Raw genomic sequence first — 56,003 nt, 5'->3', positions numbered from 1 at the left:
GGCGGCGACAACTTCGTCTTCGGCCGTGGAGGTGAGGAGGCGCAGGCCTGCCGGACGGCCGGCATCCCCGTCACGGTCGTGCCCGGCATCACGTCGAGCGTCGCCGCGCCGGCCCTCGCCGGCATCCCCGTGACGCACCGCGACCTCGTCCAGGGCTTCAGCGTCGTCAGCGGGCACGTCCCGCCCGGCGACCCGCGCAGCACCCTCGACTGGGGCGCCCTCGCTCGGAGCGGCACGACCCTCGTCATCCTCATGGGCGTCGCGACGCTGCCGGCGGTCGCGACCGAGCTGATCGCCCAGGGGCTCGCCGCCGACACCCCCGCCGCCGTCGTGGCGGACGCCGGCATGGCGAGCATGCGCACGGTGCGCGCACCCCTCGACGCCATCGCCGAGACGGCCGCGCGGGAGGGCATCGGCGCCCCGGCCGTCGTGGTGATCGGAGCCGTCGCCGCCCTCGACGTCCTCGCGTGACGGCGCAGCCGAGGCGCTCAGCCGAGCGAGCGCACCCACTCGAGCGCTGCGTCGGGCTCCCCCACGACGGGCACCCCCACCGGCAGTGCCGGCCGGCGCACCACGACGACCGGAACGCCGAGCTCGGCGGCAGCGTCGAGCTTGGCCTCCGTGAGCGCGCCGCCGGAGTCCTTCGTCAGCAGCACGTCGATCCGGCGGTCGGTCAGCAGAGCCAGCTCAGCGGCATACGTGTAGGGGCCCCGCGCCCGGAGGACCTCCCACGACGGCGGAACGGGCCACTCGGGAGGGTCGACGACCCGGGCGAGGACGTAGCGGTCGCTCCACCCCGCGAAGGCCTCGAGCTGCTGGCGCCCCGTCGTGAGGAAGGGCCGCTGCCCCAGCTGCTCCGCGACCGGACGCGCCGACTCGACGTCGTCGACCCAGTGGAACCGCCCAGCGAGCCAGTGCCGCTCCCAGCCGGGGCGTTGCAGACGCAGCAGCGGCAGCCCGACCGACGCGCAGGCGGCGGCCGCGTTGGCCGAGATCCGGGCAGCGAACGGGTGGGTCGCGTCCACGACGGCGGCCACGCCCTCGTCCTGCAGGTGCGCCACGAGCCCGTCCACCCCACCGAAGCCGCCGGTGCGCACCCTGCCCACGGGCAGCGCCGGGCGGCTCACCCGACCGGCAAGGCTCGACACGACGTCGTGGTCCTCGCTGACGAGCAGCGCCGCGAGTGCGCGGGCCTCGCCCGTGCCGCCGAGAAGGAGGATCCGCATGGCGGGCAGTCAATCAGGTAGGCGGCCATGACCGCGTCCATGACCACATCCATGACCACATCGGGGGTCCTCGTCGCGGGCACGTCCTCCGACGCAGGCAAGTCCGTCGTCGTCGCGGGCCTGTGCCGAGCGCTGGTCCGCCGCGGGATCCGGGTGGCGCCGTTCAAGGCCCAGAACATGTCGAACAACTCGATGGTCTGCGCGGACGGCGGGGAGATCGGCCGGGCGCAGTACCTCCAGGCCCAGGCCGCGCGGGTCGAGCCGACGACCGCGATGAACCCCGTGCTGCTCAAGCCCGGCACGGATCGCCGCTCCTTCATCGTCGTCCGTGGGCAGCCGGCGGGGACCCTCGAAGCCGGCCAGTATGCCGCTGGGCGGGCTCACCTGCGTGACGCTGCCTTCGCCGCCTACCGGGAGCTCGCAGGCGACTACGAGCTCGTCGTGTGCGAGGGGGCCGGCTCGCCGGCCGAGATCAACCTGCGCACCGGCGACTACGTCAACCTCGGGCTGGCCCGAGAGTTCGGCCTGCCCGTCGTCGTCGTCGGCGACATCGACCGCGGTGGCATCCTCGCGTCGCTCTACGGGACGTGGGCGCTGCTCGACGACGAGGATCGCGCGCTGCTCAAGTCCTTCGTCATCAACAAGTTCCGTGGCGACGTGTCCGTCCTCGAACCGGGACTGGAGGAGATCACCCGCCGCACGGGAGTCCCCTTCCACGGTGTCATCCCATGGCTGCTCGACGTGTGGCTCGACAGCGAGGACACGCTTCAAGTCGGCCACTGGCGGGCGTCGACGGCGCTCTCGGCCACGGCCCGCGACCGGCTGCGGGTCGCTGTCGTGCGCCTGCCGCGGATCTCCAACGCGACCGACGTCGACGCGCTCGCCGCCGAGCCCGGGGTGGACGTCCTGGTGACCGTCGACCCGGCCGTCTGCGATGCCGCTGACGTGCTCGTCCTGCCCGGGTCCCGTTCCACGGCGGACGACCTCGCGTGGCTGCGCGAGGTGGGGCTGGCCGACGTCGTCACGCGCCGGGCTGCTGCCGGGCGCCCCGTCCTCGGCATCTGCGGCGGCTACCAGATGCTCGCCGAGGAGATCGAGGACGACGTCGAGGGGCAGGTCGGGGTCGTGCCCGGACTGGGGCTGCTCCCGACGCGGGTCGAGTTCGGTGCCGCGAAGGTCCTGGCCCGGCCGTGCGGCACGTGGCGGGGTCACGCAGTTGAAGGCGCCTACGAGATCCACCACGGCATCGCCCACCCCAGCGCTGGCCCGGCCGCACCTGCGGCGGAGCGCTTCCTCGACGGCTGGAGGGCAGGCCAGGTGTGGGGGACGATGTGGCACGGCGCCTTCGAGAGCGACGACTTCCGCCGCGCCTGGCTCGGTGAGGTGGCCCGTGCTGCCGGGTCGCTCTGGCAGCCGGAGCCCGGGGCACCGAGCTTCATCGACCGGCGCGAACGCATGCTCGAGACGCTGGCCGACGCCCTCGAGGAGCACGTCGACATCGACGCGATCCTCGCCCTGACCCGGGTCGGAGGCCCTTCGTGATCAAGCAGATCCGCATCATCGGCATCGGGATGGGCGATCCCCGACACCTCACCGGCGAGGCCGTCGAGGCGCTGCGCACCGTCGACGTCTTCCTCGTCGCCGACAAGGGCAAGCGGTCCGCCGACCTCGTCGCCGCCCGGCAGGCGATCTGTGCGGCCGCCATTCCCACCGAACGGTCCTACCGGTTCGTCGAGGTCACCGACCCGCAACGGGGGCCGGACGCGGAACGGAGCCCAGCGGCATACGGCCAAGGCGTGCGCGACTGGCACGCAGCGCGCGTGGACGCCTACGCCGACGTCATCGCCGGCCTCGCGCCGCACGAGGAGACCGTCGGCTTCCTCGTGTGGGGCGACCCGGCGTTCTACGACTCGACGATCCGCATCGTCGACGCCCTGCGTGACCGGATCGACGTCGATCACGACGTCGTCCCCGGGATCAGCGCGCCGCAGCTGCTCGCGGCCCGCCATCGCGTGCCGCTCAACCGGATCGGCGCCTCCATCCATGTGACCACCGGCCGGCGGCTCGTCGAGGAGTACGACCCGTCACTCGGCGACGTCGTCGTCATGCTCGACGGCCACCTCGCCTGCCGCGGGCTCGCCGATCGGTATCCAGAGGTGGAGCTGCTCTGGGGCGCCTACCTGGGGTCACCGGACGAGCTGCTCGTGCGGGGGCCGCTCGCGACGGTCATCGACGAGGTTGCTCGCGTGCGTGCGGCAGCGCGCGAGCAACACGGGTGGGTGATGGACACCTACCTGCTGCGCCAGCCCGGCTGAGCGCGCCTCAGCCCTCGAGGTCGCCCTCGACGTCGAGGTAGACCTGCTGCAGCTCGGCGAGCAGCTCCGGGTCCGGCTCCTCCCACAGGCCGCGGTCGACGGCCTCGTGGAGGCGCTCGACCATGCCGTGCAGCGCCCACGGGTTCGCGTGCCGGAGGAAGTCCTGGTTCTCCTTGTCAGTGACGTAGGTGCGGGCGAGCTGGTCGTACATCCCGTCGTGCACGACACCGGCAGTCGCGTCGAACCCGAAGAGGTAGTCGACCGTCGCGGCGAGCTCGAAGGCGCCCTTGTAGCCGTGCCGGCGCATCGCCGCGATCCAGCGCGGGTTGACGACGCGGGCCCGGAAGACGCGGGCCGTCTCCTCGGCGAGGGTGCGGGTGCGGACGGCGTCGGGCTTCGTCGAGTCGCCGACGTAGGCCCGCGGCGCCGTCCCGGTCAGGGCGCGGACCGTCGCCACCATGCCGCCGTGGTACTGGAAGTAGTCGTCGCTGTCGGCGATGTCGTGCTCGCTCGCGTCGACGTTCTTGGCGGCCACGTCGATGCGCCGGTAGGTGCGCTCCATGTCGCCACGAGCCGGTATGCCGTCCAGCTCCCTCCCGTAGGCAAAGCCGCCCCACGTCGCGTAGACCTCCGCGAGGTCCTGGTCGTCGCGCCAGTTGCCCGACTCGATGAGGGGCAGGATGCCCGCGCCGTAGGAGCCGGGCTTGGAGCCGAAGATCCGTGTGGTGGCGCGGCGCTCGTCGCCGTGCTCGGCCAGGTCGGCCTGCGCGTGGGCGCGGACGAAGTTGTCGTCGTCGCTCTCCTCGAGGGCGGCGACGAGGCGGAAGGCGTCGTCGAGCAGGTCGATGACGTGGGGGAAGGCGTCGCGGAAGAACCCGGAGATCCGGACCGCGACGTCGATCCGGGGGTGGCCGAGCTCGTCCAGCGGGATCGGGTCGAGGCCGACGACGCGGCGAGACATCTCGTCCCACCGCGGCCGGACGCCGATCAGGGCGAGGACCTCGGCGATGTCGTCGCCGGAGGTGCGCATCGCCGATGTCCCCCAGACCGACAGGCCCACGGTGCGCGGCCACTCCCCCGTGTCGGCACGGTGCCGCTCGAGGAGGGAGTCCGCCATGGACTGTCCGGTCTCCCAGGCGAGGCGGGAGGGGATCGCCTTCGGGTCGACGGAGTAGAAGTTGCGGCCCGTCGGCAGGACGTTGACCAGGCCCCGCAACGGGCTGCCGGACGGGCCGGCCGGCACGTAGCCGCCGTCGAGGGCGTGCAGGACCGCGTCGACCTCGCTCGACGTGCCGAGCAGCCGCGGGACGACCTCGTCGCACGCGAAGGCCAGTGAACGGCATACGGCCTCGTGGACCGGCTGCGCCACGTCGGGACCGAGCACGGTGCGCACGACCTCGGGAACGGCGTCGGCCTGCCAGTCCGCGGCCTGGAGGGCCGTGACGAGCGCCGTCGCCTGCGCCTCGAAGCGGTCCGCGGAGTCCCGGTCGGCCGAGGCCTCGTCGTGGCCCAGGGCAGTGCGCAGCCCTGGCACCACGCCGACGGACCCGGCGAAGACCTGGTTGGCGCGCAGGATGGCGAGGACGAGGTTGGCCAGGCCCTCCCCCGCCGGAGCCTGTCCGAGGATGTGGAGGCCGTCCCGGATCTGGACGTCCTTGATCTCGCAGAGCCAGCCGTCGACGTGCATGACGAGCTCGTCGAAGGTGTCGTCGTCGGGCGCGTCGGCGTCGTCGGCGAGACCGAGGTCGCGGTGCATCTCCGCGGCGCGGAGCAGGGCCCAGATCTCGGCGCGCAGGGCCGGCGCCTTGGCCGGGTCCATGACCGAGACGTTGCCGTACTCGTCGAGGAGCTGCTCCAGGCGGGCGATGTCGCCGTAGGACTCGGCGCGCGCCATGGGCGGCACGAGGTGGTCGACGATCGTCGCGTGCGCGCGGCGCTTGGCCTGGCTGCCCTCGCCCGGGTCGTTGACGAGGAACGGGTAGACGAGCGGGAGCGAGCCGATCGTCGCGTCCGGGCCGCAGGCCGCGGAGAGGGCGAGGTTCTTGCCCGGCAGCCACTCGAGGTTGCCGTGCTTGCCGAGGTGGACGACGGCGTGGGCGCCGAAGTCCTGTGCGAGCCAGTCGTAGACGGCGAGGTAGTGGTGCGTCGGCGGCAGGTCCGGGTCGTGGTAGATCGCGATCGGGTTGGCCCCGAAACCCCGCGGGGGCTGGACGATGATGACGACGTTGCCGGCCCGCAGAGAGGCCGCGACGATCTCGCCGTCGGCGTCGAGGTGCCGGTCGACGAAGAGCTCCCCAGGGGCCTGCCCCCAGTGCTCGGTCACTGCGTCGCGCAGCTCGGCGGGGAGGGTCTCGAAGAACTCGCGGTAGCGCGCCGCGGGGATCCGCACCGGCTGGCCGGAGAGCTGCTCCTGCGTGAGCCAGTCCTCGTCCTGCCCGCCCGCCTCGATCAGGGCGTGAATGAGAGCGTTGCCGGCCGTCGTGTCGAGGGACTCCCCCTCGACGGGCTCGAGCGGCCCGGTGCCCGGGATCTCGCCGGGGGCACCGAGTTCGTAGCCCTGCTCGCGCATCGCCCGGAGCAGCCGGATGAGGGAGACGGGGGTGTCGAGGCCGACGGCGTTGCCGATTCGCGAGTGTTTGGTCGGGTAGGCCGAAAGGACGATCGCGATGCGGCGGTCCCGTGCCGGGATGTGGCGCAGGCGCCCGTGGTTGACCGCGAGCGTCGCGAGGCGGCGGCATCGCTCAAGGTCGGGCACGTAGTGCGGCAGGCCGTCCGCGTCGACCTCCTTGTGCGAGAAGGCTGTCGTGATGATCCGGCCGTCGAACTCCGGCACGGCGACCTGCGTCGCCACGTCGAGCGGGCTCATCCCGTCGTCGCTCGCCGCCCACTGCTCCCGGCTCCACGTCAGGGTCAGGCCCTGGAGGATCGGGACATCGAGCTCGGCGAGCGCCGCGACGTCCCAGGACTCGTCGTCGCCTCCTGCGGTGGCGGTCGCGGGGCGGGTGCCCCCTGCCGCGAGGACCGTCGTGACGAGCACGTCGTAGCCGCGGAGGTGCTCCAGGAGGTCGGCCGGGGCGTCCCGCAGCGATGTGACGAAGATCGGGGTGCCGACCCCGCCCGCCTCCGCGACCGCGCCGGCGAGCGCCTCGACATGGGCGACGTTGCCGGCGGCGTGGTGCGCCCGGTAGTAGAGGATCCCCACGCGGGGGGCCGGCTGGGACGGGAGCGAGCCCAGCGGCATACGGGCATCTCCGACGCCCCACAGCGGCTGCTCGGCCGGCGGCTCGAAGACGTCTCCGCTGAGCAGGATCGTGTCGGCGAGGAAGGCGTGGAGGTGGCGCAGGTTGTCCGGGCCGCCCTGCGCGAGGTAGCGGTGCGCCTCGGCCACGATGCCCGGCGCGACGGTGGACAGCTCCATCAACGCGGCGTTCGGCGCCTGCTCGCCACCGAGGACGACGAGCGGTGCCCCGGTGTCACGCACCTGGCGGAACCCGTCGCACAGGTCCTGCGGCCCGCCGAGGATGCGTGCGACGACGATGTCAGCGGCCCGGATCGCGTCGGCGAGCTCCGTGTGCCCGGGCCGGGTCGGGTTGGCCACCACGTAGTCGGCGCCGCTCGCGCGCGCGCTGAGCAGGTCGGTGTCGGAGGTGCTGAGCAGCACGATGCGCGTCATGTGGGCTCCTTCGCCGGGTGTCCACGCCCTGCGGTCGGTCGGATGTGAGGCGTCGCCGGCAGTTCCTGGCTCACGGCCTCCCTCGGAAGGCGCGCTCACAGTGGCGGGACCGTCCCGGACTTGCACCGGGTTCCTGGTCGACGACGCAGGCGCCACCCTAGCGGCGCATTCACCGGACGAGCGCACTGGTCTAGAGATGGGCGACCCGCGCAGCGGGTCCGGCCGTTCGTGGACGGCTACGTCGCACGGGGCAGACCCTTCCTCTGGAGGGCTCGACGGCGAGCCGGTCGGCGCCCGGCAGCGGCTTCGTCGACGTGTGCCAGACGCCGCAGTACGTCTGGGCCCCGTCGGCCGGGGCCTGAGGCGGCCGCGCCGGCCCGTACGATCGGCGCATGCCGCGCCAGGTCCCGTCCCGAGAGCGGCCCGACGCCTGCCCCGGCGTGGCAAGGCCGTTCACCGCTGCCGACGGCACCATCGTCCGGGTCCGGACGGGCGGGCGGCCCGTCCCCGTGACCGCGCTGGCCGGCCTGCTCGACGTGGTGGCACGGCAGCCGGACCCGCACATCCAGCTGACGTCGCGCGGTGCCCTCCAGCTGCGGGGCCTGCCCGACCCCCTGCCCGACGACGTGCGATCGGCGATCGTCGCGACCGGCCTCGTGCCGTCGGCGTCGCACGAGCTGGCCCGCAACATCGTCGCGTCACCCCTGTCCGGGCTCGACGCTGAGGGCTCGTGTGACGTCCGCCCGCTGGTGGCCGACCTGGATGACCGACTGTGCGCGGATCCCCGGCTGGCCGCCCTCCCCGGCCGGTTCCTCTTCGCCGTGGACGACGGGCGGGGGGACGTCGCCGGGCTGGGCTTCGACGTGGCCATCGTGGCCACGAGCGCAGGCTCGGCGCTGGTGCTGGCCGGAGGACCGGACCGAGCGTGGCAGATCCCCCTCGGCCGCGCCATCGAGCTGGCCCTGGACCTCGCCCGCGACTTCCTCGACACCCGCGAGCGGCTCGGGTCGAGCGCCTGGCACGTCCGCGAGCTCGGGGCCGCGATCGGACCGCCGGGGCCCGTGCCGACCACGCTCCCGACAGGCTCAGCGCCGCTGGTCGGCGCGCACGGCGAGCACGCAGTCGTCGGCGTGCCGCTCGGCCTGGTCACCGCTGCCCACCTCGTGACGCTCGCCGAGTTCACCGCGGAGGTGCTCGTCACACCCTGGCGCAGCCTCGTCGTGCCGGGCGGAGCCCGGCGCCTCGGGCGACTCGAGGCGGCGGGTCTCGTCATCGACGAGTCAGACCCCTGGCTCCGCCTCCACGCCTGCACCGGTCTGCCCGGGTGCGCGAAGTCGGCCGTCGACACCCGAGCAGTGGCTCGCGGGTTGGCCGGCCGTATGCCGCTGGGCTCGCTCCCGGTGCACGTGTCCGGCTGCGAGCGCCGCTGTGGCGCGCCCTCAGGTCCCTACGTGGACCTGCTCGCGCCCAGATCGGTCGAACGGGCCATCGACCTTCTCAACCAGGTTTGAATGGGCCCCTCCCACCGTCGCCCGCTGAGCGCCCCACTTCGCCCAGATTGACGCACGCTCCACCGTCCTAAGTCGGGGATGACGACGAAGTGTGGACGCCTTCCCCCGCCTGCCATGACATTGGGGGGTTCGTCCCACAGCGTCACGTCGATGGCACCCTCTACGTTGGTCCCGTCGCCCGGGTGATCCCGTCACCCTCCGCGGTTACGTGCGGTGACAAAGCCCTCTGACGCCCCCGGGAAGAAATGCGGTGAATCCCGACGGCCGGGATGCTCACTGACACGATGAGCTATCCGCGGTCGTCACCGTCCGTGGCCATGGCGTTCAATTTCGCCATCGCAGTGCTGATCTCAGGCGAGACCACCATCCGGTGCGGGCTGGGACGGCGTGAACTGACGCCGCAACGTCGTGATCACGAGCGATGGCCGCCCGCGTCTCGGCGGCCTCGATCGGTGGCAGCCAGCGAATCTTGTCGTCGTTGACCAGGTAGTGCGACCGGCACGGAGCCTGACCATTGCCGACGGAGGGTCGCAGAGTGACAGCGCCGTTGAAGGTGAGCGTCCACCCGCCGCGAGAAAGCGGGGTGACGGTCTTCGCGCCGCAGCCGCACGCACAGAGATGGACTGCGGTCGCGTACTCCATCGAGATGTAGAGACGGCCGTCCTCGAGGTCGCGAGGCACGTACGTCACGAATGTCGGCTCTAGCTTGGGCAACCTCATGCGGCACCGTCGCTGGCCTCGTCCGACGCCCCGGCGGCACGCTCGTACTTGTTGAGGATCTCGTTGGTGTCGATCCGATACGAGCTGTGCAGCTCGCCCTCGCTGTCGGCGTAGAAGCCCAGCCACTTCTTGAAACGGATCACGGCCATAAACGCCGCGGCCATGTTGAGCTCGGCGACTTGGAGGTTCGTGTCGTACTCGGCAGCATCGCCGGCAACGATGGAGATGAGACCACCGCGGACGACGTGCTCATTGGCGTCCGGAAGGGCGGTGGTGACACGGACCTGGCCGGCGATGCCGTCGGCATCCTCGCTGACACCGACGCCGCTGTCAACGAACGCGACACCGGCGGCGACGAGCGCGCTGATGATGACCTGTTTGTCCGGTCCGGAGTCCATGGCCAGAAAGACGAAGTCCGCATCAAGCAGCTCGGCGACGTTCGCGTCAGTCGCGTTGACCGGGTGCGGGTGAATCTGGCGCCGCAATGCTGAGTACGTCGTCGCGTAGTAGTCGACCTTCTTCATCCGCGCGTCCAGCGCACTCAACGCGGCGGCACCCGGTGCACGGAACGCGTTGTGCGTGCTGAAGACATCTCCGTCGTAGAGGTGGATGTTGCAGATCGGGGTCTTGGCGAGGAGGTCGAGGATGTAGGCGCCGGTGCCGCCGAGCCCGACGATCACGACCTTCGCAAGCTCGAGCCGCTTGCTTCGCGCCGTGATACCGGCTCGGCTGGAGAAGGTGTCGAGGTAGACGAACACGCCGTCGCCCTCCTCCGTCGTGAACGGCTTGCCCTGCAACGGCGTCACTGCGGGGTCGATTGCCTGTGCCGGCCCAATCAGGATCGCCGCGTACGTGGTGACCTTCTCGTAGAAGTCGACGTATCCCTCAGGGCGAGGCTTCTGGGAGAACCCGATCGACGGGGTCAGCTCAGGACCGGCCGACCACTTGTAGGTGAGTCCGGGGTTGGCGAACCCGGGCGAGATCTCGCCGCCCTCCTTGCTGCATGGGGCCGCGCCGACGAACGCCATGACGTGGTTGCTCGGCTTGGCGGTCTGCTCCCCAGCGAGATCCAGTGGGCAGAGGAAGGAACCCCACTGGACCGTCTGATTCGCGTCGACGTAGGGGATGTCGTCGATGACGAGATACCCGTTGACGATGCGCACCGTGTAGCCGTCGTTGACGAGGCGCTGGAGGTCGGCGCTGTTACGAACGAGTCGTGAGCCGGACATCGAAGCTCGTCCCCTTCTTCTTGACCTTGACGGACTCGCCGGCCACGAGGGTGCCACTGCCGCCGTGTGGGGCGATCGCGTTCTTGTAGGCGACGGTGAAGATCGCCGCCGGGTCGTGGCCGGGGAACGCGAGAGCGCCCAGGGCCTCGTAGGTGGCGACCTCGTCGTCGAGGTCGTACGGGGTTCCGTTGACGACGACCTCGTAGGTCTTGTCGTGCTTGTCGTTGCCGTAGCTGTCAGGCATATCTACTCCTGGCCTCTCGAGTGGTGACCGCCTGCCGATCATGCAGGTTTGATGGTAGCATAATCAGCATCACCCTATGGATGAAGACCTGAGGACGAGTCGGCGTGTCGACTGGCAGTCTGACCCAAGTGGCACCATGAACCGCCTAGGATCCGACGCATGCGGATCTTCATCTCATGGGTGATGGAATGAGGTCACGTTGCGCGTCGAGTACCACGACGAAGTGCTGCGCCGGCTCGCCGAGGAGCAGGGGTACGCACCCAAGGGGTGGGACCCGGACGTCATCAAGTCGTATCGGAAGAAAGTCCAACTCATCTCAGCCGCTCTCGACGAGCGCGACCTGTACGCCATGCGGGGTCTCCGGATGGAGAAGCTCAAGGGCAACCGACAGGACCAGACGTCGATGCGTCTCAACGATCAGTTCCGTCTGATCCTGACCTTCAAGACCGAGGGCGACCGAGTGGCGGTCCTCCTCGAAGTGGTCGACTACCACAGATAGCAAGAGAGATCGAGATGAACGCTGTACTAGCAGAGGCCTTCCCTGCGGGGGAGTTCCTCGCCGAAGAGCTTGAGGCTCGCGGCTGGACTCAGGCTGAGTTCGCCGCCATCCTCGACCGCCCTGCGCAGTTCGTTTCCGAGATCATCTCCGGCAAGAAGGAGATCACTCGCGAGTCCGCTGCGCAGATCGGCGCCGCGCTTGGGACAAGCGCCGAGATGTGGCTCAGCCTCCAGGACAAGTACTTCCTCTGGAAGCAGAACCAGGACGTCAGGGCCCAGAGCGACCTCGACGACGTACGACGCCGAGCGCGCCTCAACGAGAAGGGCCCCATCGCTGTTCTCAAGAAGGCCGGCGTCCTCGCCGGCAAGTCGCTCGACGACTTAGAAGGCGAGGTGCTTCGGTTCTTCGAACTGAAGTCCCTCGACGAGGAACCCACACTCGCGGCCGCAGCCAAGCGGTCAAACCACGGTGAAGCCCTGTCTTCACTCCAGACATCCTGGCTCTACATGGTTCGCCATGCAGCGCGAGAGAAGGTGCCGACAGGGACGTACTCGCGCAAGGCGCTCGAGGCGATCGGGGCCGCGCTGCCCCGCGTCGCGAGAACCCCCGAGGACTTCGTCGCCCTTCCGGGAACGCTCGGCAAGGTCGGCGTGCGGCTTGTATACGTGCCGGGTCTCCCCGGGGCGAAGATCGACGGCTGCGCCATGCTCGTCGACAAGACGCGCGTTATCGGCCTGTCTGGCCGCGGAAAGCGCCTCGACAAGGTGCTGTTCGCGCTCATTCACGAGATCGCACACCACACCCACGGCCACGTGAAGGAAGACGCGCCCATCGTCGAGACGATCGAGGTCGACGACGACCCTTACGACCACTCCGAAGAGGCAAACCAGGAGCGAGAAGCTAACGACACAGCGGCGCGATGGGTTCTACCGAGAGGTCTGCCGCCGCTTCCAGAACGTCTCAGCGGACCATGGGTTCTCGAAACCGCCGCCGAGGCGGGTGTAGCGCCGATCATGCTTATAGGCCACCTGCAGCATCTCAAGAAGCTTGACTGGCGCACGACCCTCGCAAAGGGCGCCCCGAACGTAGACGACGTCCTGTCCCGCTGGGACTAGTAGTTCAACCTCCTCCGGCGGTTCGGAAATCCCTGCCTTTCGACGCCCGTTTGCACGTAGCTCTCGGCAGGTGCGCCAGTCCCGCCGCTCTGGCCGCCTGCCGCTACCCTCGCTCGACTCTTCGCGTTGCAGATCGGGCGCAGCTTCCCCCAGTACATCCACGCCGATACCCACGACGTGGGCCGCAGTCTGGCACGCCTCCGAGCTGATCGACCAAGCGGTCCGCGGGCCTTGATGGCCTTCTCGCACATCAGCCGATATTGAGGTGCGTCACACGCCGCATGTTGACCGGTACTTGTTTCACCCACACGCCGATGACCGCTCGTCGGCGTCAGCTGCCGCCGTTTGCCCCACGACGGGGTGGAGGGATCTCACGCTAGCGCCCCCTCACGCCGACGCTAGGGGTGTTGCAGTAGATCAGGGTCGGCCTACTTGCCGTTGGCCCAATTTTCGACGGCCTCGATGTTGATGAGCGCCTGCTCGAAGGCCTTGCCGTTGATCGGGATGCGCACGTCGGGCTCGTGCACGTCGACACCGTCCAGGCTGAGCATGAAGTCGCGCTGCGACTTCTTGGCGTTGTTCAGGTCGAGCGAGCTGAGGTAGAGCGACACCGCGTGCTGGCTGCCGGCATAGGTGAACAGAATGTAGCCGCCCTTCAGATTGACCGAGTAGACGCCCCACTTGCGGTCAAGCAGCACCTTGGCGATCTCGCGCGAGCGGGTAGTCGGGTCGTAGCTCTTTTGGCGCTTGAGCATCTCCTCCATCTTCTCGGCCATGTCGGGGTCGAGGGTGGACCAGATCGCGGCGGCGGCGCTGGCAGTGGGGGAGGACGACGCGGAGGCTGAAGCGGTGGTGATGGTCACCTGGCCATCGCTGCCGACGGTCATGGTCCCGCTGAAGCCCTGCGGGATGTGGATGTGCAGGTCGTTGCTCGTCATTGCGTCTCCTAGAAGGTCGTGATGGCGCACTCTCACATTGACGCTAATTGTGCCCCATTGGGGCAGTTGGCGTCAATAACAAGCAATATTGGAGCAACGCCGCTACGGTCCACCCGTCCGCGCCGGACGGTCTCGCTGCACGCGGGGCGCTTCCTCGAGGCAGCGGTCGTGGACGGCCTCACCGTCCTCCCGAGGCGCTGCACGGCATCTGACGGCCGTGGTTCACCGTCCTCACAGGCCGCGGCGTCGCGCTGCTCGGCCCCCGCGTCACACCGCCGCGAATCGGGTGCCCGGCCGCTCGGCCGCTGGGTTGCTCGCCTACTGCGGGGGGACTCCGTACATCGATGCGCTGATTGAGGACCGAAGCCGTAGGGCCGACGAGACGAACCAGTCGACTAACTCCTCGCGCGTCCCGACGTCGGTGACTTGCCCGCCAGAGGGACGGTAGTACCGGATGCGGCTTGCCTTCTTGTTCTCCATGCGCTCCCAGGTCAGCGGGTCGCCGAAAGCGTCCTCCAACTCGTCTCGGCGGGACATGAACTTGTCGAATTCCAGTAGGTTGGCCTGCTTATCGGGGGACCCGAACTCGAGGTCAACGATGGGCCCGTTGAGGGTGAAGGCGAGCGTGTAGCGCGCGACCGATGAGCCGTAAGGCAGCGTGATCCATGAACTGCCACCGGGGGATGACGCCTGGGTCCAGTCGGGAGCGGCCTGCTTGATCCGCTTGAGCACGTCTCGCCAAAAGGACTCGTACAGACCCTTGCGGTCAACGTAGGTGCCGAGGTACTTCTGCCGGACGTCCATCAGCTTTCCCCCGCCGGGCAAGCGCCAGAATGTCCAGCCATTGACGGCTCTGCCGAGGACTTCCTTGCCTGCGCCGGACGGCGTGTCGTAGGTTTTGCCGTCCATCTCGAGCAGCCCGTCGGCCGTCACAGTGGCCGAGCGGCCTTCGTAGTTGCCCTCTCTCGCGATGAGGACGGTGCCGGCCGGAAGATGGCCGCTGGCAACGAGATCTCGGAGCATAACCCAACCGGCAGATTCTTGTTCGCTCCGTTTGACCGGGTCAGGGTTGTGCCCCTCCGGCGCGGGCCACGTCTCAAGCAACGCCGTGGTCATCGAATGGGTTCGCTCGTTGATCCGCTCCTCGTTCCAGTCCTCGCTCTTGCGGGGCGCTCGGGTCATGAGCAGGGTGTCGCTGGCATCGAGCGCTTGCTGCTTGCCCTTGGGGCCGTTCCAAGGGCCGTTGGAAACGGTGGAGTTCAGGGATTGCGTCAGCAGCGTGAGGTTACCGAGTCGGTGCACGTGCGCGTCCCGGTCGATCTGTTCCTGCAGCGTGTCGACGGGCCAGTAATCCTTCCATTTCTGCGGCAGGAGGTGCTCGATCGTCATGGCGCCGCGCTTGACGCGTGACCCGCTTGCCGAGGTTGTCTTGGTGTAACCGCGATGCCAGTCCTCGATCGCCTCGAGGTACGCCCGCAGTCGACCCTTTGGCTGGGTGTAGATCGGCGCTGAGGCCAGTTCGCGCTCCAGCTCTTCATCGCCGGGCCAGTATGTGCCGGGCCGATTGAGACGGACGAGGCTGCCGCGAAGTGCGTTGGCCACCTCATGCGGCTCGACACCCTGCAGGTCAGCAATGAGGCTGGCCACGACACGGCTGTACTCCGACGCAGGCCGACGGAGCACCGAACGGCGCATTAGCCAGCTCTCCACATCACGGAGTGAGGCAGCGGCCACTTCAGCCGGCACGGGATGCTCTACGTCGAACAGGCGCAGCAGCAAGGGCTTGACGGCCTCAAGCTCGGCCGCCTCCGTGCGGTACAAGAAGAGCGCCACGGGACTCAGGTCGCCTTCGGTCTTGCCCGATTCGTGTACCCAGTCCTCGAACAGCTTTGCCTGTCGATGGATGGCGTTCAGCACCTGGGTCATGGGGCGTCCCGACTGCTCGTGCCAAGACTTGAAGCGTGTGAACGTCGAGCGGGTGCTTACCTCTTCACCGGTTTGTGCGACGAGCCAGTGATTCAAAAAGAGGGAGAGGCGTTCGAGCGAGTACCGCCCGATCCGGACCTCTTTCGTCCAGAACGACTTCTCCAGTTCCTGCCAATGCTCGTGGAAAGCGGCTTTGGCGCTCCCGCCCTCACGGACGATCTGCTGAAACACATAGTTCTTCACGAGATCTGCAGCGGTGAGCGGCGTGCCCCGTGCGTTGAGTGTCTCGAAGATCTCCTGCGACGGCTCGTGCTCAGCGAGTGCGATGACGACAATCTGTAGCCCTTGGCTGAGCGTCGAGACAAGCGCCCCGGCCCGCGCGGGATCGACGGGGTCGCCGAGCCACTCGCGGACCTGCTCGGAGAAGTACTGATGCGCCTGCACGATCTTCGACTGAGGGAGTCCGGAGTAGTCGAGAGGCGGCTCTGCGGTCATGACGGCAACGAAGCCGGCCCGGTCCTCGTTCTGGTGCTGGAGCTTCAAGACCGCGGGCTCGTCCAGCGCGAACGCCGGCGGGTTGTGCGTGAGCATGGCGAGCTGCTGTGACAAATGCGGCTGCTCGGCTGCGTCGAGTTCTGCGGCTGCAGCGTCGATGAGGACCTGCAACGTGGTTAGACGTTGTTGTCCGTCGATCAGGCTGTGACTCGCCAGGGAACCCATGCCTGCCGGGCTCGATTGGGTTACCACTGCACCAAGGAAGTGCTGTGTCGACGCCCCTTCAAGGCGGCGCTCCGCAACCCGGCTGATGTCACGCCAGAGTGGCTCCCACTGGGTCTCTGCCGTCCACACGTAACGACGTTGGAAGACGGGGACCATTAGGTGTTGAGGCATGGAGAAGATCTCCAGCGGAGTTTTCACATCGGTCTGCATTTGCGGCGCTCCTCTCGCGGGTCGACACTACCGAGGCTGGCCAGCCGCAGCGGAAAAGTGGTGTAGATGGCTGACTCCGGAGGCCCTGTTCCGGCCATGGCAAGGGGTTTCAACCCGGGCTGATTGTCGAATCTCCGCTGCTCGCGTGTGGGGGAGCTGCCCAAGAAGGACCCCCGCCCGCGGGTGGCGGCTACAAGTGCTCTGGAATGACCTGGGGCACTCCGCCGCGTCTGTACGCGGCCGCCCACAATTTGCGAGCTGAGGGCCGGGTCCTGCCCGACCGCCGTCCTCACGGACGGCCAACGCCGAGGTCCAAGCACATTGGCGTAGACGCGGAGCGGGGCCACGCCAATCCTCGACATCGCTAGGCCTTGTGTCGCGATGTCCAGTCCGCGCACCTTTCTGCCATCCAGTCATCGACAGAGGGACCACACACTGGCTCCGTGTGGTAATTCGCCGGCTGCAGGGTCGCCAACACCCAAGCCCCCGTCGCTTTCAACAGGCTCCCCTGCGCGACTGGTGACGATACGCTTGTCGGTGGAGCGGCTAGTGGTTTCGCGGAGGATTCATGAGCGACGACCTGGTGACACAACTTCTGCCCACACTCACCAGATCCCTGGACGTGGGGTTCAACGTCTTCGACGTCATGCGCCACGGCACCCACGAGAAGCAGATCTCGAACGTGTTCAGATGGCTGTTGGACGCCAATGGGACCCACGGCCTGGGGGAGGCGTTCGCGGACATCTTCATTGCCGAAGTGAACCGAAACCTTGCCGGAGTAGAGCCGCTGGAAGCCGGCGGGTACTGGGTGCGCCAAGAGGTCAACATCGCCGAGGAGAGCGGTGGCGTCGACATCGCCGACCTCGTTCTGGAGAGCAAGTCCGCGACGCTTGTCATCGAGAACTACGGAGCCTCGGATGGCCATGGGCACGGCTATGAGGATTACCTCCAGTACAGCCGGCGCGATGGTCAGCGGGGCGCCGTCGTGATGCTCTGCCACCAGTTGGACCGATCCCGGCTTACGAAGGGCTGGGAGAACGCTGCGATCGTGACCTATCGATCGGTCCTGGACAGTTTGCGTGAGGCAATCGCCGAGGACCGCGAGTACCAGGGCAAGTTCCCGGAAGCCTATTCGCTCATCGACCAGATGCACCGCAAGTTCGTGAAGGGACGAGGGCCGGTGGAGGATCGACAAGTGCTCGACTTTGTCGTTGCCATGTGCGAGACCGGGGAGGCGGCGCGGTACTCCAAAAACAACATCGACCAAGTCACAGAGCAGTTCGCCAGTGACCTGCACGAGCAGGCGCGTGAACGCTTCGGCGAAGGACGGACGCTCCTCCAGCGCGTCAAAGACCGACTCAAGGCGTTCAGTAGCGCAGCACTCAAGCCACAGCTGGATGCCGCCGGGCCGAGCAACCTGGTGGGAAGGGTCGCCGCCAACTATTCCGGCAAGTGGCGCTGGGAGGTCATCCTCCCATTGGAGACTACTGACGGCACAGAGGACGACATTCAACTGATCTTCGGGCCCTCCGCGTGGCACGCGCAGCTCGAGTCCGCCCCCGCCCCCCTCGCTCATCCCGACTACTCGCGGATCTTCATCTGGCGGCACAGCACCAAACAGTTTCGGCAGTCGGCGGTCACCCTGCAAGAAGTGCTCGACGGCCTCAACCATGAGGACACTCGGCTGCGCGACGAGATTCTGGAACTCCTGGACCACGGCCGCTAGCGTCACCACGTCCCTACGCGCGTCACTCCGCCGCCTGCGGACGCGCCCGGAGTAGCCAAAGCAGGTCTAGCGTCGAGGGGTCCAAGGGCCCGGTCGCGTTGGCGGCGAGCGGGGCCAGGGTGCTCTGCGGGGTCGCCGCGTGAGGTGATCTCATGTCCAGTCCGAGCACCCTTCTGCCGTTCCAGCCGGCGACGATGTCGACTGCCCAGCTGGCCGCGGTGTCCTTTCTCGCCCGCTATTCCGGGCATACCCACGACCTGTACGCCTACCAGCTGCGGCAGTGGTTCGCCTGGTGCGAGGGCAACGGGCTCGACCCGCTGGCCGGGGTCCAACGCGCCCACGTCGAGCTCTACATCCGCGGGCTCGGCGAGCGAGGCCTGATGGACTCCACGGTCGTGACGATGATGCACGGGGTGCGCGGCTTCTTCCGGTTCGCCCACGTCGACGGCCTCATCGGCTCCGACCCGGCCGTCTACGCGCGGTTGCCGAAGGTCCACCGCGACGAGTCGCGCACCCAGGGTCTGGACCGGCTCGAGCTGATCCGGTTCCTGCAAGTCGCCCAGACCATCACCGTGCATCACGGCGCGCTGGCCTACCTGCTGGGCATCAACGCGCTGCGCGCCTCTGAAGCAGCGGCGGTGCGCATCGAGGACTACGCAGACACGCTGCGCGGCCACCGCGTGCTGCACCTGGTCGGCAAGGGCAACAAGCCGGCCACCATGCCCATCACCGTCCCGGTGCTGCGCGTCCTGGAGGCCTGCCGCGGCCAGCGGACCAGCGGGCCACTCGTGTTGCGACCGGTCTCCGGCCAGCCGATCGACCGACGCGACGCCTACCGCATGGTCGCCCGGATAGCGAAGGGGGCCGGGATCCCGCGACACATCAGCCCCCATTCCCTGCGGCACGCCGCGATCACCAACGCTCTCGATGCCGGCGTCCCCCTGCGCGACGCGCAGATCCTCGCCCGGCATGCCGACCCGCGCACGACCGAGCACTACGACCGCGCTCGGGGCAACCTCGACCGGCACGGCGTCCACTTCCTGACCGCCTACGTCGCCGGCGTCTGACCGCAGCAGGCCGAGAAGCGCGTCGATTGCGCCCAGGTAGGGCTAGCGACCGCGGCAGCCGCGGCATGGCTTACCAGGCGCGGGGGTGTCAGACAGGTGGATCGGGGGCCTCGGACCCCGACAGGGCCGTGATGGCCTCTTCGAGCTGGGCGATCATCCCAGGCAGATCGTCAATTGCCGTCGCGACCAGCGTCTCGACGTCGATGTCCCATTACCCATGGACGATGCGGTTGCGCAGCCGGGTCGCGGCGCGCCAAGGAATCTGCGGATGTGCGTCCTTCGCTTCTGAGGGCACCTGACTTGCCGCCTCGCCGAGGACCGTGAAGTGCCACAACAGGGCGGAACGTCGCATGGCGTTCGCTTCAACCTGCTCGACGCTTCGATCACCGACCAGGTCCCTGATCGCCACGGCCGCATCGCGCATCTCGCGCAGCAGCAGGAGTTCACGCCGCATAGAGAGGTTGTGCGTCGGCGAGGATCTGCTCGCGAAGGTACTTGTTGATCGACCTGCGCGCGACGAGATCAACCCGACGGCCCAGCAGTTCAGAGAGCTCGTCCTCAAGATCGAACAGCCGAAACCCCAGACGCGCGCCCGGCTTCAGGACATAGAGCAGGTCCACATCGCTGTCGAGCCGATCCTCCCCACGCGCGATCGATCCAAAGAGCTCCAACGACGCGACGCCATAGCGCTCGCACACATCGCGCAGGCGCTCCCTGTCGAGCTCCACGTCCAGCACAGGCCAAGCCTAACGCAGGGACGGCGGTAGGGCCGTGCCTCAGCACCCGTCGAGGCGCCCCAGTCCGCCGCGTAGCGCTCAGGTAGGTCAGGCGCTCTGCAGAGGATGGATCTGGTCGAGGGCGGCGCCGAGATGGTCCTTCTCGACCTCGAGGTCGTAGCGGGTCTGCAGGTTGAGCCAGAACCGGTCGGTGGTGCCGAAGTAGCGGGCCAGCCGCAGCGCGGTGTCGGCGGTGATCCGGCGCTTACCGTGGACGATCTCGTTGATCCGTCGCGGCGGGACACCGATCGAGACGGCGAGGTGGTGCTGGGTGACCTCCAGCGGGATCAGGAAGTCCTCGAGGAGGACCTCCCCCGGGTGGATGGGAGCGATGGTCGCCATGGTGTTCCTCCTTCGGTCAGTGATACTCGACGATCTCGACGTCTGCGGGCCCGGCAGGAGTCCAGGTGAAGCAGATCCGCCACTGCTGGTTGATGCGGATGCTGTGTTGTCCGTCCCGGTCACCCCGCAGTGCTTCGAGCCGGTTGCCGGGCGGGACCCGCAGGTCCTCGAGAGTCTCGGCCGCATCGAGCAGGACGAGCTTGCGCAGTGCGGTCCGCTCGATCCGCGGGTCGAGCTTCTTGGTTCGTTCTCGCGACCACAGCCGTTCGGTTACCGGGTTGCCGAACGACCTGATCACCCTCCAAGCATAACGCGTCGCGTTATGCCTGTCGATCTGACCGTGATGAGCGCGAGGGCTCGCTCGTGGAGGTGGCCCACTTCGCCGCGTGCAGGGCAGCGCTTCAAATGACGTCGACGTGGGGCAAGGTCAACCCGGCCTTGGTCGCAGTTCACAGGCCCGGCAGCGAGCAGGCACAAGGACCTGTTTCGGGTCCAGAACACATTGCTGTGTGCCGCTCCCGAAGACCACGTAGGAAAGGGGAGCTCGGCATGGGTTTTGCGTATCCGCGACGCGTGTTGGTCGTTGGAGAAGGGCCGTCCAGGGGTGGGATCCAGACACGCCCTGCGCGGCGTCCGGCTGCCTACCGCAGCCGCACGGCCCTGTGCGTTCCTTGGGGTCATGGTGGCCCTCACGGCCGCACGGGGCTCACCAGCCGGCGCTGCCGGCCACCCCCTTGAACGGTCCCGCCACCGACGAGGTGATCCAACCGCCGTAGAAACCGCCCGGCTGCGGCACGACCTGCTCCCCGTCCACGAAGCACACGTCCATAGCCGCGGCATACACCGCCACGTGGCCCACCAGCTGGTCGAACCCGGGCGAGGCCGTCGGGTAGTACCAGCCGGCCTTGGACGCCGTCAGACGGCCACCCACCACGTCGAGGTAGCGGGCGACCCCTTTCCACTCACAGAAGGAGGAGCCCGCGGTTTCACGCAGCGCACCGGCGATGAACTCCTCGCGAGGCAAGTAGTAGGTGGGCGGATGACTCGTCTCCAGCACCTGCCACGACTCGGCCGTGTCACACACCAACTCACCGCCCAGGACGACCCGGATAGGCAGGTAGCACCGACGCAGGCGCGGGGGCCGCGGATAGCTCCACACGGACTCCTGCCCGGGTCCCGTCGGGTCAGGTCGAGGGTGACGGACCACGACCACAACAGTAACCCTCCGGCAAGTGGCCGAGTGTTGAGGATCAGGACGCTGACTTCGGGTGGTGTGGAGCCTCTCGACCGAGACGCCGGGTTCGCTGCCCTGCCCGAAGTCGTCCAGATGAAGCACGGGCCGCAGCTCGAGGGGCTCGAGAGCCTGGTCCGCGATGAGTGACCGGAAGGCACTGACGCGGCTGCATCACTACGGCGCCTGTTCGCGTCCGCGCATGGGGCGCCCCAAGCCGTCACATCTTCGTTGCCGAATCCCGTCTGCCTAAACCTGCTCGACCAGGAGCGCCACCCCGGCCCGGTCGACATACGTCATCGTGAGCGCAGCGGTGTCACCGACCCATTTCTCGACACCGCTCGCGGCCAAGCCCGCGGACATCTCGACGTACGAAGTCTCCTTGTCTCGATGACGCTGGAGGTGCTCGAAAAAGGCAGCCCGATCAGTCGTCTCGGCGACCGTCAGCAGCTCATGATGTGGAGCCGAGACCACACGGCCTCCGTCGGCGCTGAAGAACTCTGAGTGACCGTCGACGAGGAACGACTCGAATCTGACGACCCCGAGCTCCGCCAAGCCGCGCAGGTAGTCGGCCAGCGTCTCGGCTCTTCCGAGTCGACCGTGAAGCTCTTCGATCTGGGCCATGGTGAACACGAGAACCAGTCTTCCACGCCCGCCGCTCTTGGGATCCCGCCGTGCAGCCGGATCAGAGGCGACCTGCTCAGATTGCCCTGCGTCATACCGGCTCCATGTCGACCGGCCGGTTTGCTGGACATGCCACGACCGAGCCAAAAGCCGCTTGTCGGGGCGGAGACCGAACGGGAATCATGCCGGAGTGATATCCAAGCCATGGCCGATGCGTGTCGGTTCGCTTCTGCTGCGCGAGGCAGGTGCCGCAGACATCGAGCACCTGCTGGCCTTCCGCAACGACCCTCAGGTCAACCGGTTCATGATCCGTACCAGCGTGGAGCCGGGGACCTTCCGCCAGGAGTGGCAGGCCGTGCTCACGAGCGAGACGGACTTCTCCTGTGTCGCCGAATTGGACGGGAACGTGGCCGCGATGGGGTTCCTTGAGATCGTCGACGGGATGGGGCAGCCCGGGATGCCCAGCCGGACCGAAGGACTGATCGGCTACATCGTTGATCCGGGCTTCGCGGGTAGGGGCGTGGCAAGTGATCTGGCTCGCGGCCTACTCGTGGCTGCGTTCGACCATCTCGGGCTGCGGCGGGTGACGGCGAGCTGCAATGCCGACAACTTCGCCTCGGTACGGGTGCTTGAGAAGGCTGGCATGAGGCGCGAACACCATGGAGTCGAAGACTCCTGGCATGCAGACCTTGGCTGGGTGGACGGGTACCGGTACGCGATCCTGGCGCGCGAGTGGAAGGGATTGCCGAACGCCGGCTAGGGTCTCGTCCCGGTGACCGCGACCTGCGTTGTCGTGCGTGTTTTCGGGGTTGAGGCACGTGCGTCATTACGTCGCCTGAGCACCCAACCCCAGCGAGTGAGAGGCTCAACTCTTCCGCTGCTTCAGCCAAGGGGGCGTCTGGGAGGAAGACTTCGACGTCAGGTGCCATCGTCTGCAGGCGCGGCAGAAGTAGGAACCGGTAGTGTGCTGCATCTGGTGGGCAAGGGCAATAAGCCGGCCACCATGCCCATCACCGTCCAGGTGCTTCGCGTCCTGGAGGCCTGTCGCGGCCAGCGGACCCGCGGGCGACTCATCCTTCGACCGGTCTCGGGCGAACCTATCGACCGCCGCGACGTGTACCGGATGGTCGCCCGGATGGTCGCCCGGATGGCGAAGGCTGCCGGGACCCCCCGGCACATCAGCCCGCACTCGCTGCGGCACGCCGCGATCACCAACGCCCTCGATGCCGGCGTCCCCCTGCGCGACGCGCAGATCCTCGCCCGCCACGCCGACCCGCGAACCATCGAGCACTACGACCGCGCCCGCGGCAACCTCGAGCGCCACGGCGTCCACTTCCTCACGGCGTACGTCGCCGGCGTCTGAACGACCAGGCCCGGCTCGCGTCGACTTCGCCCATACAGGGCGACAGTCATAGAGGTGCGATCCACGGGCCCGAGGACCAAGTGGTCGAAGCCTGCCGCCTTCCGCCCCGAACGCCGTGGCGATCAGTGGTCTCGGTCGCGAGGTCTACATTCTTGAGGCGTCAGTTGCGTCAAGTCACGACACACGTCGTGCCTGACCGTCCGTCATGGACGCACATGAACGTCACTCACCTTCACAACACCCGCTGCCGTCATCTCGCACTCGGCGCTGAGGTCGCTCGGTGACTCTTCAACAGCCCACAAAGGGACCACGATTCAGCCGTGCCGTCGATGTGCGCTCCGCGGTCCGGGACGAAACTTCAGGGCGCGGGCGGGTATCCCCGTGCAGGTGCCGGATCTACTGTGACTGGATGCTTACGAATCGGTCGGCGCCTCACGCCCGGGTGACACCAGTTCTGATCGTGGCGGATGTCCGGGCTGCGGTGTCGTGGTAATGCGACGTCCTTGGGTTCGTCGAACACGTCCGCATTGGCGAAGCTCACCGCTCGCAGCTCGGGCTCCCGGGGGAAGCCCCGGCCGAACTGGTCGTGGCCGAGGTACGGCCCGGGCAGAGGACGCCCCAGACGGGGCGTTCTCACCAAGTGATGCTCAAGGTCAGCGATGTCGCCGCAGTGGTCGAGATGGCGACGGCTCGAGGCGCTGTCCTGGTCGACCCGCCGCGGGACTGGGAGTACGGCGAGCGGCAGGCCACGATCGATGATCCATACGGGCACCAGTGGGTCCTCAACCAGACGATCGTCGACGTCGCCCCCGAAGAGTGGGGCGGTCACACCGTCACCCCACGGCATCGAGCCCTGTAGTTCCCGCGGTCGGCGGCAGCCTCATCGGTACCGCTGACGGCAACCGGCGAGCGAGGTCCGGGACTGGCGGGACCTGCGCCGACTGGCGGGAGCAGGAGCGCGCCGGGCTCACCACTACCTGCAGGTCAACCAGGATGTGACGGCCTGCCTGCTCGACGGGGGCGGCGAACCCGAGCAGCCGGACCCCGGAAGGCTCAGGGTCTCCGGCTCCGAGTTCGTGCTGGCACGAGCCATCTTGCCTTCCGGGTACTGCAGGCCGACCTGGCCGCCCTGGGGAGGCCGAAAAGGCGTCGCTGGCGTGGGGGACGGAATCCTATGGTTGGCGTGATGAAGCTTTCTGTCTGCACCACAGACGACGACTACGAAGCCTGGCGCGCGATCCGGCTCGCGGTGGTGCCAGCCGAGCGCTGTGACACGGTCGCGGAACTTCGCGCCCAGGATTCCCGGAGCCGGCTGCTCCTGGTCGCATCGGTGGACGGCAGAGTGGTGGGATCGGGGATGGCCGATCGATCCGAGTTGGCCGGAGGCGGGTTCGTCGCCCCCCGGGTCCTGCCCGACTTCCGCCGTCGCGGGGTCGGGTCCGTGCTCCTGCGGGCACTCGCCGACCACTGCGCCGACCTGGACCTTCCGGTGCTCAGAGCCCACGTCGACGACGAGGAGTCCTTCGCCTTCGCGCTCCGGTTTGGGTTTGCCGAGGTGGACCGAGAGGTCGAGCAGGTCCGGGTCGTCGGCGAGGAACGCCCGCCGGCTGGCCTGCCGACGGGCGTTGAGGTGGTGACGCTGAGCCAGCACCCGGACCTCTGGAGCGCCTCGTTCGAGAGGTTCGGCAGGGAGGTGCTCGCCGACTTCGCCGCGTACACACCGTTGGAGATCAGCCGGACCCAGTGGGACACGTCCTGGGCCGGCGACCCGATGTTTCTCGCGCTGTTCGACGGGCAGGTGATCGGCTGCGCGGGGCTGCACCGGGACACCGACCAGCCCGACCGCGCCGAGAACGCGCTGACCGCGGTGCGCCGGGACTGGCGCGGCCGTGGCGTCGCATCACATCTGAAGCGCCGCGCCCTGCAGTGGGCTGCAGCGAACGGAATCCGTGAGGTCTACACCTGGACGCAGGCCGGCAATGCCCCGATGCGCCGGCTCAACGAAGACCTCGGCTATGTCACCACCCGCAGCAGCGTCACGGTGGCCCGAGCCCTACCTCTGCCGATGTGAGAGCCCGAGGTCTGTGCACGCGCGAGCGCTTGCCCGGAGCAGCACACCCAAGGGGGCCAGGCCGCAACTGGTTGGCAACTCAACCGCGACCGCGCGCTGGTGGGCTGCCGATATGAAGGACACGATCAGGGTGACCCCCAGTCACCGAGAGACCGAACAGATCGATTCCGGCAGGGCAACCGTCAGGCGGGCCACGGCCGGCAAGGTCGGCGCGGCGCTCCTGGCACTCGCCGTGGGCGCGGCCGGCTGTACGAGCTCCGCGGGGTCCGGCGGCGAGCCCACCTCGTCACCGATGACCTCGACGGCAACAGCCTCGACCGCAACAGGCTCGACCGCGGCCGCCGCGGCCACGCCCTGCCCGTCAGCTCCGGAGAACCCGCCCGCGACGAACTCGACGTTCGCCGTCGACGGGGCCTCCATGCCGATGCGGGCTGGCTGGACCGTCCGTGCTGCCAGCCCGGGCTGGGTGTCGTTCGGGACGCCCGGGAGCGAGACCGAGGGCGGCAACCTGCTCCGTCCCACGTGCGTGGCCACAGCGGCTGGTCTACCGGCCCCATTGCCCGATGACGTGGTGGCCTGGCTCCTGCAGCGTGCGGACCTCGACGCGGACGTGGTCGAGGACATGCAGGTCGATGGGCGACAAGGGCAGCTGGTGACGGTCGGGGGTGACACCCTCCTGTGGTGCACCGACCCGTCCAGCTCGGGATGCTTCGGCAGCAACCGGGCCTACGCGGTCTTCCCAACCCCGGAGGGCGTCATCGTGGTCGAGGGGTTCGGGGAGACCCCACAGCGCAGCATCGACAACACCCGAGCACTGGCGCAAACGTTGACCTTCGACTGACGGGGTCGGGGCAAGGTTCCTCGCCATGCGGTCCGCCTCGGCCCGATCCTGGAACCAGTCGCCGCGCCACGGTTCGGGCCGGGGCAGCTGCTCCTGGATGCCGTCGCTGATGGTGAGGAGCCGCGGCGGCGTGGACTCGCCGAGGTAGGCGGGTGCCTCGGTCTCGCGGACCAGGACCCAGCCGGCCACAACCAGCTCACCCGTCAGCACAGGACACAGGATGCCTCACCGGTGCGGACCCCCAAGGCGGGAATGTTGTGCATGGCCGCCACCCGGGCGTCGTAGACCGAGTCGCCCACCATGACGCCGCTGGCGCCTTCCACCTGTGCCAGGGCCGCGGCAACGAAGTCCGCCTCTGGCTTGCTCTTCTCGACGTCATCGGAGGTCGCCCAGGCATCGGAGAGCGACTTGCCGTCGATGAGGGCTTCCCGCCACCCCCTTGACAACGTACAACCAGTTAGTTGTACGTTAGAGCCATGGACGGAACGGACGAGGACCGCGCAGATGCCTGGTTCCACGCGCTCTCCGACCGGACGCGGCGCGACATCCTGCGCCGGGTGCTGGCCGGAGAGCACTCCGTCTCGACGCTCGCGGCGTCCTATGACATGAGCTTCGCCGCGGTGCAGAAGCACGTCGCCGTGCTGGAGAAGGCGGGCCTGCTGACCAAGCGTCGGCAGGGACGCGAGGCTCTGGCCAGCGGCGACGTGGCAGCCGTGCGCTCGATGGCAGAGATGCTCACCGAGCTCGAGTCGCTCTGGCGCGGCCGCATCTCCCGGATCGACGAGCTCATCGCGCTGCCGCAGCCGGACACCGGACGGACCACAGCCACAACACCACTCCCAGACAAGGACTGATCACCATGCCCGTCACCAACGTCTCACACGACCTCGACGCCCGGACCCTCACGATCGTCGCGGACTTCGCCTGCCCGCCGAAGCGGCTCTGGGAGGTCTACGCGGACCCGCGTCAGCTCGAGCGGGTGTGGGGCCCGCCCACTCACCCCGCCACGTTCGTCGACCACGACCTGTCTCCCGGAGGGCGGATGAACTACTACATGACCAGCCCCGAGGGCGAGAAGTACTACGGCTACTGGGAGGTCGATTCCGTCGACGAGCCGAACGGCTTCACCTTCGACGACGGCTTCGCGCTCGACGAGGCATTCACGAAGAACCCCGACCTGCCGGTCGGCAAGAACGTGTTCTCCTTCACGGAGCGCGACGGTGGCACCCGCGCCACCTTCGTGAGCACCTACCCCACCGCCGAGGCCCTGCAGACGGTCCTCGACATGGGCGTCGTCGAGGGCGCCTCCTCGGCGATCAACCAGATCGACGACCTCGTCGCCGCCTGACGCAGCGCGCCCCACCCGTGACCACGACCGCGCCCGCCGACTGCTCCACCGGTCGGCCGGCGCGGTCGTGGTCAGCGGGTCACCCCCCGGTCTGCGCGCACCTGAGCGAGATCGCGTCGGATGTAGCGCAGGTGCGCCCACTCCTCCTCCAGGATGACGCGAAGGCAGTCCCCGACCGTGGGGCACCAGTCACCGCCCCACGGGTCCTCGCGCTCCTCCGCGAGCTGCTCCGGCGTGACCTGGGTGAGGAAGTCCGTCACCAGCTGTTGTCGCTCGGCCCGCACCGCGAGGATCTCCTCGAACGTCGGCGGGTCCGACCGGAAGATCGACACGTCGAAGCCCATCTCCCCGGCACCGGTGAAGATCTGGCCGATCTCGTGGAACGGCTGCTCGATCCTCAGGATCGCGCCGCGCAGCCACGCATCGGTCGCCAGGACGAGGTGCCGCAGCGTCTGGGCCAGGGACCACTCGTCCTCGACGTGGGCGTCCACCAGCTCAAGCCCGGTCCCCTCGACGGTCTGCGACCACGCGGTCTGCACCGCCGCCCAACCGTCGCGCAGGCCTTCGGGCGTCTTCGCCTTCTGCAGCTCGCGGCCGGGGAACTGCCGGTTGAGCTCGGCGTCCACGAGGGGCACGACGTCGACCCCGTTGACGAAGAGGCTGCCGAAGAACAGGTCGTGGCTGTCGATGTCGAGGCCGTCGACGTCGACGCTGCGCATCGTCACCCCGGTGACATCGGAGAACCGCAGGGTCGCTCCCCGGAAACTTGACCTGATGAAGGTCGCCCCTTCGAACTCCTTCGTGCCGGAATAGGTCGTCATCGCGTCATCATGCCCGTCCAGCCCGCGTCCCGAGCCCCCTGCGTCGCCACGAGACCTACGCTGCAGAGGTGTCCGCCACCCGCCCCGTCGATCGTCGCTCCGCGCTGCGGGCGGTGCTGCTGCTCGGCTGTGCCATGACCGCAGGCGTCCCCGTCACAGCGTGTGGGGCGAGGCCCCAGGGCCAGCTCAGCGAGGGCGAGCTCACGAGCCGCTTCGGCCTGGGGCACGTCCGGTGGCGGCTGGCGATGCCGGCGGACCAGCCACCTCGAGGTCTGGTCGTCGTCCTGCACGGCTACGGCGGCGATGCGGATGCGGCGTTCGACCTCGGTTACGCCGACGCCCTCGACGCCACCCGCCTCGCCGTGGTCTCCGTCGATGGCGGCAACCGCTACTGGCACCGGCGGCGCGACGGGACCGACAGCGGTGCGATGGTCCGCGAGGAGCTGATCCCCTTGGCTCTGGACCGCTGCGGACTGCCGGCGGGCGCCCGTGTCGGACTGCTCGGCTGGTCGATGGGCGGCTTCGGGGCGCTCCTGCTCGCCAGCGAGCTCGGACGCGGGCGCGTGACCGGAGTCGTCGCGGCCAGTGCGGCGCTCTGGCGCACCGCTGGGGAGACACCGGCGGGCGCGTTCGACGACCGGGAGGACTTCGACCGGCACTCGATCCTGGAGCGGGCGGATCGACTTGACGGCATTCCGATCCGTCTCGACTGCGGACGGTCCGACCCGTTCATCGCCGCGAACCGGGCCCTTGCCGAGCGGTTGTCACGGGTCGAGAGCCACTTCGAACCGGGCGGCCACGACGATGCCTGGTGGCGGGCGCGTGCGACCGACGAGATGGACTGGCTCGCCGCCTTGGCGTGAGTGGGCCCCGGCGGGAGGCGCTGCCCGTTGCCACGGGCGGCCTCCCGGCTGACCAGGCTGCCGTGACGGCCCCCTACGATGTCGGGCAATGTCTGCGCCCCTCACACCCGCCACGGCCTCCGCGCCGCCCACCCGTCGCTATGCCTACGAGACGGACGGCCAGGAGATCTACCGGCGGTCCTTCGCCACGATCCGCGCCGAGGCCCGCCTCGACCACCTGCCCGAGGAGGCCCGCACCGTGGCGGTCCGGATGGTGCACGCGAGCGGTGACGTCGCCCTCACCGAGCACATCGCCGTCCACCCGCGCCTCGTCCCCGACGCCCGGGCAGCCCTGCGCCGGGGCGCGCCGATCTTCACCGACGCCCAGATGATCGCCGCCGGCGTCACGAGGGCAAGGCTTCCCCGCGACAACGAGGTCGTCTGCACCCTGCGCGACGAGCGCGTCCCGGCCATCGCCAAGGCCTGGGGCACCACCCGCTCCGCCGCCGCCGTCTCCCTCTGGGGCGAGCGCCTCGAGGGCGCCGTCGTCGCCATCGGCAACGCGCCGACCGCCCTCTTCCACCTCCTCGAGCAGATCGCGGACGGCGGCCCCCGACCGGCAGCGATCGTCGGGGTCCCCGTCGGCTTCATCGGATCGGCGGAGTCCAAGGTCGCGCTCGCCGAGAACCCCTACGACGTCCCGTGGCTCGTCGTCCACGGTCGCCGCGGCGGATCGGCCCTGGCCGCCTCCGCCCTCAATGCACTGGCACGCGAGGAGGAACTGTGAACCGCACCCCCGGCTGGCTCCGAGGGGTGGGCGTCGGCCCCGGCGACCCCGAGCTCGTGACGATCAAGGCGGCCCGGATCATCCGCTCGGCCGACGTCGTGGCCTTCCACAGCGGCCCCAAGGGCGACTCGATCGCGAGGCGCATCGCCGCGCAGTACTTCCGCCACGACGCCATCGAGGAGCTGCTCGCCTACCCGGTCACGACCGGCGCCACCGACCACCCCCTCGGCTACCACGGGCTGATGGCGGACTTCTACGACGAGTCCGCGGCCCGCCTCGCCGGGCACCTCGACGCCGGACGCAACGTCGCGGTCATCGCGGAGGGCGACCCGCTCTTCTACGGCACCTACATGTACCTCCATGACCGGCTGGCCGCCCGCTACGACTCCGAGGTCGTTCCCGGCGTCACCTCGGTCAGCGGGTCGGCCGCAGCCGTCGCCACCGGCCTGTGCCGGCACGAGGACGTCCTCACCATCCTCCCCGGCACGCTGCCCGTGCCCGAGCTGGCCCGCCGCCTCGCCGACACCGAGGCCGCCGTCATCATGAAGCTCGGGCGCACGTTCCCCGGCGTCGTCGAGGCGCTGCGCCAGGCCGGCCGGCTCGCCGACGCGCGCTACGTCGAGCGCGCCACCTCCACCGCCGAGCGGGTCCTGCCCGTCAGCGAGGTCGACCCCGCCACCGTCCCCTACATGTCGATGATCGTGGTGCCGGGCCAGGACCTGCGGGCCGACTCAGCCGGGCGCGCGACGATGCCGTATGCCGCTGAGCCGGCCCAGCGGCATACGGCCGAGTCGGGCGCGGGGCTGGGTGAGGTCGTCGTCGTGGGGCTCGGCCCGGGACCGGACCGGTGGCTGACGCCCGAGGCCAGCGCCGTGCTGGCGGAGGTCGACCACGTCGTGGGCTACGCGCCCTACGTCAACCGGGTGCCGCAACGAGCCGGGCTGACCCGGCACGCCTCGGGCAACACGGTCGAGGTGGACCGCGCCCGGCACGCGCTCGAGCTGGCCCGCGGCGGTGCGCGCGTCGCCGTCGTGTCCGGTGGGGACGCCGGGGTGTTCGGGATGGCGTCGGCCGTCTACGAGGCGGCCGAGGACCCCGAGCTCGTCGACGTGCCGGTGCGCGTCGTGCCCGGTGTCACCGCGGCGCAGGCCGTGGCCGCCCGAGCGGGCGCGCCACTGGGTGGCGACTTCGCCATCATGTCGCTCTCGGATCGGCTCAAGCCCTGGTCCGTCGTCGAGCGCCGCCTGCGCGCGGCCGCAGAGGCCGACCTCGTCATCGCCCTCTACAACCCCGCGTCGCGCAGCCGGACCGAGCAGATCGCCCAGGCCAGGGCCGCCCTGCTCGACGTCCGCCGCCCGGAGACGGTCGTCGTCGTGGGGCGGGACATCGGTCGCGAGGAGGAGTCGCTGACGGTGACGACACTCGGGGAGCTCGACCCCGCGACGATCGACATGAAGTGCCTGCTCATCATCGGTGCCACGGGAACCCGTGTGACAGCGGAGGGGCAGGTCTGGACGCCGCGCTTCGTGATGGAGCCGACCGCCGGCTGAACCGGCGTCAGAACGGCATGGCTGCAGCCGGGGCCATGTCGGTGCGCAGGCCCCGCCACAGCTCGGCTGCCGCGCCTGCCCGGCGCTCCTCGATCAGCCCGGCCCGGAGCATGGCCACGAGGTTGCCGCCGCCGAGGTAGGCCGCACCGAGGGCCTGCACGGGCAACCGGACGTCGGCGGTCTCGGTCGCGCGCGCCACCTCCGCCTCGCCGGCCGCGCCGGCGCGGATCCGCCAGACGCCGTGGTTCCACGGGGCCGCGGCGTCCTCGACCTCGACGACGACATCGCACGGTGCGCTCCAGGCCCGGGCCTCCAACGCCTCGGGGAGGTCGACGAGGCGGACCCAGAGGGAGTCGTAGGTCTCGACGTCGGAGGTGCTCCGCGGCCCACCGGCCCAGTGGATCACCGGGTCGTCGGCGCCGACGCCGCGCAGCTTGACCGTGCCCATCAGGTCGAAGTCCACGAGCCTGCGCGACAGCGTCAGCAGGGCAGCCGGCCCGCCGACCAGCGCCATGACCTCGAGCTCTCCCGCGGGGCGGGCCTTCTCCCACTTGTGGCTGCGGCGGAAGATCGCGAAGCCCACGTCCCGGCCGTCCCGTCGCGCAAAGAGCACACGGTGGGGTTCCTTGTCCCGCAGGCGTTCCGGCGGCTCCGTGCAGATCCGCTCGTAGTAGCCCTCGGCCCCGACCACCTCGCCGAGCCGCGCCTGGGCCAGGTGGCACTCGCGCAGGCGCTTCGCGACGTCGGGGTCGGCCACGCTCGCGAGGTGCGTGGTGATCAGAGCAGCCTCGGTGTCGAGGTGCGGGGCGGTCAACGTGGCGCCTCGGGACAGACTGACGTGCAGCTCGAGCGAGGCCAGTCCGTAGCCATAGCGGCCGTAGATGCCGGGCTCGCTCGCGTGCAGCGCCGAGACATGAGTGCGCTCCTCGGCCCGGACTCGCTCGAGGTGGTCGCGGATCATCGCCGTCAGGACGCCCTTGCGTCGGTGGTCGGGGTGGACTCCGACCCAGGTCAGACCGGCACACGGGATGGACCGCGGTCGCGCGCCGCCAGGCACCGACAGGGTCAGGGGGAAGACCCCGTAGATCCCGGCGTACGTGCCCGGGTCAGCGCCGTCGACCTCCGCGGCGAACCGATGGGTGTCCGGCAGGCCGATGAGCTGCTCCTCGGCAGACCTGCCGGGGACCTCGTCGAACCAGACCGTGTGGTCGGTGGCGACCAAGCGCTCCGGGTCGGTGCCGGTCAGGATGCGAACCTGGGGTCCCGTCATGACCCCAGCCAAGCGCTCCGCCGCGGGGCCGGGCAACCGGGTTTCCCCGCTGGGCTCGATGCCCCCCTCGGGTGCAGGCGGTCAGCTCGGCGTCGTGCCGGCTGCGGCGACGACGGCCTGCCGTGCGTCACCTCGGGCGCCCTGGACGAGGCGCAGCCCCATCGTGCCGAGCATGCGCTGCATCCCCAGCCCGACGTGCTCCACGACGACAGCCTCGATGCCACGCTCCTTGAGGAAGGTGGCGATCCGAGCGTGGTGCGAGCCCTCCGTCCCCTCGTCGTGCAGCCGGTCCCAGCCGACGGGCACCTCGTCCCACGACGTGATCTGTCCGTCGGCGACCTCCGCCACCGCCACCCGAGCCGCGCGCCCGAGGCCACCACCGACGGTGTCACCGGGGCCGAGCGTCGTCATCACGATCATTGCGAACTCCTCTCGTTGCCCACCACGGTAATCCGCGGCCCGACAGCGCCGGGCGCCCGGGTCCGCCCGGGTCGCCGGTCCACCCGGCAGACGCTAGCTCCAGCGGTCGAGCTGCTTGCGCCGGAACTTCTTCCACGCCTTGTCGAAGTCCCCCTCCGCGCTGGCCGCTCGGCTCTCCTCGAGCGCGTGCAGCCGTCCGAAGGTGAAGGCGTTCTCGCCCGCGAGGTGCGCCTGCATGCCCATCTCGCGCAGCCGTTCCCGCGCGACGACGGAGTCCTGGTGCACGCCGAGCGTCTCCTGGACCTTCTTGGCCGACGTGGCGAGCGAGCGCGCCTGCTTGCCGAGGACCGGCTCGGCCATCTCCGCGGCGTAACGGAGTCGCTTGGCCTTCTTGCGCGCCTCGTGGAAGGCGACGTCCCGCTCGGCGCTGGTCCGCGGTGCGGCCTCGATGGCCCGGACCGCCCGGCGCAACCGCTTGATGTCGCGACGCAGCAGCCGTTTGAGCACCGTGCCGGCCGGCTCGTCCGCGTCCTTGGTCAGCGGCGGTGACTCGATGAGTGAGTCGAGCGCGTCGAGCAGCCGGAAGTAGCGGCTCCCGTCGAGCTGCTCCAGGGCCCGGTCCCGGCCGGCACCGTAGGCCGCCCGCAGCAGGTCGTCGATGCGCGTGGCCACCGGCCCTGCGACCAGTTCCGCCGGCTGTCCGGCCAACACCTCGGCGAGGTGCTCGCGGAGCACCTGGGCGTCGCGCGCCGGCGCGAGCGTCCCGCCCAGCCAACGCAGCTCCTCGCGGACCGGCTCCGTCGCCTCCTGGTCGAGCAGTGGACGCCATGTGCTGAGCGCCGAGCGGAGCCGGCGCGCTGCGATCCGCAGCTTGTGGATGCCTTCGGCCTGACCCGTCCGCACGGCCCGGTCCTCGGCCTGCAACCGGACCGTGTGCTCGGCGAGGTGGGCTGCGAGCACCTGACGCGCCGAGCCGTTCGAGGTGCCGTCAGCGGTGGGCCGCCCCGCGGAGGGCAGGTCGCCGAGCGCCCGCCGCAGCTTCGAGGCCGACGCCGCCGGCGAGGCCCCGGCGTCACGCAGCTGCTCCCCCACGGCGTCGAGGAGCTCCTCCGCGCCGCCAGCCAGCTCCACCTCCCACTCCCGCCACTCCTGGGATGCTGCGGAGGCGTCGCCCGCCCCGCCGAGCCGTTCGGCACGCACCTCGTCGTCACACACCGTCGCCAGCACGGCGCCCTCGCCGTCGTGCAACGCGTACTCACGTCGGGTCGTCGCGAGCCGCGCGACCGGCCGGAGCGGACGGTCGCGCACGATGGCACGAACCTGCCCCAGCAGCGAGTCGGGCACCGTCTCGGAGTCGTCCTCCCCGAGGGGTTCGTGCACCTCCGTCCGCGCGTCCCCGCCCTTGGGCAGCTTGAGGTGCCAGCCGGCGTCGTGGCCGCCGGTGCGCCGGCGCAAGGTCACGCCGTGGCGCGCGAGGTCGAGCCCGGCCGTGTCGAAGTACACCGCCTCCAACCGCAGCTCCTGAGGCTGGCCCACGCCCGCGACGAGACCGACTTCGGCGAGGTTGGGGAAGACCGTCTCGACCCCGACGTCGTACTTGCGCTCGATCTCGTCCTGCTGCGAACGGCCCATGCCTCTCATCTTCCCCCGTTGGCCGCGCCGAACCCACAGCCGAACCCACAAGCAGCGCAGGGGTATGCCGCTGGGCTCAGCCCCAGCGCGAGGTCGGGTCCGCGCGGAGCCAGCTCAGCGGCCCCCACCACGTTTCGGACCCGGGCCCCATGAGCGGTGGCCTCGCTCGCGAATGCCCACCACAGATCGGGCCCCGGCCCGATGCGTGGTGGTGATGCCGGCGGCCGGCGTCAGAGCCCGTCAGCGGCGAGCCGCGCCCCGAAGCCGAGCATCGCCACCCCGGTCAGCCCGTCGAGCCAGCGCCGGACCCGGCGGCGCGACAACAGGATCCGGGCCCGGTCGATACCGAGCACGAGGAGGGTGAGGTAGACGGCGGAGATGAGTGCGTGCGTCAACGCGAGCGGCACGGCCTGCCAAGGCGACTGGCTGCCGGGCAGGAACTGCGGGAGCACGGCCAGGTAGAAGGCGAGCACCTTCGGGTTGGTGATGTTGGACAGGAAGCCCTGTCGCAGGCCGACCACCGCTGCCCCTGCCGAACGGCCGGGGGCGCCACCGTCTCGAACCACGTCGTAGCGACCCCGTCTGGCACTGACGAGGGCCTGGCCGGCCAGGAAGACGAGGTAGGCCACGCCGACCCACCTGATGGTCTGGAAGACGGGCCCGGAGGCGGCGATCACCGCGCCGAGCCCGAGGGCCACGGCGACCCCCTGGACGGCACTGGAAGCCGCCACGCCCACGCCCGCAAACAGACCACGTCGTCGGCCGCCGGCGAGCGCGTTGCGCGTCACCACCGCGAAGTCGGGGCCGGGCACGAGGGTCACCACCAGCGCGAAGAGCGCGAAGGACCCGTACGTCTGCCATGTCATGGGCAAAGGATGACATGACTCCTGACAGGAGGAAAGGGGCCGTCCACGGGAACTGGAGGGGGTACGCGACAGGCGGCGCCAGCTGCAGCTGGCACCGCCCGTCTCCACACCCGCGGCCGGCGGGTGAGGGTCACCTGAGCCGGATCAGACCGTGCGGTCCGGAGCCCGGTCGTGGACCACATCCCGCCTGCTGAGGCTCACGAGAGCCCAGCCGATCAGCAGCAGCATCAACCCGAGACCCATCGCCATCGCGGCGACGCCGAAGGCGACGACGGAGGTGAAGAGCGAGGCCCGGAGGAAGGACGCTGACATCGCCGTCTGCCGGAGCGGGTCCTCGCGGTCCAGCTCGGCGTAGGTCTTGCCGCCCGTCGCGTCGAGCGCGTGCTTGTCGATGATCTGCGCCTGGGCATAGGCCGAGAACGGACCATCCACCTTGTCGCCCGCCAGCATCGTGGCGTCCTTGGCCACGGTGATCTTCGCGGCCTTGAGCTCGGTGTGAACCATGTAGTACGTGACGCCCCCGGCGACGATCATCAGGATGCCAACGATGGCAACGATGGTCCCCAAGGTCCTTGCAGTACGGCTGGCCATGCGAATCCCTCCCTGAAATGAGCTGATGCGATGCAGTATGGCCCTCAAGGGGACTCGCGCGGTGGATTACGAATCCCCATGCCCTCTCGTGTCCCCCGAGGGCCGAGCTGCAACGCTGGCGAATCGGTTCAGACGAGCTTGAGCGTGGACAGGCAGGTGGCCGCGTCCTGGCCGGTCGAGATGGGCGACGTGGCCGTCCGGCCGTCCTGAGTCACGGTGATGGTGCCCTCGATGTCCCTCGGCAGCCAGAAGCCGACGAACCCGTTGGCGTAGATCTGCTGGGGGCTCTCGACGAGCGTCTTGCCGGACGAGTCGACGATCTTGACGTCGACGGACTGCCCGGCGAGCTCACCGGTGCACGTCGTCAGGCTGTGGTAGAAGCAGTCGTGCGTCTGGTTCACGTAGGGCGCGACGGACAGGTAGAACTTGTCGCTCGGCAGCGGGACCGCGGTCTCGGTGCCGCCGTCCTTGAGGACGAGCTTGTCGTAGCGGACCGACGCGAAGATGTCGCTCTTGCGATCCGACGCCTGGTCGAGCGTGCTGATGACGTCGGTCGCACTGCGCCCGGACAGTCCGAGCTTGGCGAGGATCGCGTCGGCGTCCGATCCGGCGGCCGCTGCTGCAGCGGGCGCGCCACCCGGCGCCCCGGTGCCTGGGTCGTCGCCGGTGCTGGCACAGCCCGCGAGAAGCACGAGCGAGGCCATCCCGGCGGCGGCCCAGGCGAGGGGGCGGCGGGTTCGGACGGGTCGGTGGGCGAGGAGCTGGTGCTGGTTCACGGCCCTACTCTCGCCCACGACCCTCACCGTTCGACAAAGGGTCCATGAAGGTCTGGTGAAGGCGTCGGCTCCGGCGTCGGCAGCGGCAGCCGCTTGAGCATCAACGCATTGACCGCGACGATGAAGCTCGACCCCGACATCGACAGGGCCGCCACCTCCGGTCGCAGCGTCACGCCCCAGGCGGCGAAGACTCCCGCAGCGATCGGCAGGGCCACCGCGTTGTAGCCGACGGCCCAGCCGAGGTTCTGCCGCATCTTGCGCAGCGTCCCCCGCCCCACCCGCAGCGCCGTCGGCACGTCGAGCGGGTCCGACCGCATGAGGACGACATCGGCCGTCTCGATGGCCACGTCGGTGCCGGCACCGATGGCGATCCCGAGGTCCGCCTGAGCCAGGGCCGGCGCGTCATTGACGCCGTCGCCCACCATGGCGACCGAGCGGCCCTGCTGTTGCAGCTCGCGGATCTTGTCCGCCTTGTCGCCCGGCAGCACCTCGGCGATGACCGTGTCGATGCCCAGCTGACCGGCGATCCGCTCGGCCGTCGACTGGTTGTCACCAGAGAGCATCACGACCCGCACCCCGAGCTCGTGCAGGGCCCGGACCGCGTCGGCGGACGTCTCCCGAGCCGCGTCGGCGAGCGCGATCACCGCGACCGCGACGCCGTCGATGCCCACGAGCACCGCCGTCTGTCCCTGGCTGGCCAGCTCGTCGCGCCGGGCGAGGATCCCGCCGAGCTCGACGCCCTCGGCCTCCATCAGCTTGCGGTTGCCGACGACGACGCGGCGCCCGTCGACGTCCGCGACGGCACCGTGGCCGGGAACGTTGCGGAAGCCCGAGGCCACCCTGGCCGGGAGACCGAGCCCAGCGGCATACGACACCACGGCTGCCGCGAGCGGGTGCTCGGACTCCTTCTCCACGGCGGCGACGAGAGGCAGGACCTCGGACTCGTCAGCCCCGTCCGTCACCACCTGGGTCACCTCCGGCGCGCCCTTGGTCAGCGTGCCGGTCTTGTCCATGACCACCGTGTCGATCCGGGCGGAGCTCTCGAGCGCGGTCGCGTTCTTGAAGAGGACGCCGCGGCGAGCGCCGAGGCCGGTGCCGACCATGACGGCCGTCGGGGTCGCGAGGCCTAGCGCGTCGGGGCAGGTGATGACGACGACGGTGATGGCGAAGAGCAACGCGACCTGGACGTCGGCGCCGATCCCCAGCCACGTCAGGAAGGTGACGAGACCGCCGACCAGAGCGACGAGCACGAGCCAGAAGGCCGCCCGGTCCGCGAGCCGCTGCCCGGGCGCCTTGGAGTTCTGCGCCTCCTGGACGAGCGCCACGATCTGCGCCAGTGCGGTGTCGGAGCCGACCTTCGTGGCCCGCACACGCAGGGTGCCCGTGGTGTTCATCGAGGCGCCGATGACCTCCGAGCCGGGCGACTTCGAGACCGGCAGGCTCTCGCCGGTGACCATCGACTCGTCGACCTCGGACTGCCCTTCCTCCACGAGCCCGTCGACGGGCACCTTGCTGCCGGGACGGACGAGGACGAGGTCGTCGACGACGACCTCGGCCGTCGGCACCTCGACCTCATCGCCGTCACGCAGGACCGTCGCCATCGGGGGCGCCAGGTCGATGAGGGTGCGGATCGCCTCGTTCGCACCGCCGCGGGCCCGCATCTCGAACCAGTGCCCGAGCAGCACGAACGTCGTCAGCATCGCGGCGGCCTCGTAGAACACCTCTCCCCCGCCGGTGAGCGTGATGTAGACGCTGTAGAGCCAGCCGGCGGCGACCGCGACCGCGACGAGGACCATCATGTCGAGCGTGCGGTTGCGCAGCGCGCGGACCGCCCCGTCGAAGAAGATCCAGCCCGAGTAGAAGACGACGGGCAGGCTGAGGACGAGGCCCCACACGTCGTCGCGCAAGCCGAAGGGCGCTGCGACGCCGAAGCCCAGCATGTCGCGCCCCATCGGCGACCACAGCGTGATCGCGACCGACAGCACGGCAGCGACGATGAACCGGTTGCGCATGTCGCGCACCATGTCCTCCATCGACATGCCGGCGTGGCCGCCGTGACCCATCAGTTCGTGCGGCGAGTGCATGGCGGGCGCCCCCGCCGCGTGCTCCCCGTGACCGGCGGGATGCGGTGCCGTATGCCGCTGGGCTCGCTCCGGCTCCACCGTGTGAGTCCCGTGGGCGGCCGCGTGAGCGGGGGCGGGGTGGTGGTCGTGATCGTGCGCACCGTGCTCCATCGGTGGGCACACGTGGGTCGGCAGGGACTCTCCGGCGCAGTGGTACCCGCACTCGCGCACCCAGCCGGCAAGTTCCTCCACGCTCGTCCGAGCGGGGTCGAACTCCACCGAGGCGGTCTGGGACACGGCGTTGGCCGTGACCGCGGCAACGCCCGGCCGCTGGAGGAGTGCCTTCTCGATTGCGGGCTCGGACGTGGCCCAGTGCAGGCCGCCCACGTGCAACACCGTCTGCGCAGTCATCGTGACTCCCTTTGTCGGCTCCGTCGCTTCACGGTACCCCCTGGGGGTATATGCGACAACTGCTCGAGGTCGCTGCGCATTCCCGTCGTCGCGCCACCCGCCCGTTCAGGGGCCGACTCTCAGTGCGGCAGGCGGGTGAAGACGGGCAGGCTCAGGGTGAAGGTGGAGCCCTTGCCCGGCCCCGGGCTGGACGCGACCAGGCTGCCCTGGTGGGCGTCGGCAATGGCCCGGCTGATCGTCAGGCCGAGCCCGGAACCGCCCCGGTCCCGATCCCGAGCGGTGTCCCCCCGGTAGAACCGCTCGAAGACGTGCGGCAGCTGCTCCGCGGGAATCCCGTCGCCGGTGTCGCTGACCGAGATCTCGACGGCGTCTGCCACGACCTGCGCCGAGAGCCGAACCGAGCCGCCGTGGTGGGTGTGGCGCAGCGCGTTGGCCAACAGGTTGTCGAGCACCTGCCCCATCCGCCTCGGGTCGACGTCCACGTCGACATCGGGACACTCCTCGACCTCCCCGATGAACTCGATCCCCTCCCTGGCGAAGGCCTCCCGTCGGGCCTGCCCGGCCGACCAGAGGAGGTCGCGGACCGACGTCGGAGACCGTTCGAGAGCAAGCCGGCCCTCCTCGGCGCGGGACACGTCGTCGAGGTCGGCCGCGAGGCGCGCCAGGCGTTGGGTCTGCTGCGTCATCACCCGCTCGGTGTCGTCGTCCCACGTGGTCACGCCGTCGCGCAACCCTTCGCAGTAGATCGTCAGGGTCGCGATCGGGGTCCGCAGCTCGTGGGCCAGGTCCGAGAGCAGCCGTCGTCGGGTGTCCTCGGTCTGCTCGAGCTGGGTGGCCATGAGGTTGAAGGCTCGACCGAGCTCCTCGAACTCGGCCCCCGAGCCGAACTCGCCGACGCGGGCGCCGAGGTGCCCGCGCGAGACCTCGCGAGCCGCCCTCGACAGCGCCCCGAGCGGCGCCTGGAGGCGCCTGGTGACGTACCACGTCACCGCCGCAGCACAGACCAGCGCGATGACCAGCGCGACGCCGAGCGAGACGAACGAGGCTGCGCGGTAGGCCTCCTCGATGTGGGCCAGCTCCGGGGTGTTGGGCCCGTGCCCGGCCTGGAGCATGTGGTGGTGGAAGAGCGGCGGCCCCACGAAGGCCGCGACCAGGCCGGCTGTGATGACACTGGCGCCCAGCACGAGGACCTGCGCGAGCATGAGCCGCGGAGCCAGCCCGACCCTGACACCTGCCGACGTGCTGCTGCGCATGCTCGTCAACCCCGGCCCATGCGGTAGCCGACCCCGCGCACCGTCTCGACGTAGCGGGGGGCCGCGGGGTCATCGGCGAGCTTGCGGCGAATGTGGCCGACGTGGACGTCGACGATGTGCTCATCCCCCACCCAGGCGATGTCCCACACCTCGTCGATCAGCTGCCGGCGGCTGAAGGCGTACTTGGGGCGGGCCGACAAGACGTCGAGGATGTCGAACTCGGTCCGGGTGAGCTCGACCGGTCGCCCGTCGACGGACACCTTGCGGCCGGCCGGGTCGATGGTCAGGTCGCCGAAGAGCCGCGCTGGTTCCTCGGACCCGGGGCGCGGAGCCACCGCGGACCCGGCCCGCTGGCGGGGGCGCCGCAGCACCGCCTGGACCCGGGCGACCAGCTCGCGCGCGCTGAACGGCTTGGTGATGTAGTCGTCGGCACCCACGGAGAGGCCGATGATGCGGTCGACCTCATCTCCTCTTGCCGTGAGCATGAGGACGTAGCAGTCGGAGAAGGTTCGCACCTGACGACACACCTCGACGCCGTCCAGCCCCGGGAGGCCGAGGTCCAGCACGATGACGTCGGGGTCGAGCTCCCGGGCCGTGGCGACGGCGTCGGGACCCGTGAAGGCCTCGGACACGGCATACCCGGCGCGTGCCAGGTAGGTGCTGACCATCTGCGCGAGCGGACGCTCGTCGTCGACGACGAGGACGCGCGGGGCAGAGGCTGGCTGCGAGGGCGGCGCGGGGTGCATGGCGCAAGTCTGCCGCGCCGCGTCCGCCGGCGATCACATCTGCCCCGTTTGGGCGGAACTTCGTCAAACCTTCATGGAATCCTCGCGGTCCCCAGACACGCCCGGTGGAGCATGGACGATGAGATGGTCCGGTCCTCGAGAGGAGGCAACGTTGATGTGGGCACCCTGCTGTGGCTACGGCGCCGAATGGTGGATGTGGGGCCTCATGCTCCTGGGCACCATCGGCTTCTGGCTGCTCGTCGCCTACGTCGTGCGCGCGGTCGTCCTGGGTGGCCGTCCGGCTGAACGGAGGTCGGCGACGCCGCCGATCGACGAGCCGCTCCGCCTGCTCGACGAGCGGCTCGCGCGCGGGGAGATCGACCTCGAGGAGTACCAGCGGACCAGGAACGTGCTGCGCAACGCCCACTGAGCGCTCGGGCTCCATCGTCAGCCACCGGATGTCCCTGGAGGAGGCCCCACTGAGCCCCGGCTGGCCGTTGCCGGCGGCGCGGTTGTACGTCCCGCCCCAATTCCTCGTGCAGCGCCGCCCATGTCCCTAGGCTCGGCCTGTGACGGTGACCTCCCGGGCCGCGGGGTGGAGGCGGGCGATCACGGGCGAGCGCGCCCGCTGGTTGGTCGTCGTCGCCGTCGCGTACTACCTCGGGGCCCGGCTGGGGCTCCTCCTGTCCCTCGTCGAGGAGAACGTCACCCCGCTCTGGCCACCCACGGGCATCGCCGTCGCCGCCTTCGTGATCCTCGGGCGCCGGTTCTGGCCTGCCGTCGCCGTCGCCGCGTTCGTCGTCAACCTCCCCGTCAGCGAGGGGCTCCTGCCCGCACTGGCCACCGCGGCCGGCAACACCCTGGCCCCACTCGTCGCCGCGCTGCTGCTCGAGCGCCTCGGATTCCGCAGGCAGCTCGACCGCCAGCGCGACGCGCTCGCCATCGTGCTCGTCGCCATCTGCAGCACCGTCATCAGCGCCACGATCGGCTCGCTCGCACTGGCCTGGTCCGCGGGCATCCCAGCCGGCCAGCTCCCGGCGACCCTGGCCGTCTGGTGGACCGGCGACGCCATGGGAATCCTCATGGTGACCCCCTTCCTCCTCAGCGTTCCCCTCTTCCGGGAGCTGCCCTCGTGGCCGGTGCGCCAGTGGATCGAGCTCTCCGCGATCCTGCTCGTCGTCGTCGTCGCCAGCTCGTGGGCGGCGCAGAGCCTCCAGGTCATATTCCTCTCCCTGCCCGTGGTGGGCTGGGCGGCCTGGCGCTTCCAGCTGCGCGGGGCCGCCCCCGCCGCCCTCCTTGCCTCGGTCGTCACGACGTTCTCGGCGAGCCGGGGGCTCGGCATCTTTCGTGGCCGACCGCTGCTCGACCAGATGCTCGCACTGCACACCTTCAACGCCTGCATCGCGCTCACCTCCTTCGTCCTCGCCGCGCTGGTCAGCGAGCGCAACTCCGCCACAGCGGCCCTGCAGCAGGCGGCGGCGGACCTCGAGGCCCGGGTCGAGGTGCGCACCGCGGAGCTGTCGGCTCTCAACGAGCAGCTCGAGACCGAGATCCGCGAGCGGTTCGAGGCCCAGGAGCAGCTGACCCAGGAGGAGGCGCGGGCCAAGCGGGAGCACGACATCGCCGAGACGCTGCAGCGCAGCCTGCTGCCGCCGCAGCTCCCAGTCGTCCCCGGGATCGAGGTGGCGGCCCGCTACGTCCCGGCGACGAGCGACGTGCAGATCGGCGGGGACTGGTACGACGTGCTCCAGCTCCCCGACGGAGAGGTTGGTCTGGTGATCGGCGACGTGGCGGGGCACGGTGTCTCTGCCGCCGCCACGATGGCCCAGGTCCGCATGGCGTTGCGGGTCTACGCCCTCCAGAACACGTCGCCGTCGTCGGTGCTCCACAGCGTCCACGGCCTCGTGTCCCAGCTCCCCATGCCCGAGATGGTCACACTGCTCTATGCCGTGCTCGACCCGCGCACCCGCCGGCTGCGGGTCGCAAGCGCGGGGCATCCCCCGGTGCTCACCTTCGACGCCGCAGGGGCCCACTATCTCGAGGTCGGTCTCGCCCCACCGGTCGGGGTCACGGCCGAGGCCTACTACGACGAGTCGACGCACCTGCTCCAGCCCGGTTCCACGCTGCTGCTCTACACCGACGGGCTCGTCGAGCGGCGCGGCACCTCGATCACCCACGGCCTGGACCGGTTGCGTGAGGCGGCCGCAGCCGTGGCCGCCGAGGACCTCGAACGGCTCTGCGACCACCTCCTCGCCTCGATGATCGAGCCGAGCCGAGTCGCCGACGACGTGGCCCTGATCGCGGTCCGCCCCCAGGCGGTCCCCTCGGGCCCCTTGCTGGTCACCGTCCCCGCCGAGGCCCGGATGCTGTCCCAGGCCAGAGGATCACTCCGGCAGTGGCTGCGTGACGCCGGCGTGGGTGCCGACGACGAGACCGACATCCTCGTTGCCTGCGGGGAGGCCTGCGCCAACGTCGTCCAGCACGCCTACGCGACCGCCCCCGGCGACCTTGTGCTCGAAGCCCGTATCGACGACGACCTGTTGCAGATGTGGGTGCGCGACCGCGGACAGTGGCGGGTCGAGTCAGACCGGGGCGGCGGCGGCTGGGGCCTCAAGCTGATGCAGGCCCTCGCCGACACCGTCGACGTCCGCCGCACCGGCGACGGAACGGTGGTGCACCTCAGCCGCCGCGTCAGTATCGGCGCCCAGGACGGAGGATGACTGCTTTGGCGCACATCACCTCTCACGAACACTCCGGCCGGGTCCGCCATGTCCAGGTCCGCGGAGACATCGACCTGGCCAACGTCGGGGAGGTCAGGCAGGCCATCACCAGTGCCCTGGCCGACGATCCGACCCGGGTCATCCTCGACCTGCGGGGCACCACCTACCTCGACAGCGCCGCCATCGCGATGCTCTTCCGCCTCGCCCAACGCCTCGGCCACCGGCGCCAGGACCTCGCGCTCGTCGTCCCTCCCCGCTCGCCCATCCGCGCGGTGCTCGAGCTGACCAGCCTCCAGACCGTGATCCGCCTCCACGACACCCTCGAGGAGGCCTCTGGAGGACCCACGTCGGCGAACCCCACCGGAGCGGGAGGCGCCTGACCCGCGTGCCCAGCCCAGCGGCATACGGCCATGTCACCGGCGGCCCCTACGGTCACGGCATGCTCGAGGCCCCGCCACCCACGGCGACGTGCCCCCACGTCTTCACTCCCGGCACCGCGGCGCGTCTGCGCGCCAGCCTCCGCGAGTGGCCCGCCAGACCGGCGCAGGCACGGTGTGCCTGGTGCGGTGGGCTCGTGGACCTGCGACGCTGGGTCGCTCCGGCGCCCGCGCCGGACGACGCAGGTCAGCCGCCCTCGGTGACCACGCCCCGCAGCAGCGCCAGGTAGTCGTCGACCGAGCGTGCCCCGGTGAGCGCCGCCCGGCCGTTGGCCAGGAGGAACGGGACGCTCGTGACCCCCATGGACCGGGCCAGCTCCTCGTCCCCACGCACGTCGTCCGCATAGTCCGAGCCCGCCAGCACCGCGGCCACCCGACGCTCGTCGAGCCCCGCCTCCGCCGAGAGCCGCTGGAGGACCTCGTGGTCGTCGATGGCCAGCCCCTCGCTGAAGTGCGCGGCATGGAAGCGCTCGTAGGCGGCGGACTGGAGGGCCGGGCCACCCATCTCGAGCGCCAGCGCGCACAGCCGATGCCCGTCGAAGGTGTTGGCGCGCACCGCCGTGTGCCAGTCGAAGCTCAGGCCGTCACCCACGGCGACGTCGCTGACGTGGGCGTTCATGAGGCGACCGCCTTCGACGCCGCCGCCGTACTTGCGCCCGAGGTGCTCGGCGACGCCCAGACCCTCACCGACCGGCACCTGCGGGTCCAGCTCATAGGAACGCATCCGCAGCGTGACGTCATGCGGGCGCTCGAAGGCCGCGATCGCCGCCTCGATCCGCCGCTTGGAGATCCAGCACCAGGGACAGACGAGGTCCGACCAGAGCTCGAGGGAGACGGGGGTGGTGGACTCGGCTGCGGACTGGTCGGTCATCGCTTCAGTCTTGCACGGGCGGTTCCTCCGGGCCCGCGATGGCCGGACGCGACGAGGCCCCCACCACGTCGGTGAGGGCCTCGTCGCGACAGACGAAGGGGCTCAGTAGCGGCCGTAACCCTGGGGGGTCGTCCAGATCGAGTGGTAGCCCACGACGGTGCCGGGGCGCTGCGCGTCGATCATCCGGCCCGGGCTGACGTAGATGCCCACGTGGTAGGCCGGGTAGCCGAAGAAGACCAGGTCACCAGGCTGCGGAGAGCTCACCCGGGTGGCGGACGCCTGCTGCTGAGAAGCCGTGCGCGGGATGGTGATGCCGGCCTGGCGGTAGACCCAGGACGTGAAGCCGGAGCAGTCGAAGCCGCTCGGGGTGTTGCCACCGTAGACGTAGGGGACGCCGATCATCGACTGGGCGATGCCCACGATCCCGGAGGCGGACGGCGCCGGGTCGGAGAGCGGGGTGCGCTCGGTCGTGCGCGAAGCGCGCTCCGCCGCCTCGCGGCGCGCCTCCGCGGCCTGGGCGGCCTCTCGCGCGGCGCGCTCCTTCTCGACGAGGACGTCCTTGATGACGATCGGCTTGACCGTCTCGGCCTGCGACGTCGCGGCCTTCTCGGCGAAGCCGATGGCGTTGAGCGCGCTGGCCGCCTTGAGGGTCGCCACCTGCGGGCCGACGACGGCAGCGCTGCTCGGAGCCGCGTTGACCGGCGCGGCGGCCTGGCTGTCGGCAGCGGCCGGCTGGGCGAACGTGGCGACGAGACCACCGGAGGCTGCCACGATCGCGGCACCCTTCACGGCCGGCTGCGCCGACTCCTTGGCGATGACCTTGAGCTCCGACAGCGGGTTGTAGCGACCGGGGGCGCGGTGACGCCCGGCAACGTTCTGAGCCACGTGCTACCTCTCGACGCCTGCGAGGTGAGCTGTCGGGTTCGGGTGGGAGGTACTACCCGGCCCTCGCTCGGACCCGAAGGTCCTCGGAGGACTTCACCCCAAGGGCGTCTCACGACGCCCGGAGAAGTGGTTCCCCCGCTCCTGCCATGCGGTGTGTGACGAGCCCCGGTCCGGCGGCAGGATTTGGCGATCCGGTCCAGAGCACCCACCCCTTCAGAGCGAGCCTGCTCAAACTATCCAAACCCCCTGCGGTTGTCACGCCCCGGTCACGACTTGGGGACAACTTTCTCGGGAGGTGGCTCGGGGGTGGCGCGGGGGGCGCCTCAGGGGCCGGCTCGGCGGGGCGGGCTCAGGGTCCCGGCCGGAGCCGGCCTGAGCGTCAGGCCGGCCGGGGCGCGGCCGTCGTGGCGGCGGGCTCGCCGGTCTCTCGCTGGCCGAAGACGTGGGCCGCCACGTCCTCCGGCAAGGAGACGCCGGTCGACCGGTCCGTGCCCTCGCGACAGGCGACGATCCGGCCCTCTTCGAGGACGACCGAGACGCGCCCCCCCGGCACCAACCCGGCCGACGTCAGCAGGCCGAGGGCCTCCGGGTCGACCTGCACCGGCTCCCCGATCCGCCGGATGGTCAGCGCCACCGGCTCGGCCCCCGCGGCCTGGGTCAGCGGGACGAGGCCGGTGCGGAAGTCCCCCGACACGTCGAGACCGAGCTCCTCGAGACCGGGAATCGGGTTGCCGTAGGGCGATTCGCGCCCGTCCTGGATGAGGCTGAGGATCTTGCGCTCCACCTTCTCCGACATGACGTGCTCCCATCGGCACGCCTCGTCGTGGGCGTACTCCCACTCGAGCCCGATGACGTCGACGAGGAGCCGCTCGGCGAGTCGGTGCTTGCGCATCACGCGGGTCGCGAGCAGGCGACCCTCGTCGGAGAGCTCGAGGTGGCGGTCGTCGGTCACGCTGACGAGACCGTCACGCTCCATCCGGGCAACTGTCTGCGACACCGTCGGGCCGGAGTGGCCGAGCCGCTCGGCGATCCGCGCCCGGAGGGGGATGATGCCCTCCTCCTCCAGCTCGAAGATCGTCCGGAGGTACATCTCTGTGGTGTCGATGAGGTCGGTCACTGTCCTACTCTCTCAAAGAATCCTTCGTTGCCCCGGCTCGCCGCGTCGGGTCGTGACGGGGCACCCAGATGCGCAGCCACACCGCGCCGGCGACCGCGCCGATGCCGAGGGCGACCGAGGCGGCGCCGAGCGTCATGATGGCGCTCAGCCCTGACAACGCGAGGGGACCCGCTGCTCTTCCCACGTCCGCGCACAGGCGCCACCCCCCGAGGAACTGGGCGCGCCCCTCGGCGGGGGACGCGTCGGCGCCGAGCGTCATGATGAGGCCGGCCCCCAGGCCGTTGCCCAGGCCGAGCACCGTGGCTGCGGCCGTGACGGCGACCAACGTCGTGCTGAGGGGCAGCAGCGCCATGCCGAGCCCGAGGACGAGCATGCTGGGCACGGCCGCGGCGACGCGCCCGTGGCGGTCCATGAGCCAGCCGGACGGGTAGAACAGCAGCATGTCGACGGCGCCGGAGACCCCGAAGACGAGCGCGGTCTGGCTCGGGGACAGCCCGACCGACTCGGCCCAGAGCGGCACGAGTGCCTCGCGGACCGTGCGCGCCCCGGAGACCCACATGGCGCCGACTCCGAGCGTCAGCAGGACCGTGCGGTGCTCGACGAGGACCGAGACCACCGACCGTTGGCGGACCGGTTGCCCGTGGCCGCTCCGCCGCGTGATGTCGGGGGCGACGAGGACGAGGACGAAGGCCGCCAGACTCGCCCCGGCGCCGACCACGTAGGCAGCCGCCACGTCCCAGGTGGCGACGACCAGCGCCCCCAGGAAGGGGCCGACGAAGTAGCCGATGCGGTGGACACCGCCCAGTGTGGAGAGCGCGCGGGCCCGCATCCGGACCGGGACGGCCTCGGTGAGGTACGCCTGCCGGGCCAGGCCGAAGAGCGACGCGGCCAGACCGATCACGACGACGCCGGCGAACAGCATGGCGAGGGACCCGGCGGTCGCCGACAGGGCCATGCCGCCCGCCTCCACGAGTGCTGCGACGAGCAGTGCCTTGCGCTCACCGATCCGCGCGGCCAGGGCGCCGGAGGGCAGGTCGCCGAGCAGGGTGCCCACGCCGAGCGCCGCGACGAGGAGCGCGGCGAGGCCGACCGAGGCGCCGAGCTCGCGCGCCGACACGGCGATGATCGGGGCAATGGCGCCCGTGCCCGTCGAGGCCAGGAGGGTCGGACCGTAGGCCGACAGCGCGATGGCCCGAAGGGTGGCGCGAGAGCCCTGCTCGGGTGTCGGCTCCGGCGTCGGAACGGGCACGGTCATCGTTCGCACCTTACGGTTCAGCGGGCGCCGTCTCACCAGGTGGCCACTTCTTGGTCACCTCGGCGGGCACGCCTCGTGCTCAACGGTCTCGGACGCGCCACGGCCCCCTAACGATTGCGCATCTGCGGTCGCCCGGCGCCCGATCCCCCAGAAACGATGAATCCGTGAACACTCCCGGTCAGCACCTCACGAGCGTGCCGTATGCCGCTGGGCTCGCTGCCCGGGTCGGCGCCGGCTGGGTGCCGTGACCCTTCCCGGGCCCACGGGGGCGGGCCCCCGGGTGGCCGTGCTGTTCACGTCGTGCCTCGTGGTCGTCGCGGGGTCCCTGGCGGTGTCGCTCGCGTCGGCCGTGTCCACGGTGGTGCTCGGCGTCGTCCTCCTCGGTGTCCTTCACGCCGTGCTCGAGCTGCGATACGTCGCGGGTCGGTTCTCCGGCCTCGCCCTGGGCCTCGGGCGGCCGTTCATGCGCCTCGTGGCCGTGCTCCTCGCGGGGATCGTCCTCAGCCGGCTGCTGGGCGGGCTGGTCGGCCGTCCGGCCAACGTCGCGGAGATCCTGCTCGGGTATGCGCTCGTCGCCGTGTCGATCCCCCGCGTGCTCGCCCGACCTCAGCGGGTGCCGGTGTGGGCGCTGACCGGCGTGGCCGCCCTCGCCTCGCTGCGGTGGCCCGAGGAGCACTTCGTCGCACTGGCGCACCTGCACCTCGTCACGGTTGTCGTCTTCCTCTGGGAGTGGTCACGGCGCCTCCCGTCGGCCCGGTCCCGACGCGCCTTCCGTGTCCTGCAGGCCGGCTGGGCCCTGGTCATCCCGGCTCTCATCGTGGCCGGCTGGGCCGACTCCTGGCTCGGGACGGATGCCACGTTCGTCCGAAGCCTCGTCGGCGACGGCCACTCCGTCGTCGCGGGGGCCCAGCCGCCCGGAGGGGTGGGCACCGTCGTCGGCACCCGCTTCCTCGCTGCGTTCGCCTTCCTTCAGACCATGCACCTGCTGACCTGGGTCGCGTTCTTCCCGCGCCACGCCCCCGACGCCGCGGCGGACCTCGAGGAGCGGCTGCCGTGGCTGACCGGTGCGCGGGTCTGGGCCATCGGGTTCCTCGGAGCCGCGATGTTCGCAGTCCTGCTCGTCAGCGACTACTCCACGGGGGTCGTGCTCCACGACGCCCTGGGCAGCCCACACGTCTACGTGGAGATCCCGCTCGTCCTCGCGCTCCTCGGTCGGCGCTGGTCGGGTGGCGGCCCTGACGATTCGGACGTCACCTCGCCCGACGGGGCGCAGCGCCGGGCCCTGATAACCCCTTGGCGGCCGGCGCCCCACCGACGTACGGTCGGGGTGAGCAGCAAGGAAGGAGGTGGTCCGCGAAGTGATTTCTTCCGGAACGTGTGAGGTGGCCACGCGATAGCCGCGTCCCCACCCGCACCAAGGATGAGTGCAGGGCAGTCCGACCCGGTCGGGCTGCCCTGTCTCCTTGTCCCGGAACCCCGAGCTCACCCCCCGAGCTCAGCCCCCGAGCTGAGGGCACGGGCTCAGGGCTGCCGGCGTGAGCGGGCCCAGGAGTGCGGGTCCGCCAGGTCGCCGTCACCGGTGCGGGTGAAGACGATCCGGTCGTGCAGTCGATCGACCCGCCCCGCCCAGAACTCCACCTCGTCACACCTGATCCGGTAGCCGCCCCAGAAGTCCGGCACCGGCATGTCGCCCGGCTCGCCCCGGTCGGGGAACCGCTCGAGCATCTCCTGCCAGCGCTGCTCCAGCTGCCCCCGCCCGGCAGCGGGCCGCGACTGGTCGGACGCCCACGCCGACAGCCTCGAACCATACGGCCGAGAGTTGAAGTAGGCCGCCACCTCCTCCCGGTCGACCGGCTCGACCAGTCCGCGGAACCGGACCGCGCGGTGCAGCGCGGGCCAGGTCAGCGTGGCGGCGATCCGCGGGTTGGCCGACAGCTCCTCGGCCTTGGTGGACTCGAGGTTGGTCACGAAGCCCGGACCACGCTCGTCGAGGAAGCGCATGAGGACGGTGCGCACGTTCGGCCGCCCGTCGGCATCCACTGTCGCCACGGCCATCGCCGTCGGCTCGGACCCGTCGTCACGCCCGGCGGCGAGAGCGGTGTCGACCCAGCTCCGGACGAGTGGGTACGGAGCCCCGGGCACGTCCGCCTCGAGCAGACCGTCCGCGGCGTCGACGGGGCCGGTGTGTTCAGGATCGGGTCTGGCCATGCCTCCAGACTAGGGTTCGGGGCAGGACCCGCGACCAGCGAGCGACGAGGAGTGACCCATGGCAGGCACGGGCAGGGCGGTCTCGAAGATCGTCAAGGTGGGCGCCAAGTACGGCCCCCAGATCTGGGTGGCGAGCAAGGCGTTGCGCGAGCCTGCGAAGGAGGCAGCGCAGAAGGTCATCGCGAGCGAGAAGGCGCGCAAGCAGGCGTTCGACCACGCGAAGTCGCTCTCGGACGGCAGCATCCTCAAGGTCTACGAGGGCGACCGGTCGCTCTGGATCGTCTTCAGCGGTGACACGGCCATCACGGTCTATCCGGTCTCCGCGACGCCGCTGCCCAGCCTGTTGCGGGGTGCCGACCTCACCAAGCGGATCCGCCCGACGGACCAGCTGACGGCGAAGGACCGGGCCAAGGACGCCGCGACCTCCGCCCTCCGGCGCGGAAAGCCCGGCGCCATCAACTGACCCCCCCACCTCGAGTGGCCCCGGCATCCACACCCCCCAATCTCGAGTGGCCCCGGCATCCACAGCAGGTCGTGACCTGGTCTGTGGACGGCGGGGCCACTCGAGGTGGGACGGCGTCAGTCCGCGATGTCGAGGCCGAGCTCCGCAGCGAGAACATCAGCCAGCTCGATCAGCTGGAGGCGGCTCACTCGCGCCCCCTTGAGCGCGGTCAAGCCACGCGGCGAACGCAGCGTCGCCCCGGAGAGGTCGAGAGCGGCATGCGACCCCCTCCCGAACTCCGGCTCGACGAGGGTGCACCCCTCGAAGCTCAGGCCGTCCACGGTGGCCTCCGCGAGGTCCAGCTCGGTGACGATGCAGTCGACGAAACGCACGTCCTTGAGCCGGGAGCCCCGCAGGTTGAGGAAGTCGACCTTGCCACCGGTCACGGTGACGTCCCGCCAGGTCGATCCCCACGCGGAGACGGCCGCCAGCCTGCAACCCTCGATCGTGACGTCGGCGAGGCTCGCCCGTGCCAGCGTGACGCCGGCTCCACCGACCCGCTCCCAGCGACATTCCGACCACCGCGACGACTCGAGGTGCACGTCGTCGAGGGTGCAGCCGGTGAGGGTGCACTCGAGGAAGGTGACCCCCTCGAGATGGGCGCGGCTCAGGTCAGTGCCATCGAAGCGGACGAGGTCGAAGTCCTCGTCGTCCCGGCCGGTGAGAACGTCGTGGGCGTAAGCCGATTGGTGCGCTGCTGACGGCATACGGTGAGTCTGTCAGCCCCGTCCGACGGCGACGGCCTGCGATGTGCAGAATGGCTGGTGGCCCACGCCGGGGTGGCAGACCACCGCGGTGCCCATCGAACCTGACAAGGACCGACATGGCAGACCACACACCCGACCCGGACTTCAAGCCAGGCCTCGAGGGGGTCATCGCCTTCGAGTCGGCCATCGCCGAGCCCGACAAGGAGGGTGGCGCGCTGCGCTACCGCGGCGTCGACATCGAGGACCTCGTGGGTCACGTGTCCTTCGGCAACGTCTGGGGCCTGCTCGTCGACAACAAGTTCAACCCTGGCCTGCCGCCGGCCGAGCCCTATCCGCTCCCGGTCCACACCGGCGACGTCCGGGTCGACGTCCAGTCCGCCCTGGCGATGCTCGCCCCGGGCTGGGGCTTCCGGCCGACCCTCGACATCGAGCCCGAGGAGGTGCGCGCCAACCTGGCCCGGGCTGCCGTGATGGCGCTGTCCTTCGTCGGCCAGTCCGCTCGCGGTCTCGACAAGCCGATGGTGCCGCAGTCCGAGGTCGACAAGGCCAGGACGATCACCGAGCGGTTCATGATCCGGTGGCGCGGCGAGCCGGACCCGAAGCACGTCGAAGCCGTCGACGCCTACTGGGTCTCCGCGGCCGAGCACGGCATGAACGCCTCGACCTTCACGGCACGCGTCATCACCTCGACCGGTGCCGACGTCGCCGCCGCCCTCTCAGGTGCCGTCGGCGCCATGTCCGGTCCGCTCCACGGCGGCGCGCCGTCCCGGGTGCTCCACATGCTCGAGGGAGTCGAACGCGAGGGCGACGCACTCGCCTACGTCAAGGGAGTGCTGGACCGGGGCGAGCGCCTGATGGGCTTCGGGCACCGCGTCTACCGGGCCGAGGACCCGCGGGCGCGAGTCCTGCGCGCGGCAGCGGAGCGGCTCGGGGCGCCCCGGTTCGAGACGGCCGCCGCGCTCGAGAAGGCAGCACTCGAGGAGTTGCAGGCCCGCCGCCCCGACCGGGTTCTCGCCACCAACGTCGAGTTCTGGGCCGCGGTGATCCTCGACTTCGCCGAGGTGCCACCGCAGATGTTCACCCCGATGTTCACCTGTGCGCGCACGGCTGGCTGGTCGGCGCACATCCTCGAGCAGAAGGTCACCGGTCGCCTGATCCGGCCGTCGTCGCGCTACATCGGCGAGGGTCCGCGCAAGCCCGAGGACGTCGACGGCTGGACCCCCGACCTCGCTCACTGATCGCCCACATGATCGCCCACTGATTGCCGCCGACCGGGCCGAGCCCGGCGGTGCCAGAAAATGCCAGAAAACCTGGATGCGTCGCCTCGAGGAGACGCATCCAGGTTTTCGATAGGCATGACCCCGACGCAGGCAGGCGCTTGCGACGCATCGAGGTCGACCCGACGCACAGCATGGAGCCGGGCCGTCGTCAGCGGTGGGGGCGGTTCAAGCGGCGTCGGCTGCGAGCTGCTCCCGGACCCGGCCTTCGATGAGCCGCAGGTCGTCGAGCTCGGCCATGACCAGGCGGACGAACCTCCAGTCCTTGCGCCGGACGGCGTCCTCGCGCCGCTTCTCGCGGAAGACCGCGTCCGGTCCCTCGTCACCGCAGTACTTGGCCTTGCCATCGACCTCGACGAGGACCCGAGTCCCGACGATCCGGAAGTCGGCCACCTTCTCCCCCTGGTCGGTCTCGACGCGGAACTGCGGCTCGACCTGCCAGCCGAGCTGGCGCAACCGGTGGCCGGCGATGCTCTCGCCAGGAGACTCGATCCGGCCGTCCGCGTGCTCCAGCATCGTCCGGACGGGCGCGATCTGCCGCGACCGGCCGAGCAGGTCGATCGCTTCGTCGAGGTCGCCTCGGTCCACCTTCCTGCCGTGCAGCGCGGCATCCGCCGCGATCAGGGCCGTCAGCGGCTCAGCCGCCAGGCCGGCCTGGACGATCGCGACCGCGAGCGGCACCCGGTCACTCTCGGGCACACCCCAGACGGCCCGGTGCAGCATCACCCCCGGCCGGCGCCGCGATGATCCGGCGGCGATCCGGGTCAGGTGGACGGTGCGCAGGTCGGCGTACATCACCGGCAGGCTCGCCCAGATCAACGCGGACTGGTGGCTGACCATGGCCCGGCCCTCGAACCGGTAGAACGCCGCCCGGGCAGCCAGCCGGTTCCAGTCGACGTCATCGGCCGGCGGTCGCGTCGCGTACCACCCGCGCACGAGCGGATGCGCCCGACCTTCGCCCACGGCGCGCGCGATCGCGTCGGAGTCGAGGCCGTGGCCCCGGGCCCAGGCCGCCGAGAAGACGTCACGCCGAGCGACATGCGACAGATCCATGCCCTCAGCCTCCCCATTCGCCGCCGCTGCCGCTCTGGCTGACCTCACACCTGTGGAGGACCGGTCAGGGCCCAAGGGGATGTGGACGGCCCGAGGTCAAGGCGATGCAATCCACCGACCCGACCCACCGCCAGAGCCCGGCCGGCACCAGGAACCCAGCCCAGCGGCATACGACACCCGCTCGTCCCGTGCTGTGGGCGTCCACACAGCGGTCGGCCGTGTTCAGCCACTGGACACCTACGGTTCAATGGTCCGGTGACAACGGCGTCACCCGTCAGCAACACGCCCGCCACCGCCCGCCGTGGCCCCACCCCAAGGTGAAACCGTGACCGACGCCCCCGCCAGCACGCCGACCATCACCATCCCGAGCGAGCTCATCCCGTCCGACGGCCGGTTCGGTTCCGGCCCGTCCAAGGTCCGCCCCGAGCAACTCGACCACCTCGCCAGCCTGGGCCGCACCGTCCTCGGCACGTCGCACCGCCAGGCCCCCGTCAAGAACCTGGTCGGCTCCGTCCGCTCCGGACTGCGCGACCTCTTCAGCCTGCCGGAGGGCTACGAGGTCATCCTCGGCAACGGCGGCTCGACCGCGTTCTGGGACATCGCCGCCTTCGGTCTCGTCCGCGAGCGCGCCCAGCACCTCGCCTTCGGTGAGTTCTCGAGCAAGTTCGGCAACGTGACGCACAACGCGCCGTTCCTCGGCGACTCCACGATCATCAAGGCCGAGCCGGGCACGCTGCCGACGGCCCGGGCCGAGGCGGGCGTCGACGTCTACGCCTGGCCGCACAACGAGACGTCGACCGGCGTCATGGCACCCATCCAGCGCGTCGAGGGCGCCGACGAGGACGCGCTCGTGCTCATCGACGCGACGTCCGGTGCCGGTGGCCTCCCGGTCGACATCGCGCAGACCGACGTCTACTACTTCGCGCCCCAGAAGTGCTTCGCCTCGGATGGTGGCCTCTGGCTGGCGCTCTTCTCCCCCGCTGCGCTGGCCCGGGTCGAGGAGATCGCCGCCACCGATCGCTGGGTGCCGGACTTCTTCAGCCTGCCGACCGCGATCGACAACTCGCTGAAGAACCAGACCTACAACACCCCCGCGGTCGCCACGCTCGCCATGCTCGACGCGCAGCTGCAGTGGCTCAACGGCAACGGCGGCCTCGACTGGGCGACGAGCCGGACCAAGGACTCGTCGAGCCGCCTCTACGAGTGGGCCGAGTCGACGTCCTACACGACGCCCTACGTCTCCGACCCG

Annotated in this window: 56 protein-coding genes, 1 pseudogene and 2 riboswitches (1 of these 59 running past the window's edge); of the genes and pseudogenes, 25 read left to right on the top strand and 32 right to left on the bottom strand. The window is 70.2% G+C overall.

From position 1 onward, the window contains the following. Positions 1-471 carry the 3' portion of a uroporphyrinogen-III C-methyltransferase gene (gene cobA / locus OO014_RS06470; RefSeq protein ID WP_272461469.1) on the top strand. The gene continues 519 nt to the left of window position 1, outside the view, so only the last 471 of its 990 coding nucleotides appear in the window; its start codon lies beyond the left edge, outside the window; it ends in the stop codon at positions 469-471. 17 nt (positions 472-488) lie between these two features. Here cobA and OO014_RS06465 read toward each other — a convergent pair whose 3' ends face one another. After that, positions 489-1,226, bottom strand: a complete 738-nt coding sequence (locus OO014_RS06465) for a cobalt-precorrin-6A reductase (protein ID WP_272461468.1) — start codon at positions 1,224-1,226, stop codon at positions 489-491. Between the two features lie 51 nt (positions 1,227-1,277). Between OO014_RS06465 and OO014_RS06460 the strand changes: the two genes are divergently transcribed. Both OO014_RS06460 and cobF read left to right on the top strand, forming a co-directional pair. After that, positions 1,278-2,768, top strand: a complete 1,491-nt coding sequence (locus OO014_RS06460) for a cobyric acid synthase (RefSeq protein WP_272461467.1) — start codon at positions 1,278-1,280, stop codon at positions 2,766-2,768. Continuing rightward, a complete protein-coding gene (cobF, locus tag OO014_RS06455; protein WP_272461466.1) occupies positions 2,765-3,541 on the top strand; it encodes a precorrin-6A synthase (deacetylating) in 777 nt (258 codons plus the stop codon). The genes OO014_RS06460 and cobF overlap by 4 nt, the downstream gene beginning before the upstream one ends. 7 nt (positions 3,542-3,548) lie before the next feature. Here the strand turns inward: cobF and cobN are convergent, their stop codons facing one another. Further along, positions 3,549-7,214 (bottom strand): cobaltochelatase subunit CobN, encoded by a 3,666-nt coding sequence (gene cobN, locus OO014_RS06450; RefSeq protein ID WP_272461465.1) that lies wholly within the window; start codon positions 7,212-7,214, stop codon positions 3,549-3,551. 39 nt (positions 7,215-7,253) lie between these two features. Then, a riboswitch (cobalamin riboswitch) is annotated at positions 7,254-7,386 on the bottom strand. A gap of 220 nt (positions 7,387-7,606) precedes the next feature. Here cobN and OO014_RS06445 point away from each other — a divergent pair. Further along, positions 7,607-8,725, top strand: coding sequence for a precorrin-3B synthase (locus OO014_RS06445; protein ID WP_272461464.1), 1,119 nt, complete (start codon positions 7,607-7,609; stop codon positions 8,723-8,725). Positions 8,726-9,049: 324 nt separating this feature from the next. Here the strand turns inward: OO014_RS06445 and OO014_RS06440 are convergent, their stop codons facing one another. Genes OO014_RS06440 through OO014_RS06430 form a run of 3 tightly spaced genes read right to left on the bottom strand, consistent with a single transcriptional unit; the run spans position 9,050 to position 10,918 of the window. After that, a complete protein-coding gene (locus OO014_RS06440) occupies positions 9,050-9,415 on the bottom strand; it encodes a DUF6527 family protein (protein ID WP_272461463.1) in 366 nt (121 codons plus the stop codon). Positions 9,416-9,441: 26 nt separating this feature from the next. Then, positions 9,442-10,674 (bottom strand): ThiF family adenylyltransferase, encoded by a 1,233-nt coding sequence (locus tag OO014_RS06435; protein WP_272461462.1) that lies wholly within the window; start codon positions 10,672-10,674, stop codon positions 9,442-9,444. Beyond that, positions 10,649-10,918, bottom strand: a complete 270-nt coding sequence (locus OO014_RS06430; protein WP_272461461.1) for a multiubiquitin domain-containing protein — start codon at positions 10,916-10,918, stop codon at positions 10,649-10,651. The genes OO014_RS06435 and OO014_RS06430 overlap by 26 nt, the downstream gene beginning before the upstream one ends. 199 nt (positions 10,919-11,117) lie before the next feature. Between OO014_RS06430 and OO014_RS06425 the strand changes: the two genes are divergently transcribed. After that, positions 11,118-11,417, top strand: coding sequence for a type II toxin-antitoxin system RelE/ParE family toxin (locus OO014_RS06425; protein ID WP_272461460.1), 300 nt, complete (start codon positions 11,118-11,120; stop codon positions 11,415-11,417). A 14-nt stretch (positions 11,418-11,431) separates the two neighbouring features. Next, positions 11,432-12,532, top strand: a complete 1,101-nt coding sequence (locus OO014_RS06420; protein WP_272461459.1) for a HigA family addiction module antitoxin — start codon at positions 11,432-11,434, stop codon at positions 12,530-12,532. Positions 12,533-12,960: 428 nt separating this feature from the next. Here OO014_RS06420 and OO014_RS06415 read toward each other — a convergent pair whose 3' ends face one another. Both OO014_RS06415 and OO014_RS06410 read right to left on the bottom strand, forming a co-directional pair. Continuing rightward, a complete protein-coding gene (locus tag OO014_RS06415; RefSeq protein ID WP_272461458.1) occupies positions 12,961-13,470 on the bottom strand; it encodes a hypothetical protein in 510 nt (169 codons plus the stop codon). 318 nt (positions 13,471-13,788) lie between these two features. Beyond that, positions 13,789-16,326: a DUF4268 domain-containing protein gene (locus OO014_RS06410; RefSeq protein ID WP_272461457.1), complete on the bottom strand. Its 2,538-nt coding sequence runs from the start codon at positions 16,324-16,326 to the stop codon at positions 13,789-13,791. Between the two features lie 568 nt (positions 16,327-16,894). On the opposite strand from OO014_RS06410, the gene OO014_RS06405 reads away from it, so the two are divergent. After that, complete coding sequence (locus OO014_RS06405) at positions 16,895-18,052, top strand: PD-(D/E)XK nuclease family protein (RefSeq protein WP_272461456.1); 1,158 nt, start codon at positions 16,895-16,897, stop codon at positions 18,050-18,052. A gap of 152 nt (positions 18,053-18,204) precedes the next feature. Then, positions 18,205-19,119 (top strand): tyrosine-type recombinase/integrase, encoded by a 915-nt coding sequence (locus tag OO014_RS06400; protein ID WP_272461455.1) that lies wholly within the window; start codon positions 18,205-18,207, stop codon positions 19,117-19,119. A gap of 211 nt (positions 19,120-19,330) precedes the next feature. Here OO014_RS06400 and OO014_RS06395 read toward each other — a convergent pair whose 3' ends face one another. From OO014_RS06395 to OO014_RS06370, 6 genes are all read right to left on the bottom strand, one after another. After that, a complete protein-coding gene (locus tag OO014_RS06395; RefSeq protein WP_272461454.1) occupies positions 19,331-19,573 on the bottom strand; it encodes a DUF86 domain-containing protein in 243 nt (80 codons plus the stop codon). Beyond that, positions 19,563-19,856, bottom strand: coding sequence for a nucleotidyltransferase family protein (locus OO014_RS06390; RefSeq protein WP_272461453.1), 294 nt, complete (start codon positions 19,854-19,856; stop codon positions 19,563-19,565). Before OO014_RS06390 ends, OO014_RS06395 begins: the two co-directional genes overlap by 11 nt. 87 nt (positions 19,857-19,943) lie before the next feature. Next, complete coding sequence (locus OO014_RS06385) at positions 19,944-20,237, bottom strand: HigA family addiction module antitoxin (protein WP_272461452.1); 294 nt, start codon at positions 20,235-20,237, stop codon at positions 19,944-19,946. A 16-nt stretch (positions 20,238-20,253) separates the two neighbouring features. After that, positions 20,254-20,535, bottom strand: coding sequence for a type II toxin-antitoxin system RelE/ParE family toxin (locus OO014_RS06380; RefSeq protein ID WP_272461451.1), 282 nt, complete (start codon positions 20,533-20,535; stop codon positions 20,254-20,256). A 408-nt stretch (positions 20,536-20,943) separates the two neighbouring features. Further along, positions 20,944-21,396: a DUF427 domain-containing protein gene (locus OO014_RS06375; protein ID WP_334685032.1), complete on the bottom strand. Its 453-nt coding sequence runs from the start codon at positions 21,394-21,396 to the stop codon at positions 20,944-20,946. Positions 21,397-21,717: 321 nt separating this feature from the next. Next, a complete protein-coding gene (locus OO014_RS06370) occupies positions 21,718-22,092 on the bottom strand; it encodes a DUF1398 family protein (protein WP_272461449.1) in 375 nt (124 codons plus the stop codon). A 190-nt stretch (positions 22,093-22,282) separates the two neighbouring features. Here OO014_RS06370 and OO014_RS06365 point away from each other — a divergent pair, with 190 nt between their 5' ends. The 4 genes and pseudogenes from OO014_RS06365 (at position 22,283) to OO014_RS06350 (ending at position 25,526) form a co-directional block, all read left to right on the top strand. Continuing rightward, entirely contained in the window at positions 22,283-22,852 is a 570-nt protein-coding gene (locus tag OO014_RS06365) for a GNAT family N-acetyltransferase (RefSeq protein ID WP_272461448.1), read from the top strand. Between the two features lie 12 nt (positions 22,853-22,864). Further along, on the top strand, positions 22,865-23,455 hold the full coding sequence (locus OO014_RS06360; protein ID WP_334685031.1) for a site-specific integrase: 591 nt from the start codon (positions 22,865-22,867) through the stop codon (positions 23,453-23,455). Positions 23,456-23,960: 505 nt separating this feature from the next. Continuing rightward, positions 23,961-24,314 (top strand): annotated as a pseudogene (locus OO014_RS06355) (VOC family protein); the annotation flags it as partial. Between the two features lie 327 nt (positions 24,315-24,641). Then, positions 24,642-25,526: a GNAT family N-acetyltransferase gene (locus OO014_RS06350; RefSeq protein WP_272461446.1), complete on the top strand. Its 885-nt coding sequence runs from the start codon at positions 24,642-24,644 to the stop codon at positions 25,524-25,526. Positions 25,527-25,667: 141 nt separating this feature from the next. Here the strand turns inward: OO014_RS06350 and OO014_RS06345 are convergent, their stop codons facing one another. Next, positions 25,668-25,946: a hypothetical protein gene (locus tag OO014_RS06345; RefSeq protein ID WP_272461445.1), complete on the bottom strand. Its 279-nt coding sequence runs from the start codon at positions 25,944-25,946 to the stop codon at positions 25,668-25,670. On the opposite strand from OO014_RS06345, the gene OO014_RS06340 reads away from it, so the two are divergent. Further along, complete coding sequence (locus OO014_RS06340) at positions 25,945-26,367, top strand: hypothetical protein (protein ID WP_272461444.1); 423 nt, start codon at positions 25,945-25,947, stop codon at positions 26,365-26,367. The two genes, OO014_RS06345 and OO014_RS06340, sit on opposite strands and share 2 nt — an antisense overlap. Before the next feature lie 203 nt (positions 26,368-26,570). Here the strand turns inward: OO014_RS06340 and OO014_RS06335 are convergent, their stop codons facing one another. Then, positions 26,571-26,813 carry an HAD family hydrolase gene (locus OO014_RS06335; RefSeq protein WP_272461443.1) on the bottom strand — a complete coding sequence of 81 codons (243 nt, stop codon included), beginning with the start codon at positions 26,811-26,813 and terminating at the stop codon, positions 26,571-26,573. A 30-nt stretch (positions 26,814-26,843) separates the two neighbouring features. On the opposite strand from OO014_RS06335, the gene OO014_RS06330 reads away from it, so the two are divergent. Next, positions 26,844-27,221 (top strand): ArsR/SmtB family transcription factor, encoded by a 378-nt coding sequence (locus OO014_RS06330; RefSeq protein WP_272461442.1) that lies wholly within the window; start codon positions 26,844-26,846, stop codon positions 27,219-27,221. Between the two features lie 5 nt (positions 27,222-27,226). Beyond that, the gene (locus OO014_RS06325) at positions 27,227-27,715 is read left to right on the top strand and encodes an SRPBCC family protein (protein ID WP_272461441.1); all 489 of its coding nucleotides are present in this window, start codon (positions 27,227-27,229) and stop codon (positions 27,713-27,715) included. Positions 27,716-27,786: 71 nt separating this feature from the next. On the opposite strand, the gene OO014_RS06320 is transcribed toward OO014_RS06325, so the two are convergent. Continuing rightward, positions 27,787-28,536, bottom strand: coding sequence for a DinB family protein (locus OO014_RS06320; RefSeq protein ID WP_272461440.1), 750 nt, complete (start codon positions 28,534-28,536; stop codon positions 27,787-27,789). Positions 28,537-28,604: 68 nt separating this feature from the next. Here OO014_RS06320 and OO014_RS06315 point away from each other — a divergent pair, with 68 nt between their 5' ends. From OO014_RS06315 to OO014_RS06305, 3 genes are all read left to right on the top strand, one after another. After that, a complete protein-coding gene (locus OO014_RS06315; protein ID WP_272461439.1) occupies positions 28,605-29,399 on the top strand; it encodes an alpha/beta hydrolase in 795 nt (264 codons plus the stop codon). Between the two features lie 88 nt (positions 29,400-29,487). Further along, entirely contained in the window at positions 29,488-30,165 is a 678-nt protein-coding gene (locus tag OO014_RS06310; RefSeq protein WP_272461438.1) for a precorrin-8X methylmutase, read from the top strand. Beyond that, entirely contained in the window at positions 30,162-31,715 is a 1,554-nt protein-coding gene (locus tag OO014_RS06305) for a precorrin-2 C(20)-methyltransferase (protein WP_272461437.1), read from the top strand. Before OO014_RS06310 ends, OO014_RS06305 begins: the two co-directional genes overlap by 4 nt. 7 nt (positions 31,716-31,722) lie before the next feature. Here the strand turns inward: OO014_RS06305 and OO014_RS06300 are convergent, their stop codons facing one another. From OO014_RS06300 to OO014_RS06260, 9 genes are all read right to left on the bottom strand, one after another. Then, positions 31,723-32,985 carry a GNAT family N-acetyltransferase gene (locus OO014_RS06300; protein WP_272461436.1) on the bottom strand — a complete coding sequence of 421 codons (1,263 nt, stop codon included), beginning with the start codon at positions 32,983-32,985 and terminating at the stop codon, positions 31,723-31,725. A gap of 81 nt (positions 32,986-33,066) precedes the next feature. Further along, on the bottom strand, positions 33,067-33,405 hold the full coding sequence (locus OO014_RS06295; RefSeq protein WP_272461435.1) for a NifB/NifX family molybdenum-iron cluster-binding protein: 339 nt from the start codon (positions 33,403-33,405) through the stop codon (positions 33,067-33,069). Between the two features lie 93 nt (positions 33,406-33,498). Then, complete coding sequence (locus OO014_RS06290; protein WP_272461434.1) at positions 33,499-35,037, bottom strand: CYTH and CHAD domain-containing protein; 1,539 nt, start codon at positions 35,035-35,037, stop codon at positions 33,499-33,501. 230 nt (positions 35,038-35,267) lie between these two features. Then, a complete protein-coding gene (locus tag OO014_RS06285) occupies positions 35,268-35,903 on the bottom strand; it encodes a LysE family translocator (protein WP_272461433.1) in 636 nt (211 codons plus the stop codon). 144 nt (positions 35,904-36,047) lie between these two features. Further along, positions 36,048-36,494 carry an aromatic ring-opening dioxygenase LigA gene (locus OO014_RS06280; RefSeq protein WP_272461432.1) on the bottom strand — a complete coding sequence of 149 codons (447 nt, stop codon included), beginning with the start codon at positions 36,492-36,494 and terminating at the stop codon, positions 36,048-36,050. Positions 36,495-36,622: 128 nt separating this feature from the next. Next, positions 36,623-37,270, bottom strand: coding sequence for a CueP family metal-binding protein (locus OO014_RS06275; RefSeq protein ID WP_272461431.1), 648 nt, complete (start codon positions 37,268-37,270; stop codon positions 36,623-36,625). 23 nt (positions 37,271-37,293) lie between these two features. After that, entirely contained in the window at positions 37,294-39,744 is a 2,451-nt protein-coding gene (locus OO014_RS06270) for a heavy metal translocating P-type ATPase (RefSeq protein WP_272461430.1), read from the bottom strand. Positions 39,745-39,863: 119 nt separating this feature from the next. Further along, the gene (locus OO014_RS06265) at positions 39,864-40,997 is read right to left on the bottom strand and encodes a sensor histidine kinase (RefSeq protein ID WP_272461429.1); all 1,134 of its coding nucleotides are present in this window, start codon (positions 40,995-40,997) and stop codon (positions 39,864-39,866) included. Positions 40,998-41,002: 5 nt separating this feature from the next. Then, a complete protein-coding gene (locus OO014_RS06260) occupies positions 41,003-41,743 on the bottom strand; it encodes a response regulator transcription factor (protein ID WP_272461428.1) in 741 nt (246 codons plus the stop codon). A gap of 154 nt (positions 41,744-41,897) precedes the next feature. Here OO014_RS06260 and OO014_RS06255 point away from each other — a divergent pair, with 154 nt between their 5' ends. The 3 genes from OO014_RS06255 to OO014_RS06245 all read left to right on the top strand — a co-directional run bounded on the left by OO014_RS06255 (position 41,898) and on the right by OO014_RS06245 (position 44,822). After that, on the top strand, positions 41,898-42,152 hold the full coding sequence (locus OO014_RS06255) for an SHOCT domain-containing protein (RefSeq protein ID WP_272461480.1): 255 nt from the start codon (positions 41,898-41,900) through the stop codon (positions 42,150-42,152). A 139-nt stretch (positions 42,153-42,291) separates the two neighbouring features. Continuing rightward, positions 42,292-44,442, top strand: coding sequence for a SpoIIE family protein phosphatase (locus tag OO014_RS06250; protein WP_272461427.1), 2,151 nt, complete (start codon positions 42,292-42,294; stop codon positions 44,440-44,442). Then, entirely contained in the window at positions 44,439-44,822 is a 384-nt protein-coding gene (locus tag OO014_RS06245; RefSeq protein ID WP_272461426.1) for an STAS domain-containing protein, read from the top strand. Before OO014_RS06250 ends, OO014_RS06245 begins: the two co-directional genes overlap by 4 nt. Positions 44,823-45,066: 244 nt before the next feature. On the opposite strand, the gene OO014_RS06240 is transcribed toward OO014_RS06245, so the two are convergent. The 4 genes from OO014_RS06240 to OO014_RS06225 all read right to left on the bottom strand — a co-directional run bounded on the left by OO014_RS06240 (position 45,067) and on the right by OO014_RS06225 (position 49,007). After that, a complete protein-coding gene (locus OO014_RS06240; protein WP_272461425.1) occupies positions 45,067-45,750 on the bottom strand; it encodes a DsbA family oxidoreductase in 684 nt (227 codons plus the stop codon). Positions 45,751-45,852: 102 nt separating this feature from the next. Beyond that, entirely contained in the window at positions 45,853-46,635 is a 783-nt protein-coding gene (locus tag OO014_RS06235; RefSeq protein ID WP_272461424.1) for a C40 family peptidase, read from the bottom strand. Further along, positions 46,634-46,799, bottom strand: a riboswitch (cyclic di-AMP (ydaO/yuaA leader). Its footprint overlaps the gene before it by 2 nt. Before the next feature lie 215 nt (positions 46,800-47,014). Beyond that, positions 47,015-47,752: a metal-dependent transcriptional regulator gene (locus OO014_RS06230; protein WP_272461423.1), complete on the bottom strand. Its 738-nt coding sequence runs from the start codon at positions 47,750-47,752 to the stop codon at positions 47,015-47,017. Positions 47,753-47,756: 4 nt separating this feature from the next. Continuing rightward, on the bottom strand, positions 47,757-49,007 hold the full coding sequence (locus OO014_RS06225; protein WP_272461422.1) for an MFS transporter: 1,251 nt from the start codon (positions 49,005-49,007) through the stop codon (positions 47,757-47,759). Positions 49,008-49,251: 244 nt separating this feature from the next. Between OO014_RS06225 and OO014_RS06220 the strand changes: the two genes are divergently transcribed. Further along, positions 49,252-50,388, top strand: coding sequence for a hypothetical protein (locus OO014_RS06220; RefSeq protein ID WP_272461421.1), 1,137 nt, complete (start codon positions 49,252-49,254; stop codon positions 50,386-50,388). A gap of 140 nt (positions 50,389-50,528) precedes the next feature. On the opposite strand, the gene pdxH is transcribed toward OO014_RS06220, so the two are convergent. Next, positions 50,529-51,215: a pyridoxamine 5'-phosphate oxidase gene (gene pdxH, locus OO014_RS06215; RefSeq protein WP_272461420.1), complete on the bottom strand. Its 687-nt coding sequence runs from the start codon at positions 51,213-51,215 to the stop codon at positions 50,529-50,531. 58 nt (positions 51,216-51,273) lie between these two features. Here pdxH and OO014_RS06210 point away from each other — a divergent pair, with 58 nt between their 5' ends. Then, positions 51,274-51,678, top strand: a complete 405-nt coding sequence (locus OO014_RS06210; protein WP_272461419.1) for a hypothetical protein — start codon at positions 51,274-51,276, stop codon at positions 51,676-51,678. A gap of 116 nt (positions 51,679-51,794) precedes the next feature. Here the strand turns inward: OO014_RS06210 and OO014_RS06205 are convergent, their stop codons facing one another. Then, on the bottom strand, positions 51,795-52,424 hold the full coding sequence (locus OO014_RS06205) for a pentapeptide repeat-containing protein (RefSeq protein WP_272461418.1): 630 nt from the start codon (positions 52,422-52,424) through the stop codon (positions 51,795-51,797). Positions 52,425-52,540: 116 nt separating this feature from the next. On the opposite strand from OO014_RS06205, the gene OO014_RS06200 reads away from it, so the two are divergent. Further along, complete coding sequence (locus tag OO014_RS06200) at positions 52,541-53,662, top strand: citrate synthase 2 (RefSeq protein ID WP_272461417.1); 1,122 nt, start codon at positions 52,541-52,543, stop codon at positions 53,660-53,662. A 207-nt stretch (positions 53,663-53,869) separates the two neighbouring features. Here OO014_RS06200 and OO014_RS06195 read toward each other — a convergent pair whose 3' ends face one another. Further along, the gene (locus OO014_RS06195; protein WP_272461416.1) at positions 53,870-54,754 is read right to left on the bottom strand and encodes a hypothetical protein; all 885 of its coding nucleotides are present in this window, start codon (positions 54,752-54,754) and stop codon (positions 53,870-53,872) included. Positions 54,755-55,079: 325 nt separating this feature from the next. On the opposite strand from OO014_RS06195, the gene serC reads away from it, so the two are divergent. Further along, positions 55,080-56,003: phosphoserine transaminase (gene serC, locus OO014_RS06190; RefSeq protein WP_272461415.1), on the top strand; the 924-nt coding region annotated here is incomplete at its 3' end.

The organism is Intrasporangium calvum, from assembly GCF_028446585.1.
Lineage (GTDB): Bacteria > Actinomycetota > Actinomycetes > Actinomycetales > Dermatophilaceae > Intrasporangium > Intrasporangium calvum_A.
This window is presented reverse-complemented; position numbering and strand designations above follow the sequence as displayed.

Bases quoted from the DNA above. Each gene is read 5' to 3' on its own strand.
- OO014_RS06465 (WP_272461468.1), bottom strand. From the start codon at position 1,226: ATGCGGATCCTCCTTCTCGGCGGCACGGGCGAGGCCCGCGCACTCGCG.
- OO014_RS06460 (WP_272461467.1), top strand. From the start codon at position 1,278: ATGACCACATCGGGGGTCCTCGTCGCGGGCACGTCCTCCGACGCAGGC.
- cobN (WP_272461465.1), bottom strand. From the start codon at position 7,214: ATGACGCGCATCGTGCTGCTCAGCACCTCCGACACCGACCTGCTCAGC.
- OO014_RS06445 (WP_272461464.1), top strand. From the start codon at position 7,607: ATGCCGCGCCAGGTCCCGTCCCGAGAGCGGCCCGACGCCTGCCCCGGC.
- OO014_RS06435 (WP_272461462.1), bottom strand. From the start codon at position 10,674: ATGTCCGGCTCACGACTCGTTCGTAACAGCGCCGACCTCCAGCGCCTC.
- OO014_RS06430 (WP_272461461.1), bottom strand. From the start codon at position 10,918: ATGCCTGACAGCTACGGCAACGACAAGCACGACAAGACCTACGAGGTC.
- OO014_RS06420 (WP_272461459.1), top strand. From the start codon at position 11,432: ATGAACGCTGTACTAGCAGAGGCCTTCCCTGCGGGGGAGTTCCTCGCC.
- OO014_RS06415 (WP_272461458.1), bottom strand. From the start codon at position 13,470: ATGACGAGCAACGACCTGCACATCCACATCCCGCAGGGCTTCAGCGGG.
- OO014_RS06410 (WP_272461457.1), bottom strand. From the start codon at position 16,326: ATGCAGACCGATGTGAAAACTCCGCTGGAGATCTTCTCCATGCCTCAA.
- OO014_RS06405 (WP_272461456.1), top strand. From the start codon at position 16,895: ATGAGCGACGACCTGGTGACACAACTTCTGCCCACACTCACCAGATCC.
- OO014_RS06400 (WP_272461455.1), top strand. From the start codon at position 18,205: ATGTCCAGTCCGAGCACCCTTCTGCCGTTCCAGCCGGCGACGATGTCG.
- OO014_RS06395 (WP_272461454.1), bottom strand. From the start codon at position 19,573: ATGCGGCGTGAACTCCTGCTGCTGCGCGAGATGCGCGATGCGGCCGTG.
- OO014_RS06385 (WP_272461452.1), bottom strand. From the start codon at position 20,237: ATGGCGACCATCGCTCCCATCCACCCGGGGGAGGTCCTCCTCGAGGAC.
- OO014_RS06370 (WP_272461449.1), bottom strand. From the start codon at position 22,092: ATGGCCCAGATCGAAGAGCTTCACGGTCGACTCGGAAGAGCCGAGACG.
- OO014_RS06350 (WP_272461446.1), top strand. From the start codon at position 24,642: ATGAAGCTTTCTGTCTGCACCACAGACGACGACTACGAAGCCTGGCGC.
- OO014_RS06340 (WP_272461444.1), top strand. From the start codon at position 25,945: ATGCCGATGCGGGCTGGCTGGACCGTCCGTGCTGCCAGCCCGGGCTGG.
- OO014_RS06345 (WP_272461445.1), bottom strand. From the start codon at position 25,946: ATGGAGGCCCCGTCGACGGCGAACGTCGAGTTCGTCGCGGGCGGGTTC.
- OO014_RS06330 (WP_272461442.1), top strand. From the start codon at position 26,844: ATGGACGGAACGGACGAGGACCGCGCAGATGCCTGGTTCCACGCGCTC.
- OO014_RS06325 (WP_272461441.1), top strand. From the start codon at position 27,227: ATGCCCGTCACCAACGTCTCACACGACCTCGACGCCCGGACCCTCACG.
- OO014_RS06320 (WP_272461440.1), bottom strand. From the start codon at position 28,536: ATGACGACCTATTCCGGCACGAAGGAGTTCGAAGGGGCGACCTTCATC.
- OO014_RS06310 (WP_272461438.1), top strand. From the start codon at position 29,488: ATGTCTGCGCCCCTCACACCCGCCACGGCCTCCGCGCCGCCCACCCGT.
- OO014_RS06300 (WP_272461436.1), bottom strand. From the start codon at position 32,985: ATGACGGGACCCCAGGTTCGCATCCTGACCGGCACCGACCCGGAGCGC.
- OO014_RS06295 (WP_272461435.1), bottom strand. From the start codon at position 33,405: ATGATCGTGATGACGACGCTCGGCCCCGGTGACACCGTCGGTGGTGGC.
- OO014_RS06290 (WP_272461434.1), bottom strand. From the start codon at position 35,037: ATGGGCCGTTCGCAGCAGGACGAGATCGAGCGCAAGTACGACGTCGGG.
- OO014_RS06285 (WP_272461433.1), bottom strand. From the start codon at position 35,903: ATGACATGGCAGACGTACGGGTCCTTCGCGCTCTTCGCGCTGGTGGTG.
- OO014_RS06280 (WP_272461432.1), bottom strand. From the start codon at position 36,494: ATGGCCAGCCGTACTGCAAGGACCTTGGGGACCATCGTTGCCATCGTT.
- OO014_RS06270 (WP_272461430.1), bottom strand. From the start codon at position 39,744: ATGACTGCGCAGACGGTGTTGCACGTGGGCGGCCTGCACTGGGCCACG.
- OO014_RS06265 (WP_272461429.1), bottom strand. From the start codon at position 40,997: ATGCGCAGCAGCACGTCGGCAGGTGTCAGGGTCGGGCTGGCTCCGCGG.
- OO014_RS06260 (WP_272461428.1), bottom strand. From the start codon at position 41,743: ATGCACCCCGCGCCGCCCTCGCAGCCAGCCTCTGCCCCGCGCGTCCTC.
- OO014_RS06255 (WP_272461480.1), top strand. From the start codon at position 41,898: ATGTGGGCACCCTGCTGTGGCTACGGCGCCGAATGGTGGATGTGGGGC.
- OO014_RS06245 (WP_272461426.1), top strand. From the start codon at position 44,439: ATGACTGCTTTGGCGCACATCACCTCTCACGAACACTCCGGCCGGGTC.
- OO014_RS06240 (WP_272461425.1), bottom strand. From the start codon at position 45,750: ATGACCGACCAGTCCGCAGCCGAGTCCACCACCCCCGTCTCCCTCGAG.
- OO014_RS06225 (WP_272461422.1), bottom strand. From the start codon at position 49,007: ATGACCGTGCCCGTTCCGACGCCGGAGCCGACACCCGAGCAGGGCTCT.
- pdxH (WP_272461420.1), bottom strand. From the start codon at position 51,215: ATGGCCAGACCCGATCCTGAACACACCGGCCCCGTCGACGCCGCGGAC.
- OO014_RS06210 (WP_272461419.1), top strand. From the start codon at position 51,274: ATGGCAGGCACGGGCAGGGCGGTCTCGAAGATCGTCAAGGTGGGCGCC.
- OO014_RS06205 (WP_272461418.1), bottom strand. From the start codon at position 52,424: ATGCCGTCAGCAGCGCACCAATCGGCTTACGCCCACGACGTTCTCACC.
- OO014_RS06200 (WP_272461417.1), top strand. From the start codon at position 52,541: ATGGCAGACCACACACCCGACCCGGACTTCAAGCCAGGCCTCGAGGGG.
- OO014_RS06195 (WP_272461416.1), bottom strand. From the start codon at position 54,754: ATGGATCTGTCGCATGTCGCTCGGCGTGACGTCTTCTCGGCGGCCTGG.